Here is a 57,671-nt window from a genome sequence, read left to right as displayed (position 1 = left end):
CGCTGCCCGGCCCCGGCGCATAATCGAACCGCACTTCGTTCTTGCCATAGCGCACATTCTCGGCCCGGCCTGTCACCTCGATCACGCCCTGCCCCTCAAAGCGAAGCAGATAGCGGCCCTTAAGCGTGGTCGCCTGCGGCGGCATGTCGGTCAGGATCAGCGTGCCGATGCTGCCCAAGGCGCGGGGCATCTTCACCGGCCAGCCTTCGGCATCGAGGTAGCCACCCTCAACCAGTTGCGCATATTCCATCCCGCCAAAGCGCCCGGCCAGATGCCCAAGCCACGGGCGGGCGGTTTTCATCAGGTCGAGGAAAGGAGCCTGCACGCTCCAATCGGCGATGGCGGCAAGGCCGATGCCCATGTCACGGGTGCCTGCGACGGCGTCCTGCGGCGGTGTGATCTTGAACGGGGCATTCGCAATCGGCGTGACAGGCGCTTCGGGCTCATCTGGGGCCGGCGCCGGCTCATCAGGCGCGGACACAGGTTCATCACGGTTAGGCGTAGGCTCATCACGGGCAAACGTAGGCTCAGGCACCGTGGGCGGGCCGGTGGGCGAAATCGGGGCGGTCTGTGCATTGTTTGCGGCGGCAGGGCGCGTGGCAGGCGGCACCGGCACCACGGCGCTGCCCTGATACTCTCGCACCGCATCCCAGGCCACACGCTGAAGCTCCCGCGCGAGGTCGGGGGTGGGGGTGTCGAACGCCTTGCCCCAACGGCCATTAAAATCCGTCGGCAGGCCCAACGGGTCTTTGCCCGCCAGCGTGGCATATTGCACCATGGCGACAAAGTAGTGGCCCAGATCGTTCAGGTGGACGTCATCGGCAAAAAGCGCGTCGATCTCATTCAGCCCCGGCACACGTTCGGCGGCAATTTCATCGTAAAGCCGCGCCATCGCTTGCCCGGCGGGGATCACCTCAATCGTCGCAGTGTCAGAGCTGCGCCCATCGCTCACCGCCGCCGCGATCCCCTCCCATGCGGGCAGATCATTCTGCAACCGCTCCCGCCAAGGGATATGGGCGTGGTCGTCATAGGCCACCGCCTCCCCGCTGCCGCTTTTCAGCGAATGCCATGTCTCTTGCAGATAGACCTTCACCGTCGGATTGGCCGCCGCAGCAAGGCCAAAGAACGCCTGCGCATAAACTTCGGTATCCGACCAACGGGTGTGATTGGCCAGCGGGATCGCCTCGGTCAGGATCAAATGGGTGGTCTGCCCTTCGGGTAAGACCGTGCGGGCATCCACGCCCTCGGCCCGGTCGGATTCGTCCCAATTATAACGCAGGGGCGCGCCATTGATGATCTGCGCGCGCACCTCGCCCTGCCCCACCCCGGCGCGCAGCGCCTCTTGCAACATATCCGGCCCGTCCGCGCCAAATAGGCTGTGGCCCACCATTAAGACCGAGAACAGCCCGCCCAGACCGCTCATGCCGCGACCCCGCTGTCGGGATGGGCGCGGACCACGTCCCAGGCCACGCGCTGCATCAGCGCTGCGGCCTCTGCACTTGGTGTGTCAGCCGAGGTGCCATCCGCACGGGTCAACTGATGTGGCAGCCCCGCCGGGTCGCGGTGATAGAGCGTTGCGTAATGGGTCAGCGCCACAAGATAGGCCCCCTGATCGTTGAAGTGAATCGTATCGCGGCGGCCTTGCTCATCGCGCGAAAAGAGGTCTTGCAGGCCGATAATGCCGCCCACCCCTCCGGCCGCATCGACCGCGCGGGCAAAGGCCGCCATGGCCTGCCCGGCGGGGATCAGATGAATGGGCCGGTCCGATTTTTGCAGAGCGGGGTAGATCACCTGCTGCCGCCAGTATTGATCAAGGTCACGGTCGATCCGGTTCAGCCACCCCTTGCTATCGTCGGTGTGATGCCATGTCTCATAAAGATAGACGCGGGTGTCGGGCCGGGTCGCCTGCGCCAGATCGGCCCAGCGGGCAAGGTAGTCGGGGCTGTCGTGGTAGCGGATGGCGTCGGCAATCTCGACCATCTCGGTCAATACCACGGCGTCATAATCGCCCGAGCCGATCGCCGCCCGGGCGGGCCGGTACTGCACATGGTCATTAGAGTGCTCAAACCCGTTGACCGGCACATTCGGCTCCCAATGGTCGCGCAGCGAACTGCCCCAGCCGGTTTGACTGTGATAGCTGTGCTCCGCCCCCGCCATCTGCGCCAGCATTGCGGGCATGTCTTGGCCCACCAGCGAATGCCCCAGATGGTAGACCTGCATCGGCCCCGTCGGCGGGGTCAGCGGCGTGGCATAGAGTTGTTCCGCACGGTCCTGCACCTGCGCCCGGCGAAAGACCCAAGACCCGCCGCCGAGGCTGGCAAGAGCGGCGCCCCCCAGAAAGGCACGGCGAGAGAGTGCGACCATGAGATCAAGCTCCTTTGCGATCAATCTGCCCAATCGCCACCCCGCTGACAAGGTGGCCCGCCACTGAAACGACCCGCCCCGGCAGCTTCTCGCCGCGCTTAAAGCGTTCAGTGTCTTGGGTAAATTGCGCTTCAAAACCGGGGTTTTCGGCAGATAGGCTAACCTCAAGCCGATCAAAGCCAAAGAGCGTTTTGGTGAGCGGATATTGCGCCTTATAGGCTGCCTCCTTGGCGCAGAAGATACGTTTGGCGACGGCGAGATCAGCGCCCCCGAGCCGGGTGATTTCGGACGGAAGACAGATTTCAGCAAGCAGGTCTTCGGGCAGCGGGCTGTCTTTTTCGATGTCGACGCCCAGTGCCATCACATCAGAGCACCGCGCCAGCACGGCGATGCACCATACGTCGGAATGGCTGATCGAGCCGGTCAGGCCCTGCGGCCAAATCGGCGCGCGGTCCGGGCTGGCCGGCACCGGCGCAGGCGGGTGGCCAAGGGCCTGCATCGCCTCGCGTGCGGCGTGGCGTCCAGCGGTGAATTCGGCGACCCGCTTGGGCCGTGCACGTGCGATGACGGCGGCTTCGTCCCCCAGCAATGGCGGATGGGACCTTTCGATTTGGGTTACAGCAACGGCGACCGGCAGATCGAACAGACTGCAGACTGCGGTCTTGATCTCGGCCTCTGTCGTCACCTCAACCCCGCCCGCGGGCGCGCTCGGCACGCATGAGGCGACGTTTCGACATGGTTTCGGACCGGGCAGGCGTTTCGGCGGCTGGGGGCGCCTTGGGCGGCTCGGCTTTCTGGCCGCCCAATCCATCAATATGCGCCGCCAATCCCGCAAGGGTCGGGAAACGGAAGATATCGGTGATCGACAGCGCGCTGGCGCCCAAGGCCGCCTTGATATCGCGATGCGCCTGCACGGCCAGCAGCGAATGCCCCCCAAGAGCAAAGAAGTTATCGCCGCCGCGAATGTCCCCGATGCCCAAAAGCCCGCCCCAGACCTGCGCGATGGCGGCTTGGCTACTGCCGTCTTGCGTGGCCGTCTGCCGCGCGTCGGCAGGTGCAACACTGCGTTTGACCGGGGCGGGCAAAGCCTTGCGGTCAATTTTCTTGTTGGGCGTCAAGGGCATGGCGGGCAACGTTACGATGGCCTGCGGCACCATGATATCGGGCAGATGGGCGGCCAGTTGCCGCCGCGCTGCGTCGCTGTCGACCGTCGCATCGGCGACCACATAGCCGACCAGTTGCGCGCCACCCGGCCCCGCATCATCGCGCAGCAAGGCCACGGCCTGACGCACCCCCGGCAGATCGGCCAGCCGCGCTTCGACCTCCCCAAGCTCAATCCGGTGGCCGCGTATCTTGACCTGCGCATCGGCGCGGCCTTCGAAATGCAGCACGCCTTCGGCGTCCATGCGCACCAGATCGCCCGTGCCATAGAGACGACCGTGGCCCGCGAAGGGATCGTCGATGAAACGCGCGGCGGTCATCTCGGCCCGTTGCCAATAGCCCTGTGTCACGCCAGCGCCCCCGATCCAAAGTTCACCCGCCGCACCGATCGGCAGCACCTGCCGCGCGGCGTCAAGGACATGGATCTGCGTATTGGCAATCGGTGTGCCGATGGGGGCCGTGGTGCTGTGGGTGTCTTGCAGCACATGGGTGGTCGACCAGATCGTGGTCTCTGTCGGGCCGTACATGTTCTGGATCTGCGCCTGCGTCGCCGCACGCAAATCGCGTGACAACGTGCCCGGCAACGCCTCCCCCCCGACCATCAGCGCCTTTACCCGTGCCAATGCGCCACGTGCCTCATCGTTCATCACCATCATCTGCGCCATCGAGGGCGTGCATTGCAGATGGGTTACGCCGTGGCGCACGATCTGCGCGGCGATGGAGTGATCATCCTCTGCCGGTTGCCCGCCAGCATTGGCGCGGCGCAGCACATCGGCCAGCGGCTTCAGCCCCGCCATCACCTTGTCGGTGGGAATGCCATAGTCGATCAGGCAGGCGATCTCATCCACACCGATCCGCTTGAGTTGCTCGGCCCGCGCCAGCCCATCTGCCACAGTGCCAAACATGCCACTGTCGTTGAAATAGCGCTGAAAGGCGAACTCTAGGATCGCATCCATTTCCTCGGCTGAGAGCCCTTCGAGGTCGATCTCAAACGGGTTCGTCGTGCCGGCTGGTTTCTTGAAGGCCGGAAAGGCCCAAGCGTATTGTTTGATCAGCCCCGCCGCTGAGCGCAGGTAGTCCTTCATTGGCGCGCGGGCGATTTCCTCGGCCTCGGCGCGGGTCTCGGCGAGATAGCTGTGCAGCATGACGGTGACCCTGTGATCCGCCGGGTCATGGCCTGCACCGCGCAGAGCGTCGTGGTAGATTTTGATCTTCTCCGCCACCTCTTCCACCGATTGGCCGAGCAGGTGGGTCAGCACATTGGCCCCGATCTCTCCCGCTTCTTTCCACGTTTGTGGATTGCCCGCCGTGGTGACCCAGATCGGCAGCCTGTTCGAGACGGGGCGCGGCTGCGTTACCACCGCGTGGGGCGTGCCATCGGCACGGGGGAATTCCACCGGCTCCCCGGCCCAGAGTTTGCGCAACTGGTCGATGGCGTCATACATCGCGGGCTTGTTTTGCGGCGGCGTGTTCTCCGGGCGCAGCACGAAGTCATCGGGCTGCCATCCGCTGGCGATGGCCAGTCCCACGCGCCCGTTTGTCAGGTTGTCGATCACCGCCCATTCCTCGGCGATCCGCGCGGGGTGATGCAGCGGGGCCACGCAAGACCCGGCCCGCACGTCAAGGTTCTGCGTCACCGCAGCCACGGCAGCACCTGTGACAGAGGGGTTCGGATAGGGGCCGCCGAAGGCATGGAAATGCCGCTCTGGCGTCCAGACCGCGTTGAAGCCATTGGCATCGGCGAACCGCGCGCCTTCCAACAGCAGCTCGTATTTCTTAGGGCCGACACCGTCGTCATTGCCCCAGTAGAACAGGTTAAAGTCGATCTTGCGGTCGGTGGTGGCAATCGGCCCGTTCGACATCAGCGCCCGGCTATCCTCGCCGGCCAGCACCAGTTTGAACCCCCGCGCGAGGGTCCAGAACAGTTCCAGCACCGAGATATCGAAACTGAGGCTGGTGACAGCGAGCCAGACAGCGCCCGCCTCATGATCGATCCGGTCGTCCATCCCGGCAAAGAAATTCGCCACATTGCCGTGGCTGACCATCACGCCCTTGGGGGTCCCGGTCGAGCCGGAGGTATAGATCAGATAGGCAAGGTCATCCGGCCCGACGCTGGCGGCAGGGTTCACGTTCGAAGCCGTGGCAAGGCGCGGGTCGCGGTCCAGTTCCAACACCTGCGCGTCTTGCGCGGGCAGGCTGGCGGAAAGGGCCGATTGCGTGACCACGACCGCAGCGCCACTGTCTGAAAGGTAATGTGCCAGACGGTCCGCCGGATAGGCCGGATCAAGCGGGACATAGGCGGCGCCAGCTTTCAGGATGCCAAGCGTGCCCACCAGCAGGTCCACCCCCCGTGCAACGCAAAGCGCCACCGGCATCCCCGGCCCGGCCCCGATGTCACCCAGCACATGCGCCAATTGATTGGCGCGGGCGTTCAGCGAGGCATAGCTAAGCGTCTCTCCCTCGAACACCAGCGCGGGGGCCTTGGGTGTGCGCGCCACCTGCGCCTCAAAAGCGGCATGGATAGTGAGGGGATCATATTCGCGCGTCGTCGCGTTGACGCAGGCCAGGAGCTGCGTCTCGGTCTCTGGAACCGCCCAGACGGTGCCGCAATCCGTAGCCTCGGAAACCCTGGCGAAAGCCGCCTCTAACCGCGCGGCGAGGAAGTCGATCGCGGCATCGGTCAGTCGCGTGCTGTCGGCAAAGAGCCGCGCGCGCCCCGCCCCGAGGCTGAGGGTCAACGCCGCGCCCGCGAGCGGTTCACTGTCAAAGGAGATCGCAAAATCCGGGGTGCCAAGCGTTCCAATCGCCGGGTCGCGCAGCGGCAGATCACGCGCGAAACCTGCCGCGCCTTTAGCGCGGGCAAGTTGTGGTTCCACCTGTGCCAGCAGTTCCGCCACGGGCAAGCCCGCCTCTGCCGTGATGGTAATCGGCAGCCAATCGCCGATCAGCGGCGCGGGTTCCCCTTCGCGGCTGAGGGCGATGCCGCCTTCTGTTGCCCCGGCGCTGCGCAGCGCGACGAGGGCTGCGGCTGCGGCCTGCTGCGACAGGTCACTCCCCTGCGGCAGCGCGATCTCTCGCTCTGCCCATGTCGCTGCCGTTTCAGCTGCGGTGGCCAAGGGGACCGGCAGCGCGTCAAACCCGGTCAAAGCGCGCCGCCAATATGCCTCCTCAGCCGAGGCCGGAGCCCTGCCCGCCGTGTGGGGCACTTTATCAGCGGGGGCGAAGAACTGGGCCGGAGCAATACTTTCACCCGCCATATCGCGCAGATCATAGAGGGCGATATGGGCATCGCGCGCCGCCACGACCACCCGCGCGCTGTCGACATCGACAACCTCGCCGGGGGTGCCGCCTTGGCCCGCCAGCACCTCCGCGCGGGAAACGGCCAGCACCGCGCCTGCCGCGCTTACGAGTTTTGCCGTGGTCAAGGGGTTCCAATAGGCCCCGAAATCCAAGCCACGGACCAGCGCGCTGATCTCTCTTGCGGTCTTGGTAAAGTCGATCAGCCCGCCGTTCTCTGGCCGTTTGTCCTTCGCGAAATAGCTGCGCTGGCTGAGGTCTTGGGCGGTGCCTTGCAGCTTGCCGCTTTCCAACTGGGCCAGCACTGCGCCAAAGCTTTCCATCCCGGCGGCGTAGCATTTGGAGTTGAGACTAAAGGCCGTTTCATCGGGCGCGATCTCTATCTCACGCTGCGCCAACAGGTCGCCGGTATCAACGCCCGCTTCGATCAGATGCCAACTGACCCCATGCCGCACCTCGCCGTTGATGATTGCCCAAGCAGGTGTGTTCAGCCCAGCATAGCGCGGCAGGGGCCCATCGTGGAAATTGACCGCGCCACGTGTGGGCAGGGCCAAAACCGTCTGAGGGATCAACCGCAGGTTGGCGATGCTCAAAAGCCAGTCGGTGGCCAGACCCATGGGCAGCAGATCTTCCGCATCGCGGCAGAGGACCAGCCCCTGCCCTTCGGCCCATGCGTGCACCGCGTCATCTCGGGTGATTACGGCGGCGATCCGATGGCCGCCCGCCAGCAGCATGTCGCCGCAGGCAATGGTTAGAGATTCGTCGCCCATCAAGAGCGCGGAAAACGGTTCTGTCTTGAAACTGGCAGTCATCAACGGTCCTCCGTGGCGGGGCTACGGCTTGGGTCTTGGACGGCGGGGGCCGCGCGCCTCGCGGTGAGCGCATGGGCCGCGAGGTCACGGTAAAAACCGGGGGCGTCTTCTGGCTGGCGTCCGGTCAGCAGGCAGCGCAGGCGGTGCAATCCGCCCCCGGCAAGCCGTGCACAGGTGGCCAAAGCGGCATAGGCGCGATCATGGTTCTTGGCGAAATAGCGGTGGCGACTGTCGAACCAATAGCGCGGCATCCGCCGCCATTCCTTCATCCCGGTCGAGACTGAGCCAACGTGAACGCAGCGCGCCTGAGGCACATACCAGCAGTCCCACCCAGCCCGCGCGGCACGCAGGCAAAGGTCAGTTTCCTCATAATAAAGGAAATACGCTTCGTCGAAGAGACCGATCTCGGCCAGCATATCCCACCGCATCATGACACTGGCACCTGCCACCCAATCGACCTCTGCGGCCTCTTCCGGCAGGGGGGGGGCCACCACGGCAGACGACAGCAGCCGCGTCAGGGGGCCCAACCGCGCGGCAGCTTCCAACTCACCCGCGGCAGAGGGGAAACGAAAGGCTGTGGCATGGGGCAGATCATCCTCGCCGCGCACATGACTTCCGGCCAACCCGGCGCGGGGGTGGTTCTGCAGGTGGTCCAACAGCGTCCCGATACAGCCCCGATCAAGGAAGGCATCCGAGTTCACCACATGCACGAAATCCGGCGCTGCCCCGTCGGACATCCCCGCCCGCATAGCAAGGTTGTTGCCCGCCCCGAAGCCACCGTTGCGGGGCGATGTGATCAGCCGCACCCGATTGCCCGCACCCCAGCCCCGCGCGGCAATCTCCTGTGCCAAGAGCGCGGCAGAACCGTCGCCGCTATCGTTGTCAACGATCACCAGTTCGGCATGGGTCTGGGGCATATCGGCCAAAGCGGCCTCAGCCGCGCGCAGGGTCATCTCTGCGGTGCGGTAGTTGAGAATAATGACCAAAAGACGGGGCGGTTGTTGCATCATTCCGCCGCCGTGGCTTGGGTGCGGTCGTGGCCTGCGCCTTCGGGCAGGGCCGCCGCGATCACTTCGGCCAGTTCCTGCGCGAGCACGGTCACATTAGGCGCCAGAACCATGCTCACATGGTCGCCCGGCACTTCGATCACCTGCAAGCGCGGCGCATATTGCCGCCACTGGTTGTCCTCATAGACATATTCTTTTTCCGCGGTGACATATTGCCCGGCAGATACAGCCCAATGCCGATCCAGCGGTGGCCGGAACAGGGTCATCGGCCCGTCCCACTGGGGCGTTTCATAGCGCTCCATCGCGCGCAGGAATGCCGCCTGAATGCGCAGACTGTTAAAGGAAGCACCCCCCTCACCATCGCCGACCGCCTCCTGAGGCCCCCGGCGGCGCGCGCGCTCCCACGCCCAGCGGTTGCGCGCCCATTCAAGCAGATAGGCCGGACCCTTCCGCCGCAGCTCTGCCAATTTGATATGCGCCTTGTCGATCTTGCTGAGCGTCGGGCGGACGGGCAGCGGCGTGTCGAGCATCGCTAGAACGGCCACCTCTTGCCCTGCCGCCTGCAACTGCTGCGCCATCTCATAGGCTGTGATCCCGCCGCCGGAGTATCCGGCCAACAGATAGGGCCCATGGGGCTGCAGCGCACGGATCTCGGCGATGTAGTCTGCCGCGGCGGCCTGCACCTCTTCGTGGGGGGCGGCGTCACCGATCAACCCACGGGCCTGCACACCATAGACCGCGCGTTCGCCGCTAAAGGGCAAGGCAAGGTGGCGCAGGTTCAACACATTGCCGAACATCCCCGCCACCACGAAAAGCGGCGTTGCATCCTGCGGCGATTGATTGAGCGGTACGAGATGGTCAAAGCGCTGTTGCGAGGCCGCCGCTGCCGTATCAGCCACCTCCGTCTGCGCCAAATCTCCGCGCTCCGCCGCGATGAGCGCTGCGCATTTGGCGATCGTAGGAGCCTCGAACAGAACGGAGATCGGGAATTCCACCTTGAACTCGCGCTTGACCGCCGCAAACAGTCGGACAGCGATCAGGGAATGCCCGCCGAGGTCAAAGAAACTATCCTCAACCCCCACCGGGCTAACGCCCAAGAGGTTCGACCAAATCTCGGCCAGTTTTTCTTCGATCCCGTTGCGTGGGGCGACGAAAGAACCGTCAAGATCGGGCCGCTCAAAGCTTTGGCCTTGGGCGGAGGCATCGGTCAGCGGCGCGTCGGCTTGGGCGATCAACGTCTGCAAGGGCAGTGAGGACACCATGACCTGTGGCGCATCCAGCGCCAGCGCACGGCGCAGGGCCTCTGGCCCTTCCTGCGCGCGGATACCTTGGCGCACCAGACGGGCCAAACGCTCTTCGGCGGGGCTGAGACTGTCGGCGCTTTGGGCATCCTCAAAGACCACTTCGCGGGCGTCGGGCGGCGGCACCTCGGCAAAGGCCCCTTCGAGCCGTTTCATCGCGAAATCGCGGACATCGACAAGGACCGCTCCCTGCGCATCGGTGATCGTCACATTGAACCGGGCCAAGCCCTCCGCCGCCGATCCTTCGGCGAGCCGGACGTGCGAGCGGACTTCGGCAGGCAGCGGCGCGTGAAACGTGATCTCACCATAAGACAGCGGCACCCAGAGGTGGCGCGCGGCATAGCCGGGGATCAGCGCCATGGCCCAACCGGTGGCGATGTCCATCAACCCCGGGTGCAGCACATAGCCATCGGCCAGATCACCCTGCGCGGCCTCGGGCAGCCGTAGCGCAGCGAGCCCCTCTCCCTGTCCCAGAGCGGTGCGTTGCAGCACATGCCAGCGCGGGCCGAATTTCAGGTGCGCCTCTTGAACGGCGGGCAGACGGCCCGCGGGCGCGGCTTCGGCCACGTCCTTGCAACGGGCCGCGAGGGCAGCAAGATCGAGAGGGGTGGCTGTGCGCCCCGTGGGGGTCAATCGCGCTTGAACATGCAACTGCCACGCGGGCCTGCCATTGACCACACAGGCGCTGCGCAGCTCGGCGGCGAAACCTGCGCCCTCGGGGGTCAGGGTGATCTTGATCTTGCGCCGCGCCCCATCGGCCAGCGGCAGGGGACGCAAGAAATAAAGGTCTTGCAGCGTGAACCCCTGCAGCCCTTGAGCCTGCGCGGCTTCGGCCAAAAGCTCAATATAGCCTGTCCCCGGCATGATGGCGCGGCCATCCAAGGTGCGGTGCTGGTCGAGCAGCCAATGTGAGGTGGCGATCTCGGTGGTGAATTCCGGTACGCCGCTGTCGCCTGACCCTGCGGTTTCAAGCAGCGCCGCATTGATCGCGCGGGCGGGCAGCGCCACCGCACCGCCCCCCGCAAGCGTGTCAGCGGCCATGCCCACATCGGCCCAAACGCCCCAGTTCACCGCGACCACGCGGGTCTTCGCGCCGCGCCGCGATTGCGCAAAGGCATTGAGCCAGGCGTTCGCCGCCACATAGTCCACCTGCCCCGCCGCGCGACTGGCGGTAGAGGTCGAGGAAAAGAGCACCATCAGGTCCAGCGCGCCATCGGGCAGCAGTTGGTCCAAAACCCGCAGCCCCTGCACCTTGGGGGCCAGCACCGCGTCGATGCCCGCGTCGGATTTAGCCAAGAGCGGCGCATCGTCCAGCACCCCGGCGGCATGGATCACCCCCGTCAGCCCCCCGTGGCGGGCGGTCAGATCGTCGATCACCCGGCGCATCTGCGCAAGGTTGGTGACATCCGCGCGGGCCACTTCGACCGCCCCGCCCGACTGCGCCGCCTGCGCCTCAAGTCGCAGAACGGCACGCAGGCGGCGGGCCGTGGCATCGGCGGGGCCGTGACTGGCAAGGTAGCTGTCCCATTCGTGGCGCATCGGAAGCGCGGCGCGGCTCAGCAGGATGACACGGGTGCCCGGCGTCTCAAGAATGTCAGCGGCAAGGGTCAGGCCGATGCCCCCGAAACCGCCGGTGATGAGGTAATGTCCCTCCGGCTTCCACCCCGGCAAATCGCTTGGCGGCAGGCTGACTGCGCGGTAGCCCAGTTCATAGCGGCGGCCAGCACGATGGGCGACCTGAAGGTTGGCCGGGTTGGCCAAAAGCTCTTCGATCAGGTCACCGGGATCAATCACCGGCGCGGGGTCAGCTGGCTTCGCGAACCATCTTGCCGGTGCCGCGGGTGCTGCGACGGGCAGGTCGATCTGGCTCGCCGTCAGCCCCGGCACCTCTCGTGCCATGACGCCCACGGGGCCAGAGATCAGCGCCTTTTCGGGATAGTCCAACCCCTCTTCCTCGATCTGCGCCCCACCGGTGGTGAAGACGTTAAGGTGCAGCGGCGCGTCAATCTCGGCCTCGGCCAAGGACTGCGCAAGCCACGTCAGGCTCCAGAACCCCTGTTCGATATTGCGGTCAAATCTGCTGGAACCGGGGCGCGGGGCGACCTGATCATCGGTCAGCCAGAAATGCGCGATCCGGTCGGGCATTTGCCCTTCGGCCTGAAGCGCCGCGATCAGCTGGTCATAGCCCGACCGTCCCTGTTCGGGGGCCAGCGTGAAATGATCCGTGTTGACGCGGGCAAAGGCATCCCCCGCCGTGACCTGCACCACGCGATGCCCTTTGGCCCGCAACTGCGCGGCGGCCTCGGCCCCCAGCCCCGCCGTATCAGCGAAGACAAGCCAGTTCACCGGGCCGGAGAGCGCCATATCCCCTTCGACGTAGCGCGGTTGCCAATGCGGCAGCGCACCCCAATCGCTGATGTCATCCAGCCGTTGCAGCGGCTGCTCTGCCGGGCGGGTCGCGGCCTCTCCCGGTTCGATGAAATAACGTGCACGTTGGAATTGATAGGTCGGCAGCACCACGCGGTTGCGCCGTGCCTCGCCCCAAATCTGCGCCCAGTCAGCTTCGACCCCCGAGGCCCAAAGCCGCCCGATCACGCTGAGGAAATAGGCATCATCCGCGATCTCCTGCTCGGGGTGGCGCAGCGAAGACATCACCTGCCCCGGCGCCACATCCGCGTTCATCTGCGCCAAGGCGGAAAGCGCCTTGCCCGGTCCGACCTCAAGGAAGACCCGCCGCGCGTCGGCGCTCAACGTGCTGATACAATCGGCGAAATTCACCGTGTTGCGCAGCTGTTCGACCCAATAGTCGCGGTCTGTCGCCATCTGCGCCGTGATCATTTCGCCTGTACGGTTCGACAGGAAAGGCATTTGCGGCGCGCGCAGGTCAAGCGTGGCAAGGAAAGCGCGGTATCGGTCAAGGATCGGGTCCAGCATCCGCGAGTGGGCGGCGATGTCGATGGCGATGCGCTGGTGGTCGAGACCGGCTGCATCCAACCGTGCTTGCAGCGCCTTTAGCGCGTCGTCCGGGCCGGAGACCGCGATCAGTTCCGGGCCGTTGACGCTTGCGATATCAAGCCCTTCTCCCAGAAGCGGCGTGATCTGATCCAGCGGGGCGGAGATGCTGATCATCCCGCCTGCGGGCACCTCATCAAAGAGCCGTCCGCGCAGCAGGACAAGGTCGATGCAGTCCTCAAAGCGCATCACCCCGGCAAGACAGGCGGCGACATTTTCGCCCATGGAATGCCCCACCATCGCCGCGGGTTTCACCCCCCAAGAGAGCCAAAGCTGCGCCAATGCGTATTCGACGATCATGATCAGCGGCAATTGCACCGAAGGCCGCTTTAGCTTGGCTTCTGCCGCCGCGCGGTCTTTGGGTTCCGGCAGCCAGATCGCGCGGATGTCGTAATCCAACTGCGGCGCGAGATGGTCGAGCCCCCGGTCAATCCATTCGGCGAAGACCGGCTCGGTTTCATAAAGGTCGCGTGCCATATCGGCATATTGCGCGCCGCCGCCGGGGAACATGAAAACGACCTCAGCCTCGGGGCCGAGGTGGTCATGGGTAAAGACACGGCGGCTGTCGCCGCCTTCCAAAAGGGTCGCGGCCTCTTCATGGGTTTCGGCGACCAAGACGCGACGTTTGTCGAAACCCCGGCGGCCCTCTTTCAGGGTGAAGGACACATCGGCCAAGGGCTGTTCGGGATGCGCGCGCAGATGCGCCGCGAGGGCGGCGCTGTTGGCGTCCAACGCCGCTTTGTTCCGGCCCGAGAGGCAGAGCACATGGAAAGGGAAATCGCTTTCTTCCGACGCCGCGCGGGCGGGCGCCTCTTCCAAGATCATATGCGCATTGGTCCCGCCAACGCCAAGCGCATTGACCGCGGCACGCCGGGGCGTGGCTTGGTCGGGCCAGTCATAGAGCTGGTCGTTCACGCGGAAGGGCGAGCCTTCGAAGGGGATCGCCGGGTTCGGCGCTTCATAGCCCAGCGAGGGGGGGATTTGCTGGTGGTGCAACGCCAGGGCCGCCTTGGCCAGCCCCGCCACGCCCGCCGCAGTGTCAAGATGGCCGATGTTGGTCTTGACCGACCCGATGCGGCAGAAATCTTCGGCCTGCGTCTCGGCCCGGTAGGCTTGGGTCAGGGCGGCGACCTCAATCGGATCGCCCAGATAGGTGCCGGTGCCGTGGCATTCGACCATGCCGATGCTCTGCGCCGCCACGCCTGCATTGTCGAGCGCGCGGGCAATGGCCGCCGTCTGCCCATCAACGGAAGGGGCCAGATAGCCCGCCTTGGCCGCGCCGTCGTTGTTGACCGCCGAGCCTTTGATGACCGCCCAAATAGGATCGCCATCCGCAATGGCATCTTCCAACCGCCGCAGCGCCACCGCCCCTGCGCCAGAGCCAAAGACGGTGCCCTGCGCACGGTGGTCGAATGCGTGGCATTCACCATCGGGGGAGAGGATTTCGTTCTCTTTGAACTCATAGCCCCTGCCCTGCGGTAGTTCGATCGTCACCCCACCCGCCAGCGCCATGTCGATTTCACCCGCCCGCAGCGCCTGCGCGGCATAGTGGATCGCCACCAGCGAGGTCGAACAGGCAGTCTGCAGGTTGATCGACGGGCCTTTGAGGTCAAGCACATGGCTGACCCGGGTCGAGAGGAAATCTTTGTCATTGCCGGTATGCCGAAGCAGGAACATGCCGACATCATCGACCAGATCGGGGTTCGAGCAGATGTTGAAATAGAAATAGCTGCCCATGCCACAGCCCGCATAGACGCCGACGGGGCCAGAGAGGCTTTCGGGCATATGCCCCGCCTGCTCCATCGCCTCCCAAGCGACCTCAAGAAATTTGCGGTGCTGCGGGTCGAGGATGGCGGCGTCTTTTGGGGAAAAGCCGAAGAACTCGGCGTCGAACATGTCGTAACCGGGCATCTCGGCGGTGACGGGCACGTAGTTTGGCCGGGCCATACGTTCGGCGCTCTCTACGGCGGCGCGCAGCTCGGCCGCGTCGCGCCGCTTGAGGGCGCTCACGCCATCGCGGAGGTTCGCCCAATAGGCGTCGACACCTTCGGCCCCCGGCACGTTCACCGACATGCCGACAATCGCGATATCATCGCGTGCAAGAGTTTTGTCTGTGCTATTCATTGCGACACATGTCCCATCGCCCGTTCGACTACAGTGATGAGCCTTCAAGGTTCAATTTAAGCTTCGGGTGCAGCATACAACAGGCAAATCTGTCAAAAATGAGCCAAGAACGTGCCCTTGGGTCTATTCTGGACAAAATCGCTTCACGGAACGGTGAGCAGATGCCAGTTCAGAAAATCGTCCGCTTTGCCTGCAACGCGGGATTTGCGCTGGCATCAAGTACGGTCTGCCCCCTGCGCGCTGCCGCCAGCCCCTCAGCATGACCGAGGATCGCCCCGGCCGTAAGCCAAGTAAGCGGCGTCAGCGTGGCGTTAAGCAACATGTCCATCATGGTAATGCCAAGGATCAAGAGCAGCGGCGCGATCCAAGGGGATAGGCCCGTATCCCCCTGTCGGTATAGGTGTAGCCCCATAAGAAAGATCGGCAGCGCCAAAAGACCCATCTCACAAATATAGCCAACCCAGCCGAAAGTGCCGAAAACAATGATCCAGCGGCCGTCTGGGACCGATAGGATATTGCCGCTGGTCGCATCCCGGATCAGGTTGCGCCCCCATCCGCCCCAGCCGAACCACGGCTTTTCAGCAGCCCGCGCCAGCAGCCGTTCTTCGTTCATGAACCGGTAGCCAAGCGATTGCGCACGGTCCGCGCTGATCGCCTCGGCCTGCGCAAGAATGGCATCGAGCGGCACCAGCCCGGCGTTGCGGAGCATTGGATAAATCACCGCCACGACGGCAAAGACCACCGCCAGACGGATCTGCCAGCGCGCCGGGGTCAGCAGCACCATCGGCACCAGCAGCAGCGCGTAGGCCTGCGAGGCAAGGCTTTTGCACAGCAGCAGAACCACACCCAAATAGGCCGCCAGCATTAGCACCTTCCATCGGTCGATCACCGGGGTTTGCCGCGCCAGCGCCACCGCCGACAACAATGCGATACACATGAAAATCGCCAGCCACAGCGCGTGCGGCAGAAACACGATGGGCCGGAAGCCACCATTGCGCATCATCTGCTCAAAGGAGTGCTGAAAGAACCCGTAAATCCATGTGTTAAGCTGCGGAGAGAAGCGAATTTCGAAGAGTGCGGGCACGGAATAGATCAGCCCACCAATCATGAAGGCCAGCAACAGCTCGCGCAGGCCCTCCTCGTCCGCAAGGAACTGTCGCGCCAGCAAGAAAGGCACCAGCATCAGCATCTGGCCGATCAGGACCGACCCAATGTCACGGATCGACAGCCCCGGCAGGGCGTCCACCGGAAAGAGGATCGGCTCGAACCCTCGGATTGCCTGAAAAAGGATCGGGTCGCCATTGGTCAGCACCGTGGGCATGGCCGAAAAGACCAGCCCCACCACCAAGAACCCCGCCAAACGAGAGGCGGGCCAAAGCTGCAGTTTCTCCTGCGTGCCCAGCCAGATGATCAGCAAAACGCTCAGGTTCGGGATCGACACTTTGTCGAGGCCCGGCACCAGCGGCAGGTTGAATTCGGCCAGCGGCGGCAGGAAAAGATAACCCCCCAAGATCGACCAGATCAGCGCCCGCTGCAGCGGCAGGTTGCGAAACAGTCCCAAACAGACGAAGGGCCAGATCAGCAGCATCAGATAGGCAACGGGATTTGGCATGATGTCCTTCGCAAAAGCCGGACGAATGCGCGGCAGGATGGGGCGGGGCGAAAATACCATCTGGCCCCTGCCCTGTCATCCCGCTAGTTTTGCGGCAGGTTCAATCTGGCATGGGCGTGGTTGATAGATGGCATGTGAAATCAATTACATAAAGCGTGCACCCTCCCCCCTTGCGTCTGTCTGTGGCAGCCCAAAGGTGGGGCGCGCGGTATGAAGTATGGCAAGGGCGATGCCGCGGTGGTGGTTAATGTGGCAACTAGCGCCGCATTGTTTCAGGCCCTGCGCGCGCGCTTTGCTAAGGGCCAAGGATTCGCGCTTGCTACGCTCAACCTCGACCATCTGACCAAACTGCCCGGCGATCCGGGTTTTGCCGCTGCCTATCATGCGCAGGATCTGATCGTGGCTGATGGCCGCCCCGTTGTCTGGCTGTCGCAACTGGCCAAACAGCCGGTTGCCTTGATGCCCGGCTCTGATCTGATCATCCCGCTTTGCGAATTGGCCGCCGAGCAATCGTTGCCCATCGCGTTCTTCGGCAGTGATGAGGAAGCCCTTCACGGGGCCGCAGCAGCCCTGCGGGCCCGTGTGTCGGGGCTGGAGATTTGCCACATCGCCGCCCCGCCGATGGGCTTCGACCCCGAAAGCGCCGAGGCGGATACCGCCCTGCGCGACATCGCCAAAAGCGGGGCGCGTCTGTGTTTTCTGGCGCTTGGTGCGCCCAAACAAGAGATGCTCGCCGCGTGCGGGCGTGAGATCGCGCCGGGGGTGGGGTTCGCCTCCGTCGGCGCGGGGCTGGATTTCCTCGCTGGGCGGCAGCGCCGTGCGCCGAAATGGATGCGGATGCTGGCCTTGGAGTGGTTTTGGCGTGCCCTGCAAAACCCGGCGCGGATGGTGCCGCGCTATGCGCGCTGTTTCGCGATCCTGCCGCGCCTGACGCTTGAGGCTTGGCGGGCGCGCTAGGCGTCAGCGGTATTCGATGATCCGCCCATCGCGGCGCATGTGGTACTTCAGCACGCCCAAGGCTTCGGGGAACTTGCCCAGCAGAGTGAAAAAGCCCCAAGCCGCCCCGCCGCGCCAGATCAACCGCAAGAGTTGCAGTGGGTAGAGCAGCATCAGCCCGACTGCGGCCCATGGCAGCAACAGCGCCAGCAGCAAAATCACCGCAGGCAAAAGCGCGCCCCAAAGCAAGGCGCGGCGCGTTTCGGCCACCCAATGGCGATCGGGACCAGCGCCATGTAGCGCGGCCCCTTCGGCAAAGGCGTGACCTGCACGCAGGCTGCGCCGCCACCACTGGCTGAACCGGGTGATCTGCGCGTCATGCCATGTCATCTCGGCGTCGAGGCGCCATATCTGCCAACCCGCCCGGCGCAGCCGCTGGCACAGTTCCGGCTCTTCTCCGGCGATCATCTCTGCTCGGTAGCCACCCACGGCGCGCAGCGCCTCAAGCCGCATCAGCGCATCGCCACCACAGGCGCGCGCCTCGCCCGGCGGCGTGTCCCATTCAGCGTCGATCAGACTGTTGTAAATCGAGGTTTCGGGATGTTCCTCGCGCCGTCTGCCGCAGACCACGGCGAGTTGAGGATGCGCGTTCATATGGGCCTCTGCCGCCGCCAGCCAGCCGTCACGCAGGATGCAATCGCCATCAAGGAATTGCACCAGCGTGACCCCCTCGGCCAGCGCCGCCACGCCCGCATTGCGGGCCCGCGCGGCGGTGAACGGGTGCTTCATGTCCAACTCGACCACTTCCGCGCCCAGCCCCCGCGCCGCAGCGACGGACCCGTCGGTCGAGCCGCTGTCGACATAGACGATCTGTGCCACCTGCCCCGCTAAAGCCTGCAAGGACCGCTCCAGCCGGGCGCCTTCGTTGCGTCCGATAACAACGGCGCCGATGCTCATGCGGCATGCTCATCACGCCAAGCGGCGACATGGGCGCTGTAGCAGTCGGAGGGCACCAGAAAGCCCGCGCGATACAGAAGTTCGACCCGGTTCCAGCGCCGCGCGTCCAGCGAAAAGAGCGAAACATCGGGGTTCTGCCCGATCACCGCCATGCGGCGCGCGTCTTCTCCATGCGCCAGATTTCCCGCGCCCAGCGTCTCGGCATCCCGCGCGGCGGCGTCATTGGCGAACTTGTAGTGTTTGATCACTGCCGTCATATCCGCCACGCGCAGCCCGCAGGACAGATGCGGATGCGGCGCCGGTGTGACCTCTGGCCCGTTGAAAATCAGCGGATGTTTCGTCAGGCAACAGTTCTCTCCGAAGACCTTGCCGCGCACGCCGCCAAAGGCGAACTTCACCGCATCATCGGAGAGATCATTATCGGCAAGCAGCGCGGAGAACGGAATCTCCGGGCTGTGGTAGTCGGTTTTGCGCACCGCGCTGATGTCATAATAAAGGAAGGATTGCAGCGCTTGTTTATAGGGCACCCCCGCCGCAGCAGCGAGGCTAGTTTTGGGGAACATCTCAAGCATCTGCGCCACCAAGGCGGTATAGCCCTGCTGTTCGAGATAGGCGGTCAGCCCCTTGATGCCAATTTGGCTGCGCCCTTCGAAATCAAAGATTTCATCCATATCAACGTAGAGACACCAGCGATTTCTGCCATAGGTCTGCGCGGGATACTGGCGGATCAGGTCTTCGTATTCGGCCAGCGGCAGGGTGCAGCGGTCGATCACCGTGCCTTTCTGCGCTTTGATCCGGGCGATGGTGTCATCGCGCGAGCCGTTGTCGATGAAAACGAAATGCTGCACGCCCATCGCGCGGTAATGGCGAAAGAAGGCGTTGAGGTAATAGCTGCCGTCGCGCACCAAGGCGATCAGCACCACCTCACCCGGGGCCACGTCCAGTTTGTTTGGCCCGTGCAGATGCTGCAAGGAAGCTGCAAAGCGCGCCCGGCGGCGGGCGTCGTGCAGGCGTTGGCGCAGGCGGCGAAGCAGATGCAGGGGCGATTTCATGCCGTTGTGATACGACAGGCAATCTGCGCGGTCTACTGCCGCCATGTCTTTCTGATCCGCGTGACTGTGCCCCGAGCGATTAGCTGCCACCGTTTTGACCGGGCGCGGCAGCAGGCCCGGCCACCACTCGCAGGGCGGGGTCAAAGAACGTGTGGCGCCCACGGCCAGCATGTTTCGAGGCATAGAGCGCGGCATCTGCATTGGCCAGAACCACCTCACGCGGTTGCCGGTCGCCGCGCTGGATCCAGACCGTGCCAATGCTGGCGGAAACCTTGCAAACCTCCCCCTTGTAGCAGATCGGCTCTTCCAACCGGTCGATGATCCGCTGGCCAATCCGCCGCAATATGCCCTCGCCCCGCACATCGGGCAGAACCACGGTGAACTCATCCCCGCCCAACCTTACCACCATGTCAGAGCTTCGGGTTTCTTGTTGCATGATCCGGGCGACGACCTGCAGCACATGATCGCCCGCGGCATGGCCCAGACTGTCATTCACCGCCTTGAAGTAATCGAGATCGACATGCATCACCGCGAACCCCTCTCCTGCAGTGATCAACCGCTCCAGCACCGCGTTCAGCGCGCGGCGGTTTTTCAGCCCCGTCAGCGTATCGGTAAAGGCCTGTTCCTCTGCCGTGATCCGCGCCTCCTGCAGGCGCAGGTTCAGGCGGCGGGAGGCCTCCAGCGCGGCTGATTTCGCCTCCATCAAATAGAGCATCTCGATCGCCAGATCGGTGGCGGCGAAATCGGCATTGGTCAATGCATAGTCCTGGACCCCGTCGAAAATCGAAATCCCGAAAGAGAGGTTCACGATCAGCCGCCGATCCCCCAAGGGCACCAGCAGCCCCTTCAGCTCGGTCCGGGGGGAATCGCGAAAGGCGAGGTGGAGCTTGACCCCCGTGGCTCGGCGCAGGTCTTTCATCCCGTCAATCCCGCGGGGCCGCTTGACGGTGACGGTTTCCAGAAAATGCCGCCCCGCCAATGGGGACTGCGGGCGCAGCTTTTGGATCGTCGGCCCGGCATGGCGGATCTCGCCATTGGGGGACAACAGCAGATGCATCGGACATAGTTTGTCCAGAACCGCCGGATCATGGCACCCTCCGCTCATGCCCGCGCCCCAAGCTCAAACCGGCGCCCTTCTGAGAATTCGGCCTCGACCAGAATGATCTTTAGCACCTCAACGCCATCCGAGCGCCCGCAGTGTTCTAACAGCACCAGCGCGCCATAGTCATCGGCCATGGCCCGCAAGACCCCCATCATAAGGTAGCCATAGCCGACGAGAGGGGCTTCGCAGATCAGGGAATACTGGCCATCGGGGTCTTCGCGCAGTTCGACCCAAGGCAGATGCAGTTCCGACAGGGCAAGGCGCGTCCGGTCCGGCAAATCGTCGAGCGATTGCAAAAAGTCACTGAAACTCACCCCGCCAAAGCGCAGTAACCGCCGCACGGCCTCATAGCCCGGTTGCGCCACAAGAAAGGTGCCGACGTCTTCCATCACCTCGGCCCGGGGTCGGTCCAGCACATCGCAGACCGCCTCAAGGACAGCCGGGGTGACATGATCCGAATAGGTCAGCATCGCCTCGAATTCGGTAAAGTCCAACCCGGCCCGAGAGGCCACCTCGGCCCAAAGTCTCTGCCCGTAGTTGGCACAAAAGTAGTTCTGAATGCTGCGGTTGATAAGCCCGTGCATGACTGCCTCATTCCCATTTTTCCCGAGAGCAGATTGCCGTTGCAGTGGTTAAGATTGGCCTGATGAATACAGTTGTCAGGAAATTGCGTCGTCCACCCGGCCACGCCAAGCCCGGAATCGCACCCGGAACCGCCGCCACATTCCGCGCGTTCGGTATTGGAGAGAAGAGGCGACGCCCCGCCTCTCCCCCAGTCAGTGAGGAGCATATCCATGAGCGATGATCCCAAACACCCAAAAGACGAAGACAAGACACCGCCTAAGAAACCTCAAAAAGATCTGCACCGCCCCGAGGCCACATTGGACGAAGCCCCCGCAGGAGGCCCCAACGCCGAAGAACGCTCGCGGCTGTCGGACTGAGGGTCTGGGTCTGACTTCGGTGTCAGACCTCTTGTAAAAAAGGTGGCCAAAAAGGGTGTCGCAATATGAACGATGACGTCACAGCTCCCCGGCAGCATAGCGCGCCGGGGTTTATGATCTGTCTGGGCTGGGTCGCCATCCTTGGCTGTGTAATATTCGCTGTCTCGATCCTAATCGCAGATTTTGTAGTGCCAAATCACGATTGGATCGCCGACACGATCAGCGATCTGGGCGCCGGGCGGTATGAATTCATCGTCGACATTGGCATCTATGCCTTCTCTGCCGCGCTGATTGCCTGCGCCCTGCTTTGTGCCCATGTGCATTTCGGTGATCGGTGGTGGAGCATCGGCACTATTGGCCTCGCCCTTCTGGGGCTGATCGTCTTTCTGGTCGGGGCAAGAAACGAATACGGGGACAGCGATTCCGATGGCGTGGTGATCCATATCTATCTGGTCTACGCGCTTGGGCTGATTATGCTCGTCGTGCCTTGGCTGCTGTCGATAGGTTTCGCTGATATCTCTGCGTTCCTCGCCAAGGCGCTCAAGGTCATCTCGCTTCTGTGGCTGGTCTCTGCCCCGCCGTTTTTCTTCCTGCCCACCGGGATCGACGGGATTTATGAGCGTTATCTGGGGCTGATTGCCATGGGAATGGTGGTGCTTTTGGGGCGGTTCTTCATCCAACGGGGCAAGGCATTGAACGGGGGGCACGGTTGATGTTTTTCGACCACGTTCCGCTCGATATCCTCGCCCGTGCGCTTTTGCTTTCTGCCATTGCGCTGACTTGGGTGATCTTTGTGGTCCGTGTGATCGGGCTGCGCACTTTTTCAAAGATGACCGCCTTTGACTTCGTCGCCACGGTCGCCACAGGCTCGCTGCTTGCCGGGGCCTGTCAGGCCACCACTTGGCCAGAGTTTGCGCAGCCGACCTTGGCCATTTCCGCCCTGCTCGGTGCGCAATTCGTCATTGCAAAGCTGCGGCAAGCCTCTGACGGGTTTGAGGAAGTCGTGCAGAACGAGCCCGTGATCCTGATGCGCGACGGTGTGATCTTTGATGCAGCCCTGCGCGAGACCCGCGTCGCGCGCGCCGACCTGATAGCCAAGCTGCGAGAAGCCAATGCGCTGCGCTTTTTAGACGTGCGTGCCGTTGTGCTGGAGACGACAGGCGATATCTCGGTCCTGCATGGCGATACCCTCGAACAGGGAATTCTTGAGGGTGCGCGGGTGATCAAGGACTAACCCGGCCTTAAATCAAGCGCCCCGGCAAATGGCCGATATCCGGCAAGACCAGATCGGCGTGTGGGGCAAGCTCTTCCGCTCTGGCCGGTCCGGTCAACACCGCGATCCGCCCCATGCCCGCCACGCGCGCGGCGTCCAGATCATGAATGCTGTCGCCGACCATCGCGAGGGAGGAGGCCGGCAGGCCCACATGCGTCGCAAAGGCGTGCAACTGCCCCGGAGATGGCTTGCCCCCATGCCCACTGTCGAAGCCTGCGATAAAGTCGAACATATCAACCACCCCCGCCGCCAGCAGGTGCGCGCGCGCGGGGTGTTCCGAATCATTGGTCGCCACGCCGAGGCGCAGCCCCCGGTCGCGCAGTCCCTGCAAAAACGGTCTGAGCGGCACCGCCTCGCGCTGCGGCGCACGGGCCGCCTCGGCATTGATTAATTCTAGAAGGTCCGAAGGCGGCCGTTCAGGGAAATGCGGGGCCAAGGCATCGACCACCTGCTGCGGTGTGCCAGCGATGGCGATACTGTCTGGGGCAAAGCGGCGGGTGGCAAGGTCAAAGCCAATGTCTGCGCCGACCCGCGCGGCCATTTCACGCTCCCCATCACAGACCCGCAGCAAGAAGGCTTCGGCCCAAGGTTCCCAAGTCGCGGCAAAGTCAAAAAGGGTGCCGTCCTTGTCAAAGAGCAGACCCTTAATGTTTCTTAAGTCCAATGCACCTGCTCCCCACCGGGCAGCGCCGCGCGGGCTTGCATGATCCGTTCATAGGGTATCGCCAGATGGTTGCAAAACCCGATGACCCAAGTGTCATCCATCATCAGAAAATCCAGCACAGCGCCTAGGAAAATAGGGTCACTGGCCTGTTTCGTCAGGTCCGCTTCGGACGCGCCCGTACTGCCCAGAAACACCGGCAATAGATCATCATTCGCCGCGAGCCAGCCCAGCGCCTGAAGCGCCAAGGTTTCGGCGGAGTCTTGGGTATAGGACATTGAAAACCGTCTTTTGTTGAAGGTTGGAAACCCTTTGTTAACCATTAAGGGGCAAAGACAGTCTCATCAAACTGATTTGTACGGTGAAGGAGCTGTCGTGCAAGGGACCATCCTTATTGCAGATGCGATTGCAACCAATCGGATCGCCCTCAAGGTCAAGCTCTGTGCGGCATACTATCACGTCGTGCAGGCAGAGAATATGGAAGAGGCTTTGACCTGCGTGCGGGACAACCCGCCGGATCTGGTGATCTGTGCCCTGACCCTGCCGGGTGGCGGGGCGGCTGACCTATGCCGCGCGCTCAAGGCCTCTGGCGATAGCGCGCAGCTTCCGGTGCTGGCCATCGGCAACGCCGATCAGGCGGTGGATAGGTTTGCCGCGCTCGAAGCGGGGGCGAACGACGTGTTGCTCAAACCGCTTGATTGCACGCTATTGTTGGGCCGGGCGCGCAGCCTCATCCGTGCCCGCAATGCGGCTGACGAATGGGAGATGCGCGATGATACGTCACGCGCGCTTGGGTTGGCGGAACCCGCGGCTGAATTTGCGGCGGAATTCACAGCCCGCAGCCACTGTGTGATTATCCATTCCGACAGCGCGATGAGCGTGAATTGGGCCAAACACCTCCGCCCCCAACTGCGCGCACGCCTCACCCTCGCCAACCCGGAGGAGGCCATTCGCGCCGCTGCTGCAAACGGGCCGCCAGACGCCTTTGTATTGGTCCTGCCTCAAGATCCCGTGCCTGCAACGGCGGCTCTGCGCCTAATCTCGACCCTGCGCGCCAATGCGCAGACCCGCCACACCGGGCTGCTGGTGGTGCAACTGGCCCCCGATGCAGCACTTGCCGCCACTGCCCTTGATCTGGGGGCAGACGATCTGATGACCGAAGGCTTCAACCCCGCGGAAATGGCCCTGCGTCTTCATGCGATCTTGCGGCGCAAACGGATGACGGACCAACTTCGCGATACGGTACGCACAGGGCTGAAGGCTGCCGTTTTTGACCCTCTGACGGGGCTGCATAATCGCCGCTATGCCCTGCCCCATCTGGATCACATCGCGGAACATGCCCTTGAAACCGCCCGCCCCTTTTCGGTGATGGTCGCCGATTTGGATCACTTCAAAGGCATCAACGACCGCTATGGCCATGCCGCGGGGGATTCGGTGCTGGTGCAAACGGCGGAACGTCTGCGCAACAATCTGCGCGGCATGGACCTTGTCGCGCGGATTGGCGGGGAGGAATTTCTTATCGTCATGCCGGGGACCAACCTTGCGGATGCCGAGAAAACGGCGGCGGCGATCTGTGCCGATATCGGCAATCGCGGCTTCGTCGTTCCCGGCACCCCCCTTCCGATACATGTGACCATCAGCATCGGCCTCTCCGTCGGCCCGATGGAAGAAGAGGGCCGCCCGCTATCCTCGGAAGCGTTGATGGCTCAGGCGGATCAGGCCCTCTTCGCGGCAAAGACCCACGGTCGAAACCGGGTGAACCTGAGCCGCCCCGCGGCTTGAACCTGAGGCCAAGAACGAAACCGGGATCAAATGCGCCGGACGCCCTTCTGTAGGGCAAGTGTCAGTCATTCGCGGCGCCGGTTGCTTTTAAGACAAGGCATAGTCCTGTTGAGTGTGTTAGGTTTGCATAGTCCACTGACCACCGCCGGGTCTTCGTAAGCAGGCAATCGCAATCAACGTCCCCTGCGGTGCCGGTCTTTTTGTCAGCCTTTCCACCCGCATCCTGCCTCTGCCTCTGCCTCTGCCTCTGCCTCTGCCTCTGCCTCTGCCTCTGCGAAAAGGACGCGATACAAATCAGCCAGCCTCAACCAAAGATTGCATTCCACACAAACCTTCCTTAGCGTAACGCAATGCAACAGGATCGGCCCCTTATCGGAATAGCCCTCATGATGGGCTTCTGCATCGTAGCGCCCGTGGGCGATGCGGTGGCCAAACTACTGGGCGCTTCGGTCCCCTTGGGACAGGTGGTGCTGCTCCGCTTCGCCCTTCAGGCACTGATCCTGATTCCGATCGTATGGTACTCTGGCCGCGTCTGGCACAAGCGCGGGCGGGTGTTTCGGCTGACCCTTCTGCGCACCCTGCTGCATATGGCGGGCATCGCCGCCATGTTCACCGCGTTGAAATACCTGCCCCTCGCCGATGCCGTTGCCATCGCTTTCGTCATGCCTTTTTTCATGTTGCTGCTCGGCAAACTCATCTTGAAGGAAGAGGTCGGCCCAAGGCGTTTAGGCGCGAGCATCGTTGGGTTTCTCGGTACGCTTCTCATCGTGCAGCCGAGTTTCGTGGACGTCGGCTGGCCCGCGCTGCTGCCGATCGTCGTGGCGGTCGTCTTTTCTTTCTTCATGCTGGTCACCCGCCAGATCGCTAAGGAGACGGACCCGATCAGCCTGCAAGCCGTGAGCGGGGTGATGGCTGTCGTGATGATCCTGCCGTTGCTGGCGCTTGGCGCCATGACCGAGTTCGCGCCTTTGCAGATCGTACAACCCGATGCCTTTGACTGGACCCTGCTGCTCGGCATCGGAATTCTCGGCACGGTCGCGCATCTGCTGATGACATGGTCCTTGCGCTTTGCCCCATCGGCCACATTGGCGCCGATGCAATATCTTGAAATCCCCTTCGCCACGCTGCTTGGTTTGCTCATCTTCTCCGACCTGCCCAATCCGCTCGCAGGTTTGGGCATTCTGATCAGCGTCAGCGCGGGTCTTTACGTGATCATGCGCGAGCGGGCCACGGCGCGTGATCTGGCCGCAGCAGTTGCGCCGCCAATGGCGCCATAAGGCGACGCGGCAGGATCAGCAGCATATCGGGGCCGTCCATCTCAAGCGCGACGGGCCCTAGGGCGCGGTTCGATGTGCCAACCCGGCCACCGGGCGCAAAATCCAACCCGTCAATCGGCCATTCCAATCCACGGCTGCGCCCCCTCACCGGCGCCAATGGCATGAGAGAGACCACATCCCCCTCCTCCGTCGGTAGGGTGATGCGCGGCGGCGCGAGCAGCACGATCTCATGCGCGCCCAACAAAATGCAGGGCCGATCCGGATAGGTGGCGAGCGTATTAAAGGCCGCAAGCTGATGGTCCAACCGCGCCCCGGTAAAACCAACCCCCAGCACCAGCGGCGCGTCGATCCGGGTCAGCGCCTTGTCGAAATCCGTGCTCTCTTGCTCGGCGACCCGGTGACACCGCTCTGATGGGATCCGTGCCAACACCTCTGCTGGGGCGGAATCGAAATCGCCGATGACCGCCGCCAGGTCCACCCCTGCCGCCAGAGCCGGCGCGGCGCCACTGTCGGCCGCGACGCAGGTGGGTGCCAGCGCCAGTGCAGCGCCGATGTCTCCTTCAAAGACCTCTCCGCCGCCGAGCAGCGTGACTGGTTTGTGGTCCCGCACGATATGGTCTGAAGTGGTCAATTAGTGCCCCTTTTGGAAATCTGCCTTAATCTTGCCTTGAAATCATACGTTGAATGGCACAGATTCGAGCCGCTTTGGTCTTGGACATCGTGGTAAACGATACCTGCAACACCGCAGAGGACGAGCATCCGATGATGAACAGCAACAAAATCTTGACGGTCTCCTATGGCACTTTTTCGTGCACGCTGGAAGGCTTCGACGATTCCTTCGGCACCATGAAGGCCATTGCCGAGTATTTCCGCGATCTGGCCTCGGATGACCGTTACTTCGGTGCAGAGCCACCACAACCGGATGCTGAGATGCTCACCCGGATCGCGCAGCGCGAAGTCTCCCGCCGGGTGCAAGCCCGTGAGCAGGAAGGCAAGATCGTGCTGAGTGCGCTGGAAAACCAAAGCGCCGAGGCTCCGGCCCAAGCGCCCCCAGCAGCAGTCCCCGCCGCAGCCGCTCCGGCTCAGGCCGAATCCGCAGCCCCGCAAGCGCCCGCCGCGGCAGAGCCTGCGCCCGTCGAAGAAGAAGCGCCAGCCTCCCTTAAGGCTGAGATCGCCGACACCGCCGCCGTGGAAGCCCCAGCAGCAGCCGAACCTCAGATCGCTGAGGCCGTTGAAAAGGCCGAGCCCGCCCCTGCCGCCGAAGCTGAGGAAGAAGACACCAGCGACGCCGAGGCGTTCTTTGCCGCCAGCCCGCAGCCGCAGTCCCACTACGAGGATGAAGCGCAGGCCGCCAGCGTCGAAGAGATGCCCGCCGCAAGCGCCGCCCCCGCCGACAGCATCGCCGCCAAACTGCAGCGCATCCGCGCCGTGGTCGCCCAGCAGGACGAAGATGAGGCCGCTAGCTACGACGAGGAAGAAGCAGCCGCGCCCCAAGTGGCCCGTGCTACCGCCGAAACGCCGGTCGAATCCGAAGAGAGCCAAGCCGCCATCGACGCCGCCCGTCGCGACATCGAAGATGCGCTGGACGCCGATGAAGCAACAGAGATGGCGCAAGATGAAGCGGAAGAGGACGACGACGATCTTGCTGACATCCTCAACCGTCTTGAGGCCGAAGAAGAAGACGAAGCAGAAGTCGCCGAGACGGACGAAAGCCTGTTCGACGCAGAGGACGAAGAGGAACCTAAAGCCGAAGCCGCACCGGAGATCGACGCCGCCGACCTGCCCCGCAAAGGGCGCGTGATTAAGGTCAAACGCGCGGATCTCGAAGCCGCCGTGGCCCGGGGCGATCTGGAAGAAGTCTCCGACCCGGCACCGCAAGAGGCACCCGCGGCAAAAGCCGAGGCACCGCGCAGCTCTTCGCTGTCGCCCGAGGACGAAGACGAGCTGGCCCGCGAATTGGCCGCGTTGGAGGCCGAACTTGGCGCGTCCACCCCGGCAGAGGCCGAGGAAACGCCTGCCCCCGCGGTCGAGATGACCGAGCCGGAAGCCGCGTCTGTTGAGGACGAACCCGCAGGCGAAGAGCCCGAAGAGGTTAAAGCCGCAGAGGTTGAAGCCGCAGCGGAACCGACCGAAGAGCAAGCCGAGCCTGCGCAAGCGGCCCGTCACAGCCTGCCCACCATCGACGATGAGACCGGCCCCGACATGTCGCGTCTGATGGCGGAAACCGACAGCAAGATGGACGAGGCCGAAAGCACCACGCGCCGCGATGCCTTTGCCCATCTGCGCGCCGCCGTCGCCGCGAAGAAAGCCGATGAGGCGATGGGTGGCCGCGCCACCACCGCGACCTCGGATGACGCCTATCGCGAAGACTTGGCCGATGTGGTCCGTCCGCGCCGCCCCGTGAGCCGTTCGGCTCGGACCGAGCGGCCCAAGGCCGACGCCCGCTCTGCTCCGCTGAAACTGGTGGCCGAGCAGCGCATCGACGTCGACAAGCTGCGCAGCGCGGGCCCGGTGCGTCCGCGCCGTGTGGCCGCCGTGGTCGAGCCGGTCAAAACCAACCCCGACGCCGAAAGCTTTGCCGATTTCGCCGCCGACATGGGCGCTACCAAGCTGCCCGAACTGCTTGAGGCGGCGGCGTCTTACATGTCCTTTGTCGAGGGGCGCGACCAGTTCTCCCGCCCGCAGTTAATGGGCAAGGTCCGCTCGATCGGGCTGCCGGACTTCACCCGCGAAGACGGGCTGCGCTCCTTCGGTCAACTGCTGCGCGCAGGCAAGATCGAGAAAATCAAAGGCGGGCGGTTCACCGTCTCCGATGAGATTGGCTACCGCCCTGATCACCGCGCCGTGGGTTAAACCCCCGACCAAAGTGCAGATACGAAAAAGCGCCCCGCGGGGCGCTTTTTTATTGCGTGTTACTGGTCGTCGTCCGCGTCCGGGTCCGCCTGTCCGATGCCTTTAAAGACAAATTTGAACGGCAGTGCCCAGACGATGCCAAGGGCAACATAGATGCCAAGCTCAAGCAGCACCGGCGGTCGGTCGAATTGGGCCACCGTCCAGACCGCCACCGCAATATAGCTCGGCAGCCCGATCAGCAGGATCACCAGCGCCCAACGGCGACGTGCTTTATAGCTCAGCGCCATCAGATCAGTCCGCGAAAGGGTCGGTCACCAGAATGGTGTCCTCCCGCTCTGGCGAGGTCGAGACCAGCGCGACGGGGCATTGGATCAACTCTTCGACCCGGCGCACATATTTGATCGCATTGGCGGGCAGGTCTGCCCAGCTGCGCGCGCCTTCGGTCGATTCGGACCAGCCCGGAAGTTCTTCGTAGACGGGCACACAACGGGCCTGCTGTTCGGCGGCGGTCGGCAAATAGTCGAGCCGTTCGCCATCCAGATCGTAGCCCACGCAGACCTTTAGCGTCTCGAACCCATCGAGTACGTCAAGCTTGGTCAGGCAGATGCCGGTGATGCCCGAGGTGGCGCAGGTCTGGCGCAGCAGCGCCGCGTCGAACCAACCACAGCGGCGTTTGCGCCCGGTGGTGGTGCCAAATTCATGACCCCGCTCACCCAAACGCTGGCCGTCGGCGTCTTCCAATTCGGTCGGGAACGGGCCTTCGCCGACGCGGGTGGTATAGGCTTTGACGATGCCCAGCACATAGTCGATAGCGGTAGGGCCAAGGCCCACGCCGGTCGCCGCCTGTCCCGCGATCACGTTCGACGACGTGACGAAGGGGTAGGTGCCAAAGTCGATGTCCAGAAGCGCGCCCTGCGCGCCTTCAAACAGGATGCGTTTGCCCGCCTTGCGCTTCTCGGCCAGCACTTTCCAAACAGGTGCGGCGAAAGGCAGAATTTTCGGTGCGATTTCTTGCAGTTGCGCAATCAGCGCATCACGGTCGATGGCTTCAACGCCCAAGCCCTTGCGCAGCGGGTCGTGGTGCTGCAGCGCACGGTCAACCCGGGCTTCCAGCGTCGCAAGATCGGCCAGATCGGCCACGCGGATGGCGCGGCGGCCAACCTTGTCTTCATAGCACGGCCCGATGCCGCGCCCGGTGGTGCCGATCTTGGTGCCCTTGCTCGCCGCTTCTTCGCGGGCGCGGTCAAGCTCACCGTGGAAGGGCAGGATCAGCGGCGTGTTTTCCGCGATCATCAGGTTCTCGGGGCTGATCTCGACGCCCTGACCTTCGATCGTCTCGATCTCTTTCAGCAGGTGCCACGGGTCCAGCACCACGCCATTGCCGATGACCGACAGCTTACCGCCGCGCACCACGCCCGAAGGCAGTGCATGCAGCTTGTAGACCTTGCCGTCGATGACCAGAGTGTGGCCCGCGTTATGCCCGCCTTGAAAGCGCGCGATCACATCGGCGCGTTCGCTGAGCCAGTCAACGATCTTGCCTTTTCCCTCGTCACCCCATTGGGCGCCGACAACGACGACATTGGCCATGATATATTCCTTTGCGATGTCCCGCGCCCGTATAGCGACAGTGGCAGGCGGGTGAAACTCAAAAAACGCGCTGAGCGCCAGCGAGGGGGTTTAGACTTTTCCTGCCGCGCTTAAATGCACCGGATCACCATGTGGCGTGCTGAGATAGGCGGCCTCCCACCCGTCGCGCAGGCTGCGCAGATCACCGGGGCGGGCATGGCCTGCGTCGATCAGCAGGGTTTCGAGGGTTTCCAGCCAAGCGTTGAAATAGTCTTCTCCGCCGTTCAACTCATGCGCCAGCCCATGCCGGGCGAGCGTCGCGCCAAAGCGGGCGGCCCAAAAGGGCCAGTCGAAAAGGCCGCTCTCGTTCAGATGCACCGTCAGCGCGAAAAGCTGCGCATGCCATGGCGCCTCAAAGACGGGTTCCGGGGCGCTCATGGGGCCTCCAGATAGCTTTGCCACAGGTCGAGCACGACCTCATCGCGGGGGTGTTCGGGATGCGCCCAAAGCTCAGAGGCCGGAAAGGCCACCGCATAAAGCGGCTCTGGCGCCTCGCCCAGATCATGGGCATTGCTGTCGGGCAAAACATGCGCGCCATGCAGCCGCAGCACCCGGCCCTTCGCACCGGCGGCATAGGCAGGCAGCCGAGTGTGGCCGCCGGGAACGATGGTGTTTTCAGGCTGCTTGCGGGTAACGACCGCATCACCGGGCGCAAAGATTGCCGCGATGTCAGAGGGGCGATCCGCCGGGCCGCCACGGGCCAGCACCCCAGCCACCTGCGGCGCCTTTAGCGCTTTTTCCGCCAGCGGGCTGGGCGCAGGATCGGCCCTGTCCGCCAGTTCCTCACGGCTGACCACCCCGCGGGCGACGAGCATATCGGCCACCCCGGCGATCCATTTCTCGTAATAGCTGAACCGCATGTAATCGGTGGGGGCGAGACATTCGCGGGCATGGCGCGACACGTCGATGTTCCATTTGCCCAAGGCGCCGGTGGCCAAGGTCAGGGCCAGCGCGCGGCGGTGCCACTCGGCGTGAGAAATCACGTCTTCGGCCTCGGGCGTGACCGGGCCATCGCCGAAACGCCCGCCCATATCATGCACGCGGGTCATGGGGCTTTGGCCAATCCGGTGCCGATCATACTGTCGCGGGTGACAAGATCGGCCAACGCCGCGACATCCATGCCCTCGCTCTCCGCAGGGCGCTGCGGGATCACCAGATAGCGCACCTCTGCCGTTGAATCCCAGACCCGTACGGCCGTCCCCTCGGGCAGTTCGACGCCGAATTCAGCCAGCACCTTGCGCGGTTCGCGCACCACGCGGGCGCGGTAGGCGTCGGATTTATACCAGCCCGGCGGGATGCCCAGAAGCGGCCAAGGGTAGCAGGAGCACAGCGTGCAAACGACGATATTATGCACCTCATCCGTATTCTCGACCGCGACCATATGCTCGCCCTGCCGCCCGTAGAAACCCATCTTGGCCACCACGGCGGTCGCATCCTCAAGCAGCGCCGCGCGGAAATCAGGATCGCTCCACGCGCGGGCGACGACCTCGGCCCCGTTGCGCGGGCCGATGCGGTTCTCATAGGTGTCGATGATCTCATCCAACGCGGCGGGGTCAATCAGCCCCTTGGCGGTCAGCAGCGTTTCCAGCGCTTTGACCCTAAGCGCAGGCTCGGGCGGCAGCAGGGCATGGGGGTGGTCGTGGTCTGGATGATCATGCGGCATGACGGCAGACTGCCCCAGAGGGGATCGGCTGTCCATCGCCGATCAGGGCAATCCCTTCATTTCTCTGCAAAGAATATGGGCGAATTTGACCGCATTTCATGCTATAGTATTCCTACGAAGCGAGTCTGCACCACCTTAATTCCAGGATAACCCTCTTACATATTGTGGTTGAGTACTGCTTCAAAAGACCGTCGCCCCCATGCGGCGGTCTTTGTTCGTGCCGCGCGTCCGTTTGGTGCCCCCTCCCCGCTTTTCACCCCGGTCCGATCGCTGCTCGGCGGCAATCCACCCTTGCCCCCATGGGCAAAGACGAATAGATACCCGCCAACCAAAACCGAAAGCTGTCGTACCCATGGAAAATGTCGTTCTGATCATTCACCTGATTCTGGCCCTCGGCCTGATCGCCGTGGTACTGCTGCAACGGTCTGAGGGCGGTGGCCTTGGCATGGGTGGTGGCGGCGGCGGTGCCGTTTCGGGCCGCTCTGCTGCGACGGCACTGGGCAAGGTGACATGGATCCTTGCCGCTGGTTTCATCGCCACCTCGATCACGCTGACCATCATCGCGGCGGAAAAATCCGCAGGCTCGTCGGTCATCGACCGGCTGAGCGCGACACCGCCCGCCCAGAACCAAGATGGCAGCCCTGCTCTGCCTGCGGGCGACGATCTGCTGCCGCCTTCCGCGGATGGCAACTCACCGCTGGTCCCTGCGGCCGATTAAGCTAACGAACACAAAACCTTGAGGCACGGCCTTGTTCCGCAACTGCATGTTGCGGCAGGCCTTGCCTCACACGCACGAATCCTGTAAGGCTTAAATCCCGTGGTGCTGCTGTTTTCCGCAGCGCGTTTGGCTGGTTTTTGCCTGCAACAAACTTTGATTTCACGGGGGTCTCCGATCACATGGCACGCTATATCTTCATCACAGGCGGTGTGGTCTCGTCGCTAGGCAAGGGTCTGGCCTCGGCGGCCTTGGGCGCCTTGCTTCAGGCACGCGGTTTTTCGGTTCGTCTGCGCAAGCTAGACCCCTACTTGAACGTCGATCCCGGCACGATGTCGCCGTTTGAACATGGCGAAGTCTTCGTCACCGATGATGGCGCGGAAACCGATCTTGATCTTGGGCACTACGAGCGCTTCACGGGCGTGGCAGCGCGCAAGACCGACAGCATTAGTTCGGGCCGGGTCTATTCCACCGTGTTGGAGAAAGAACGCCGTGGCGATTATCTGGGCAAGACCATTCAGGTTATCCCCCACGTTACTAATGAAATCAAAGACTTCATCGATATCGGCAATGATGAGGTCGATTTCATGCTCTGCGAAATCGGCGGCACCGTGGGCGATATCGAGGGGCTGCCCTTCTTCGAGGCGATCCGCCAGTTCAGCCAAGACAAACCGCGCGGGCAATGTATTTTCATGCACCTCACGCTGCTGCCCTACGTCAAAGCCAGCGGCGAATTGAAGACCAAGCCGACGCAGCACTCGGTCAAAGAACTGCGCTCCATCGGCATCGCGCCCGACATTCTGGTCTGCCGCTCCGAGGGCCCGATCCCCGCGAAAGAACGCGAGAAACTGGCGCTGTTCTGCAACGTGCGCCCGGATTCGGTGATCGCCGCGCAAGACCTTAAATCGATCTACGAAGCGCCCTTGGCCTACCACCGCGAGGGGCTGGATCAGGCGGTTCTGGATGCCTTCCAGATCACCCCTGCCCCCAAGCCGAACCTGCGCCGTTGGGAAGACGTGGCCGACCGCATCTACAACCCCGAAGGCGAAGTCAAAGTCGCCATCGTCGGCAAGTACACCCAGCTTGAAGACGCCTATAAGTCCATCGCCGAGGCGCTGACACACGGCGGCATGGCCAACCGGGTCAAGGTTAACGTGGAATGGGTCGACGCCGAGATTTTCGACAGCGAAGACCCCGCGCCGCATCTTGAAGGTTTCCACGCGATCCTCGTCCCCGGCGGCTTTGGCGAGCGTGGCACCGAAGGCAAGATCAAGGCCGCGCAATATGCCCGCGAGCACAAGGTCCCCTACCTCGGTATCTGCCTTGGCATGCAGATGGCGGTGATCGAAGCCGCGCGAAACGTGGCCGGGCTGAAATCTGCGGGGTCGGAAGAGTTTGACCATGAGGCAGGCAAAAAGCGTTTTGAGCCTGTGGTTTACCACCTGAAAGAATGGGTGCAGGGCAACCACAAGGTGGCGCGGAAGGTCGATGACGACAAAGGCGGCACCATGCGTCTGGGTGCCTATGACGCAACGCTGGCCGAAGGCTCGCGCGTGGCCGAAGCCTATGGCACCACTACGATCGATGAACGCCACCGCCACCGTTATGAGGTCGACATCGCCTATAAGGAGCAGCTTGAGAAGGCTGGGCTGAAATTCTCGGGCATGTCGCCGGATGGCAAGCTGCCAGAGATTGTGGAATGGTCGGATCACCCGTGGTTCATCGGGGTGCAGTTCCACCCCGAGCTGAAGTCAAAGCCATTTGATCCGCATCCCTTGTTCAAGGATTTCGTGCGCGCCGCGAAGGATGTGTCGCGGTTGGTATAAGATTGAAGGCCCGAGCGTTATGCGCCGGGCCTTTTTTTCTGCCGGGCAACCACTAAAAGGCCCGGAATGAAGCCGCAGGCGCCGGGCCATCGCCTGCCCGCCCGCCCCGCCGTAGGCGTGCCATCATTCATTCGGCGCATCTGCGGTGCGTCGGGTAGGCGATTTCGCGAAGGGCGCGTACTTCTGCGAGAACACATCACGGTAGCACCACAAAGCGGCATGGATCGCGGTTTGGTTCGCCCACCCGCGGACAGGCGCTGGCCCTTAGCTCCCGCTCTTTCGCGTTGCACCCGCCAACCACTCCGCTACAGCTAGGCCATGCTGAGCTATCAACACATCTACCACGCCGGAAACCTTGCAGACGTGCAGAAACATGCGCTTTTGGCTTGGATGCTGTCGTATCTCACCCGCAAGGACAAACCGCTCACCTATCTGGAAACCCACGCAGGCCGGGCGCTCTATGACCTGTCGGACGCGGCGGCGGAAAAGACCGGCGAGGCGCGGCAGGGCATCGACAAGGTGGCCGATTGGTTCGCCCCCGATCACCCCTATTCCCAAGTCTTGCAAGAGTTGCGCGAGACCCACGGCCCCCGCGCCTATCCCGGCTCTCCTCTGCTGGCTGCGAAACTGCTGCGCCCCGATGACCGCATCCATTTGGCCGAGTTGCACCCCCAAGAGCACAGCGCGCTTGATCTGGCAATGTCGCCCTACCCGGTGAAATGCCACCTCAGCGATGGGTTCGAGATGGCCTTTGCCCTCACCCCGCCCACGCCGCGCCGGGGGATGCTGCTGATTGATCCCTCCTATGAGATCAAGACCGATTACGAGACCATCCCGCGCCAGATCGCCAAGCTTAGCCGCGCATGGAACGTCGGGATCATCGCCCTGTGGTATCCGATCCTGACCAACCGCGCGCATGTACCCATGCTCGACACGCTCACCGCCAACCACCCTGATGCGCTGCGCCACGAAGTGCACTTCCCGCCTGCGCGCCCCGGTCATGGCATGGTCGGCTCGGGCATGTTCGTAATCAATCCCCCCTACGGGCTGGAAACTGAGGCGCAGAACCTCACCGCCCGTTTCGCCACTTTGACCCAACAGGAGAGATAACAGATGCCAAAGGGCTATTGGATCGCCACCATGGATATCCACGACACCGCGATTTATGATAAATACCGCGCCGCCAATGCCAAACCATTCGCGGATTACGGCGCGCGTTTCCTCGTGCGCGGCGGCACCCAACAAGTCCGCGAAGGCCAGATGCGCGCCCGCACTGTTGTCTTGGAATTCGACAGTTATGCCGACGCGGTCGCCTGCTACGAAAGCCCCGGCTACCAGCGTGCCAAAGACATCCGCCTGAACGTGGCCGATGGGTCTTTGGTGATCGTAGAAGGCTATGACAGCTAAATCCATGCGGACCATTGCAGGAACCAGCGCGCCCCACGCGCAGTTTCCTCTATGGCGACCCTGTTTCCTGCGATAAGTGAGCCCCATGCTGAACCGACTGTTCCCCCGCCGCAAGGCACAGCCGAAACCTTTGCCGCAGCCCAATGCCCAACTGGCACTGGGCGCGCTTTTGGTGCGTGTGGCCTTTGCTGATCGTAACTACCGTGCCTCTGAGATCGGCCAGATCGACCAGATTCTGGCGCGGACCTTTGGATTGAAACCGATTGAGGCCGCCAAACTGCGCGCCACATGCGAGGCGCTGGAACGTGACGCCCCAGGCACGCCTGAGTTCACCCGCATCCTGCGCGAAGAGGTCGACTATGCCGACCGCAAGGCACTGGGTGAGGCGATGTGGCAGGTGGCCCTGTCGGATGGCGCGCGCAACGATGATGAGGAAATCCAGCTTGTCGCCATCGAAACCGCGCTTGGCCTATCGGATGAGGATATGGCCGCAGCCCGCGCCAACGCCTTGGATACACTCTGACAATCCCTTTCACACCGGGAGAGGCTTGCCGGCTTCTTTCCGCAGCAGGATGATAACGCACTTATGTTTGGTGACTTTCTCAAACGGCTGACCCAGCCCGAACCCGACCCATTGGCCGACAACGATGCCCGCCTCGCGCTGACCGCGCTTTTGGTCCGCATCGCCCGGTCCGACAATGACTATGCGATGAGCGAACGGCGCTTGATCGACCGGATCGCGGCTGAACGCTACGGGCTGAATGAGGCCGACGCCACCGCCCTGCGCGAAGAAGCCGAGGCGCTTGAGGCGCAAGCCCCCGATACCGTGCGCTTTACCCGCGCGATCAAAGACGCGGTGCCCTATGAGCGTCGGCTAGAGGTAATCGAGGCGCTTTGGCAGGTGGTTTTGGCGGATGGCAGCCGCTCTGACGAAGAAGACGCGCTGCTGCGGTTGGTGTCGAACCTATTGGGCGTCACCGATACCGACAGCGCCATGGCGCGCCAGCGTGTCGCCAAGGAAAGCTGACCTAGCGTCAGCACCGGTGCTGCGGTGCAACGCGGGCCAAACTCTGCGTTGCAATTTCCGTCGATTCGTCGCTTTATAGCGCACTGAAATGACAGATTGGCGACAGTTTCCGTGACGACAGATACCCCGGTTATCCAGATCAAGAACCTTCACAAAGCCTATGGCTCACTGGAGGTTCTCAAAGGGGTCGATCTGACCGCCCCGCGTGGCCATGTGATCTCGCTGATCGGCTCATCGGGTTCTGGGAAATCCACCCTTTTGCGCTGCTGCAACCTGTTGGAAGACAGCCAACAGGGCGAGGTGATTTTTAAAGGCGAACCGGTGCGGTGGAAAGGCAACGGCCACCACCGCTGCCCGGCGGATGCCAAACAGGTGCTGCGCATTCGCACCAACCTGTCGATGGTGTTCCAGCAGTTCAATCTCTGGGCACATATGTCGATCTTGCAAAACGTCATGGAAGCACCCCTGACCGTGCTGGGCCGCGACCGGGCAGAGGTGGAGCGCGCCGCGCGCGGCTATCTCGAAAAGGTCGGGATCGGCGACAAATGTGATGTCTACCCCGCCCAACTGTCCGGCGGCCAGCAACAACGTGCCGCCATCGCCCGTGCACTCTGCATGGAGCCCGAGGCGCTGCTGTTTGACGAACCGACCAGCGCGCTCGACCCCGAGCTTGAGCAGGAAGTTGTTAAAGTTATCAAAGACCTCGCCGCAGAGGGGCGCACGATGGTGATCGTGACCCATGATATGAAACTGGCGGCTGACGTCAGCGATCATGTCGTCTTCCTGCACCAAGGTCTGATCGAAGAACAAGGGACGCCCGAAGAAGTCTTCGGCGCGCCCAAATCGGAACGTCTGCGTGGGTTCCTTTCGGCAACCCAGCCTGCGTAAACAAAAACCAAAGGGAGTTACCAAATGAAAAAGATCCTACTGGCAAGCGCCGCGCTCAGCATGACTGCTGGTTTCGCGATGGCCGAAGCCCATGGCAAAACCATCCGCATGGGCACCGAGGGCGCCTACCCCCCCTACAACTTCATCAACGACGCCGGCGAAGTTGACGGTTTCGAGCGTGAGCTGGGCGACGAGCTTTGCAAACGCGCCGAGCTGACCTGTGAATGGGTGAAAAACGACTGGGACAGCATCATCCCCAACCTCGTGTCGGGCAACTACGACAACATCATGGCCGGGATGAGCATCACCGACGAGCGGAAGGAAGTCATCTCCTTCACGCAGAACTACTATCCGCCGACCGCTTCCGCTTATGTTGCGGCCTCTGAGGATGCGGACATCGAAGGCGGCGTTGTTGCAGGTCAGACAGCGACCATCCAAGCCGGTCACGTTGCCGAAAGCGGTGCCACGCTGATCGAGTTCGCGACCCCCGAAGAAACCGTCGCGGCCGTGCGCAACGGCGAAGCCGACGCGGTATTCGCTGACAAAGATTACCTCGTTCCGATCGTCGAGGAATCCGGCGGTGAGTTGATGTTCGTGGGCGACGATGTCCCGCTCGGCGACGGCATCGGCATGGGTCTGCGCCAGTCCGACACCGAACTGCGTGACACATTCGACGCTGTCATCACCGAGATGAAAGAAGACGGCTCGCTGAACGAGATGCTTAAAAAGTGGTTCGGCGAAGACACCACCACCTACGAGTGATCCAACCTCAGGCGCGCCCCTCGCGGCGCGCCTGACCTTCCCTGCGCGGCACCCTCGCGCGGATTAGCCCATGGGGGCCCATGTTTTCTTTCTGTACTGACCCATCGATCCTGGACGACTGGTTCTGGACCGCCTGTTACCTGACAACCGGCGTCCATATGTCGTTCTACATGTCCTTCCTCAAGGTCTTGATGCTGCTTGCCGTGACCGCGCCCGTCGCGCTGGCCTTCGGCTTTGGCGGGGCCATGATGGCGCGCGCGCGGTTTGCGCCGCTCAGCTGGGTCGGCAAGGGCTATATCGCGCTGGTGCGCGGTGTGCCCGATATCGCCTTCTTTCTGTTTTTCGTTATCGCCTTGGATCAGGGCATTGAGTATCTGCGCCATAAGGTACTCTGTTCCGACTGGGACATGCCGGTCCGCCAAGGCAATGACTTCGTGGTCTGCCAAGCGGCCAAGATGCCCCTCGGCAATGCGGCGCAATGGGTACATGAGACCTATGGCTTCAGCCTCGCGGTCTTTACCTTTGCCATTGTTTTCGGGGCTTTCGCGGCCAATGTGCTTTTTGGTGCCATGCGCGCCGTGCCCCGCGCCCAGCTAGAGACAGCAGAGGCCTATGGCATGAGCCACCGCCAGACCTTCTGGCGCGTGCTGGTGCCGCAGATGTGGGTCTATGCCCTGCCCGGCCTTAGCAACCTTTGGATGGTGCTGATCAAGGCCACGCCGCTGCTGTTCCTGCTGGGCGTCGAAGATATCGTCTATTGGGCGCGTGAGTTGGGCGGCACCAAGACGCCGCGCTTTACCGACTATCCGCACCCCGACTGGCGCATGTGGTATTTCCTCGGGCTGCTGGTGTTCTACCTGCTCTTCACCCGCATCTCCGAAATCGCGCTGGACCGGCTGATGAAACGATTGACACGCGGCCAAGCCACCACCGGCGGCGAAGCCCAGCGGAGGGCCGGCGCATGAGCTGTCTGCAAACGATTCAGGACTACGGTCTGCGGTCCCTTGGCTATGGCGAACGGCTGCTTCCGCGCGAGAACTTCACGCTCTGCGAACAGTTCACGCTGATCGGCTCGGGCATGCTCTGGAACATCTACTTTGGCGTTATCGCCCTGCTGACCGGCTTCTTCTTTGCCACAGCGCTTGGCGTCGGCAAGGCCAGTCCGAACCCGTGGTTCCGCAAACCGGCTGAGTGGTTCATCTTCATCTTCCGCGGCTCCCCGCTCTTTATCCAGTTCTTCTTTGGCTACTTCCTGTTTCTGTCACTGAAATCCGAATACGCTTTCTTCGCCCCCTTCACCGCAGCATGGCTGGGCGCGTTGATCGTGCTCTTTCTCAACACTGCCGCATATTCGGGCGAAATTTTTTACGGTGCGCTGCAATCCATCCCCAAGGGCGATGTGGAGGCCGCAGATGCCTATGGTTTGTCCGGTTGGTCGCGCTTTCACCGGGTGATCTGGCCCACCTCGCTACGTCTTGCCTGGCCCGCCTATACGAACGAGGCGATTTTTCTGTTTCACGCCACGACACTGGTGTTTTTCAGCGGTTTCCCGGCATGGCAACAGCGCGGAGATGCGCTCTACTATGCCAGCTATTTTGCCGACAAAACCTTCAATCCCTTCATCCCCTATCCCATTCTTGCCGGTTATTTCATCTTGCTGACGCTCTGCATCATTGGCGTCTTCGGTTTGATCAATTCCCGCCTCAACCGGCACCTGCCACAGGCCCAACGCCGTAAAATTCGCTTGCGTCCTAATTTGATCCGGTAGTATCCATTATTTGATCAAATTACGCGGCGCGTGGGCGCCGACCGCTTTTGCCCTCGGGCGAACCGCTCTGTGACATGCCCACCGCCCTTGCAGGTGACGTATGAACAACTGGCTTCGTAAAAACCCACAGGTCCGCACCATTCGTGTGGCCGCCGCCGACCTCAATGGCCAAGCCCGCGGCAAGCGAATCCCGTCGCGGTTTGCGGATAAAGTAACCACCGAAGGCACCCGCTTTCCGGTGTCGGTGCTGAACCTCGACATCTGGGGCGAGGATATCGACGACAGCCCGCTGGTGTTTGAAAGCGGCGATGCGGACGGCGTGCTGAAACCGACCGAGCGGGGCTTCATGCCGATGCCATGGCTCGACGCGCCCTCGGCCCTGCTGCCGATCTGGATGTTCCGCGAAGATGGCCGCCCCTACCCCGGCGATCCGCGCCATGCGCTACGCGCGGTACTGGACCGTTACAAGGCGCGCGGGCTGACGCCGGTCTGCGCGGTGGAGTTGGAGTTCTTCCTCATTGACGACTCGGGCCGCAACCTTCAGGTGCCGATCTCGCCCCGCTCGGGCAAGCGGCGCAAGGCGGCTGAAACCATGTCAATCCGCGCGCTTGACCAGTTCGATCTCTTCTTCACCGATCTCTATGACGCCTGCGAAGAGATGGACATCCCCGCCGACACCGCCATTTCCGAGGCGGGCCTCGGGCAGTTCGAGATCAACCTGATGCATTGCGACGACGCCCTGCGCGCCGCCGACGACGCATGGCTGTTCAAGATGCTGGTCAAAGGTCTGGCGCGGCGGCACGGCTTTGCGGCAAGCTTTATGGCGAAACCCTATGAGGATTACTCCGGCTCTGGCCTGCACACGCATTTCTCGGTGCTGGATGAGAACGGCAATAGCATCTTCGACGATGGCGGGCCCAAGGGGACCGCCACGCTGCGCCACGCCGTGGCGGGCTGCATGAACGCGATGCAGGGCTCGGCGCTGGTCTTCTGTCCGCATGCCAACAGCTTTGACCGGATGGTGCCAGAATCCCATGCGCCCACCGGGGTCTGCTGGGCCTATGAGAATCGCACCGCAGCGATCCGCATCCCTTCAGGCAGCCACAAGGCGCGGCGGATCGAACACCGTGTGTCGGGGGGCGATGTGAACCCCTATCTGATGCTGGCGGCTGTCTTGGGCGCGGCGCTTAACGGAATCGAAGACGCGGCAGAACCGCCCGCCCCGATCACCGGCAATGCTTATGCCGCCGATCTGCCGCGCATGCCCAGCGACTGGAAAACCGCGATCGACCTGTTTGAGGGCTGCCCCCATGTCGCGCGTATTTTTGCCCCCGAGATGGTCCGCAACTTCGTGCTGACGAAACGCCAAGAATTGCATTACATGCAGGAATTGACCCCAGAGGAACAGGTCGAGATCTATCTCGACACTGTGTAACAGGTGACACATGAAAATCGGCATTCTGCAAACCGGCCATTCCCCCGATGACTTCCGCAAAGAGCTTGGGGACTATGGCGAAATGTTCACCAAGCTGCTGGACGGTCACGACTTTGATTTTCAGATTTGGTCTGTGGTCGATGGCATCCTACCCGAAGGGGTGAGCGAGGCCGATGGCTGGCTCATCACCGGGTCCAAACACGGCGCTTACGAGGATCACGACTGGATCCCGCCGCTGGAGGATTTCATCCGCGAGACCTATGCCGATGGCCGCCCGATGATTGGCGTTTGCTTTGGCCATCAGATCATTGCCCAAGCACTGGGTGGCAAGGTTGAAAAGTTTACTGGCGGCTGGTCGATTGGCCGCACGGAATACGACATGGACGGAGACAAGCTGGCGCTCAACGCATGGCATCAAGATCAGGTTGTCGAACTGCCCGAGGGTGCGAAGGTCGTCGCCTCGTCTGATTTCTGCCCCTATGCGGCGCTGGCCTATGACAACCGCATCTGGACGGTTCAGCCGCACCCCGAATTCGGGCATGACTTCATTGACGGTCTGATCAAAACCCGCGGCAAAGGCGTGGTGCCAGACCACCAGCTTGAACAGGCCACCGCCGCGCTTGGTGGCCCCATTGATAACCATAAAATCGCGGACCAAATGGCCGCATTCTTTAAAGACAACAGGAAAGAGAGGGCCTGATGGCCGAGGATTGGACAGAAGCACTACCCGAAGCGGCGCGCGCCTATCTTGAGGGCCGGCGTCTGGACGAAGTGGAATGTATTATCCCCGACCTGCCCGGCATTGCCCGCGGCAAGGCTGTCCCGGCGTCGAAATTCGCGCGGCAGGATTACTTTCACCTGCCCGACAGTATCTTTTACCAGACCATCACCGGCGAATGGGGCGAAGCGGCGGGCGATGACGGGTTTATCGAAAAGGACATGATCCTGCGCCCGGACATGGACACGGCCACCGCCGCCCCATGGACCGGGGACTGGACGCTTCAGGTCATCCACGACGCCTATGACCGCAACAATGAGCCGGTGGCCTATTCGCCGCGCAATGTGCTTAAACGGGTGGTGCAACTGTACCGCGACAAGGGATGGGAGCCTGTGGTGGCCCCTGAGATGGAATTCTTCCTTGTGGCGCGCAACATCGACCCGGCCAAGGAAATTCAGCCGATGATGGGCCGCTCGGGCCGCCCCGCGGCGGCGCGGCAGGCCTATTCGATGACCGCCGTGGATGAATTCGGCCCCGTCATCGACGACATCTATGACTTTGCCGAGGCGCAGGGTTTTGAAATCGACGGCATCACCCAAGAAGGCGGTGCTGGCCAGCTTGAGATCAACCTGCAGCACGGCGATCCGGTGCGTCTGGCCGACGAAGTGTTTTACTTCAAACGCCTGATCCGCGAAGCGGCGATGCGGCACGAGTGCTACGCCACCTTCATGGCCAAGCCGATTGCCGATGAGCCGGGCAGCGCGATGCACATCCACCATTCGGTGCTCGACGTGAAAACCGGCGAAAACATCTTTGTCGATGCGGATGGGGAAGAGACTGCGCCCTTCCAGCACTTCATCGCCGGGCTGCAAAACCACATGCCCTCGGCGCTGGCCGTGATCGCGCCCTACGTCAACTCCTACCGCCGCTACGTCAAAGATCACGCCGCGCCGATCAACCTTGAGTGGGGCCGCGACAACCGGACCACAGGCATCCGCGTGCCGCTCTCGGGGCCAAAATCGCGCCGGGTTGAGAACCGTCTGGCGGGGATGGATTGCAACCCCTACCTCGGCATCGCCGCCAGCCTCGCCTGCGGCTATCTGGGATTGATCCAGCAGAAAGACCCGCTGCCCGAATTCAAAGGCGACGCCTATGTCGGCGAAGGGGACATCCCCCAAGTTCTGGGCCAAGCGCTTGATCTGTTTGAGGAAGCCACAGAGCTGCATGAGGCTTTGGGTCCGGAGTTCGCCCGCGTCTATTCCATCGTGAAACGGGCGGAATATGAGGAGTTCCTACAGGTCATCTCACCATGGGAACGTGAACATCTGCTGATGAACGTCTAACGCCCGGAGGCCCGATGAACCTGCTTTACGCCAATGACACGCCCGGCCAGCACCCCACCAGCTGGTACGCCGCCACCGCCACGAAGCATACGGCCTACCCGCCGCTGCAGGGCGACACCAAAGCCGATGTCTGTGTCGTTGGCGGGGGCTATACCGGGCTTTCCGCCGCGCTGCATCTGGCGGAGGCGGGCTATGACGTGGTGCTGTTGGACGCGCAGCGCGTGGGCTTTGGCGCATCGGGCCGCAACGGCGGGCAGTTGGGGTCAGGCCAGCGGGTCGAGCAGGACGGTCTTGAGAAAATGCTGGGCCAAGAGCATGCCAGCAAGCTTTGGGAGATGGGACAAGAGGCCAAGGCGCTGGTCAAATCGCTGATCGAAAAACATGAGATCGACTGCCACCTGAAACCCGGCGTGGCATGGACCGGATCGACCGCCTCTGACGTGCGGCATCTGCACGACTATGCGGAACATCTGCAAAAGCACTACGGTTATGATGAGATTGAGGTGTTGGACCACGCCGCGCTGCAATCGGTTTGCCCCTCGCCCGACTACAAGGGCGGCGTGCTTGACATGGGTGCGGCGCACCTGCATCCGCTGAACTATGCGCTTGGTCTTGCCCACGCCGCAGCCGCCGCAGGCGTGCGCATTCATGAGACAAGCCCCGCCGAGAATATCGTCGAAGGCAGCAAGGCACTGGTGCAGACCGCCACCGGCAGCGTCTCTGCCGACCATGTGGTGCTGGCCTGCAACGGCTATCTGGGCAAGTTGAACGGCGACGTGGCCGCGCGGGTCATGCCGATCAACAACTTCATTGCCGCCACCGAACCCTTGGGCGACCGCATAAATGACGTGCTGCCGCGCGACGTGGCCGTGGCTGACAGCCGGTTCGTGGTGAATTACTTCCGGCTGTCGCACGACGGGCGGCTGCTTTTTGGTGGCGGCGAAAGCTATGGCTACCGGTTCCCGCAGGACATCGCCGCCAAGGTGCGCAAACCGATGTCGCAGGTCTTTCCGCAGTTGAAGGATGTGAAGATCGACTATGCTTGGGGCGGCACCTTGGGCATCACGATGAAGCGCCTGCCCTATGTCGCGCGGCTGGCGCCGAACATCTTATCGGCCTCGGGCTATTCTGGCCACGGCGTCGGTACGGCGACCCACGCAGGCTATCTGATGGCCAAGGCGATCGAGGGCGATGCCGATGGGTTCGACACGATGGCCGCGATCCCGACGCAGGCATTTCCGGGTGGCGCCTCTCTGCGCAGCCCGCTGCTGGTGCTGGCCATGCTTTGGTATGCGACGCGGGATCGGCTGGGTCTTTGACCTCTCCAGTGTGAGCGGCAATGGCGGGGGGCTCGTTTTGGGCGGGCCTGTAAAAAGGGGGGGCGCTGGCTCCATCGCGCCGGGGGCGCGATTCCCCCGCGGGTATTTAAGAAAGAATGAAGGAAGAACTGGGGTGCAGGCTGCGCTGGTCTTCTCTTGGCCTGAGCGGCGTGTTGTTTTACAATTCTGGAAATCATTATTCAGGATTTTGAAATATGGCTTTGCCCGACATGCACTGCGCCGAACCTATCCCCGCTGAAGCCGAGGCCGCCATTGCGGCGCTTTTGCAAAGCGGCGATCTTTTTCGCTACACCGCGGCAAAGGACGCGCCCGTTTCCTTGCTGGAGGTCGAATTTGCGCGGATGATGGGCAGTGAATATGCGCTGGCCGTATCCTCATGCTCTGCCGCGCTGTTTCTGTCCTTGCTCGCCTTGGACCTGCCGAAAGAGGCGTCGGTGCTGATCCCAGGGTTTACTTTCGCCGCCGTGCCCTCTGCGGTGATCCACGCAGGCTGTAAGCCGGTGCTTTGCGAGGTTGGCGAGAATTACCGCGTCGATCTTGAGGATTTCGCCGCCAAATTGCCCGGTGTTCAGGCCGTGATTATCAGCCATATGCGCGGGCACACTTCGGATATGGATGCGATCATGGCGCTTTGTGAGGCCGCCGATGTGGCGGTGATCGAAGACGCCGCCCATTCGCTGGGAACGCTTTGGCAGGGGCGAAAGATTGGCACGATTGGCAAAATCGGCTGTTTCTCTTTTCAGTCCTACAAGATGATCAACGCGGGCGAAGGGGGCATCCTGATCACCGATGATGCCGATCTGGTGGCCCGTGCCATCATCATGTCGGGCGCCTATGAGCATAATTGGAGAAAACACGCAGCCCTGCAAGACAGCTTTGCCACGTGGCAGAACCGGCTGCCGCTTTACAATCTGCGGATGTCGAACCTGTCGGCGGCGATCATCCGTCCGCAACTGTCGCATCTGCCGCGCCGGGTGGCGGATGGGCTGCGCAATCATGATCACATGGCCGCGCGGCTGGCGACCTCACCATTGATCGATGTGCCAAGCCCCCTGCCCGGAGAGACCCGCGCGCCGGATTCGATCCAGTTCAATCTGGTCGGCCTGCCCGATGCCACGATCCGCGCCTTCGCCGCGGCAGCAGAGGCGGCGGGTGTGAAGGTGCAGGTCTTTGGCCAGAGCACCGACAACGCCCGGGCATTCTGGAACTGGCAGTTCATCGAAGACCTGCCTGACCTGCCGCGCACCCGCGCCATGTTGATGCGGGCCTGTGACGTGCGCCTGCCGGTACAGTTGACGCTGGATGAGATCGACGCTGTGGCGGATGTGATCTTGGCGGCGCTGGCCGATGTGGCGGATGCGCAGGCTGCATAGGGGTGCACCGAAAGGAGGGAGCGCAGGGCTCCCTCACCGGGGGTGGGTCAGTTCAGCTTTGACAGTTTGTCTTGCAATTCGGCCAACTGCTTTTTGATCGCATCCAGATCGTCGCCCTGTTCGGCCTGTTGCTTGGGTGGTTCCGGTGCGGTCGATTTGGCCCAGCCTCCTGTCATCGCTTTCATGAAGGCTTCTTGCTGCGCCTGCATCGCTTCCATGCCGGGCATTTTGGCCATCGGGTTCATCGCGCTCATGTTTTCGACCACTTTGCTCTGCCCATCGCGGAGCATGTCGAAAGAGGCCTGCAAGAACTGCGGCACCACCGAAACATTGCCCGACATATAGCTGCGGACCAGATCGGTGAGCACATCGACCGGCAAGACGGCTTCGCCCCGGCTTTCGTGTTCAGCGATGATTTGCAACAGATATTGCCGTGTCAAGTCATCGCCAGACTTCAGGTCGACGATCTGAACTTCACGGCCATCGCGGATGAAACCGGCGATATCCTCCAAGGTGACGTAATCGCTTGTTTCGGTATTGTAGAGCCTGCGGCTGGCATAGCGTTTTATCAGCAAGGGCTTCGGTTTGTCCGCCATGATGTTACTCCCGACCAGTGGTGCTGCATCGCAGCTTAGGACAGGGATCGGCAAATAGAAAGAGCGCATGACAAAAGGGCAGGCCCGATTGGACCTGCCCTTTTTCTAGGCACCATGCCGAGAAGAAAAAACCGACGGGCGGTTTACTTCACGGTGGATTTCTTGGCAGCAGCCTGAGCGTTCTCGGCTGTTTTGGTCGCTGCGGCAGTCGCGTCGCTCTGGAACTCTTTGCCAGCCGACATCATCAGCTCAACAGTGTCCATCTGCACCTTTTTCGCGATCTCGGCGAAGGCGGCCATATGCTCGGCCGCAGATTCAGCGGAGGCGGAAGCGAAATCGGTCATCGCTTTGGCGTAGTCTGTGGGCTCGGCTTTGACTTTGGTCATCTCGGTCAGGCGGGACAGAGTTTCTTTGGTCCAGGCGGTGGAGATATCAGCCGATTTTTCAGCCGCGTCAAAGGCAACGCCCGAGAGTTTCTCGTTCAGGGAGGCGGTGTTTTTGAATGCGTCTTGCATAGCGGCGTTATCCACGGGGAAAGCGCCCATAATGTCTTTGAACATCGCGGTCATGTCAGGTGTCTTGGTCATGTCTCAATCCTTTTACTGCTACTGTGGCAAGGGAGCGGGAAGACCCGTCCGTTTCGCGTCTGACCACAATATAGATGCCGCAGTGCAGCATTTCAAGGTTTTTTCTGCATTGCAGCATAGGCTGCCTAGCGCGCTAAGATTACGTAAGGTAATCAGTCATTTGCCTTGCGGGCCACATAGGCGCCCGGCGCGTCGCCGAGAACCTCGCGGCCATCATCGCCGGGAAAGCGCGCGGGAATCATAGCGCCTGCGCGCTTGACCAGCCACTTGCCCCACCGCGGCCACCATGACCCTTCGTGATAGGTTGCGGCCTCGCGCCAAGCTGCGTAATCTTGGCTGAGGTCACCGTTCACATAGTGGCCGTATTTATTGCGGCTGGGCGGGTTCACGATGCCCGCGATATGGCCCGATTGCGCCATGATGAAGGTCTTGTCCTTCGAGCCCATCTGCTGCACGCCACGGTAGCAGTCCTTCCACGGCGCGATATGGTCCGTCTCGCAGGCCACGGCGCAGAGTGGCACCTCGATATCGCCAAGGGTCAGCCGCTCGCCCAACAGTTTATACCCGCCCTCGGCCAATTCATTCCGCTGGCACAGGCCGCGCAGATATTGCATCGCCATTTGCCCCGGCAGATTGGCCCCGTCCCCGTTCCAATAGAGCAGATCAAATGCCGGTGGGGTCTCTCCCATCATATAGCTGCGCACGGCGGGTCCATAGACCAGATCGTTGGAGCGCAGAAAAGAGAAGGTCCGCGCCATGACCACGGAGGGCAGAATGCCCTTGTCCGCCGTCTCGGCCTCGATCCCGTCGATGAAGTCATTGGTGAGGAAGGGCTGGAATTCGCCCTGATCCGAGAAATCGGTGAGCGCGGTGAAGAAGGTCGCGGATTTGATCGAGGTGTCGCTGCGTTTTTTCAACAGCGAGAGCGTCAACGCCAGCGTGGTGCCTGCAATACAATAGCCGACGACATTCACGCGCTTTTCATCCGTGATCGCCTTCACCTCTTCAATCGCGGCGAGGTAGCCCTCTTCGACGTAATCCTCCATGCCGATCTGGGCATAGCTGACATCGGGGTTCACCCATGAGACGACGAACAGCGTGTGCCCCTGATCGACAAGCCATTTGACGAGGCTGTTCTGCGCCTTGAGATCGAGGATGTAGAACTTGTTGATCCATGGGGGGAAGATCAGCAACGGGGTCTTGTGCACCTCTTCGGTGCTGGGCGTGTATTGGATCAGCTCGAACATGCGGTTGCGAAACACCACCTTGCCGGGCGTGGTGGCGATGTTACGGCCCAACTCGAAGGCGCTGTCATCGGCCAGTTTCACGACCAACTCGCCGTTGTTGGCCTCCAGATCAGCAATCAGGTTTTCCAGCCCCTTCACAAGGCTCTCGCCTTCGGTCTCTACCGCGCGCTCCAAGACATCGGGGTTGGTGGCAAGGAAATTGGTCGGCGACATCATCGCGATGATCTGCTGACTGAAATAGACCAGCCGCTTCTTCTCGGCCGGGTCCATGTCTTGGGCGTCTTCGACCGCTTGGCGCAGCGCTTCGGCGTTGATCAGATACTGCTGCTTGATGAAGTTGAAATAGGGATGGGTCTGCCACAGCGGATTGGCAAAACGTTTGTCGGTGGGTGCCTCCCCCTCGACCGGGGCCAGCCCGCCTTTGGCCAGCGCCTGCTGCGCCTCGACGAAATGGGCGACCGATTTGGTCCAATAGCCCATCTGATGCTCCATCAAACGGGCCGGATTTGTCATCGCCTCGGCCCAGTAAGACTGTGCTGCTTTCGCGAAAAGTTGTTGGTTCGGCCCGTCCAACGCGGGCTGATGGCCCTCGCGCTGCGACATCACCCGGGTCAGGCGCTTACTTAATTCTTCAACCTTTTTCAGGTTTTGCGCCATTCGAGACAGGGCTTGAGGCTCAACAATCTCGGGATTTTCGGATTCTGTTGTCATCTTAACCCTTACCTCCTATCTTTGCAGGTGCAGCATAAAGGAGCCCCCACATGCGCTATATGGCCACCTACGACATGATGGAGTCCATCCGGAATACCAATCAATGGCTCGGCGCTTCGGCGCTTGCTATGGCATCCTACCCGGCTTTCTCTCTGTTTCCAAACCCTGCGATGGAATGGTTGGCGGCATGGGGCGAAGTGACTGAGCGTAGTTTCGCCCGGATGGTCGTGAAACCCGATTGGGACATCCCCCCGGTGGTCGGTCCCACGGGCCAAGATTGTCTGGTCAGCATCGAGCCGGTGATGGAACGCCCCTTTGGCGATCTGCTGAAATTCTCGGTCCAAGGCCGCAAAGAGACGGGCCGTAAGGTTCTGCTGGTTGCGCCAATGTCCGGTCATTATGCCACGCTCCTTCGGTCCACTGTGATCTCCCTGCTGCCTGATTGCGACGTCTATGTGACAGACTGGCACAATGCCCGTGATATTCCAGTTAGCGCAGGCAAATTCGACATCGAGGACTATACGCTTTACCTCGTTGATTTCATGCACCACCTTGGCCCCGACACCCATGTGATCGCGGTTTGCCAGCCTGCCCCGCTGACCTTGGCGGCCACCGCCTATCTGGCCGAAGAAGCGCCCGAAGCGCAGCCGCGCACACTGACGCTGATTGGCGGGCCGATTGATCCTGATGCCACGCCGACGGATGTGACTGACTTTGGCCATAGCGTGACCATGGGCCAGCTTGAGCAGATGATGATCCAGCAGGTTGGGTTCAAATATGCAGGCGTGGGCCGCAAGGTCTATCCGGGGCTGTTGCAACTGGCGTCTTTCATCTCGATGAACAATGACACCCACCGCGATGCGTTCACCAATCAGATCACCCGCGTCGCGCAAAAAGCGGCGCATGAGCATGACAAGCACAACAAGTTCTACGACGAATACCTCGCCGTGATGGACATGCCGGCAGAGTTCTATCTGTCGACCGTGCAGCGCGTGTTTAAAGAGCGCGAGATCGCCCGCAATGTCTTTACCGTGGCGGGCCGACAGGTCGATATCGGTAAGATCACCACGGTGGCGGTCAAGACGGTTGAGGGCAGCAAGGATGACATCTCGGCCCCCGGCCAATGCATCGCGGCGCTTGATCTGCTGACCGGTCTGCCGGATTCCAAAAAGGCCAGTCATCTTGAAGATGGGGCTGGCCACTACGGGATTTTTGCAGGCAAAAGCTGGCGCAATAATATCCGGCCCTTGGTGCTGGACTTTATTGACGCCAACAATGGGCAGCCCGAGCCGAAAAAGCCCGAGCCTCAGAAACCCGAGGCTCAGAAATCCGCGCCCAAGAAGACGGACAAACCGGCAGCGGCCTGAGCCGCCGTCCTATTGCAGCACCAGAGGTTGATGCAGCCAGTCGCGCAGCGCGGCGGTTGTGGCCTCTGGGGCCTCTAGGCTGGGCCAATGGCCTGCATCCTCCAGCACCGTCAGCTTGGCGTAGGGGATCATCTCGGCCATGAAGGCGTGGCGTTTGACCGGACAGAGCATGTCATGCTCCCCACAAAGCACCAGTGCCGGCACCTTGCATTTGCGCAGCACGGCTTGCTGGTCCCGCCGCCGTTGCAAGGCACGGGACTGGCGCACAAAGGTATCTCCGCCAAGTGTCTCGGCCATCTCCATCGCGCGGGTCAGCACCTCGCCCCGCCCCTTGCCGGGGGCGAGAAAGCCCGAGGCCATCCGCGCCTGCATCGCCTCCCCCAGCTTGCCGGATTGCGCCATGATGATCTGCGGCTCCCGGTCTGCGGCGATGGCGGGCAGTTCGGCCAGCACCTGCGTCGCCAGCAACGCAATGCGGCTGATCCGGTCGGGGGCGCGGCGCAAAAGCTCCAGCGCCACCACACCGCCCATGCCCTGCCCCACCAGCGCGAAACGCGGCGGCAATTGATCCAAAAGGCCCGAGGCGATCTCTTCGATCCGTTCCCCTTGGGTGATCGGAGCCAACACCACCGTGCTGCGTGGGGAGAGCACTCGGACCTGTGGTGTAAAGACACGAGCGTCGCACATCATGCCGGGCAGCAGAACAAGCGGCTCAGCCATTGCGCAGGCTCCGCTGCGGTATGCGGTTGAAATGACGTGGTTTCATGCCGTCCCCCTTGGGTTTGGCGGTCTCTTAGCATGGGTGGTTTGGGGTGGCATCGGGGGTGCGACCTTATCGGCGGTTCCATGCCCGCGCCTTGGGTCAGCCCTCTTTGCCGGAAACCTCGTTTATCGCCGCGACGATCATCGCCAGACAGCGCGCGTCTGAGAAGCGGTGATCGGCGTCTTTGACCAGCGTCAGTTGCATATCAGGGCTCTGCGCGTGCTCCAGTAGCCGCACCGCCGTGGCCGTGCTGACGGCGGTGTCCGCCGTGCCCTGCAGCAGCCGCACGGGGAACGGCAGGTTCAGCGGATCGCGCAGCACCAACCGCTTGCGCCCGTCCTCGATCATCCGGCGGGTGATGACATAGGGCTCCATATAGTCCGACGGCAGTTCGACCTGCCCGACCTCTGCCAGCGTCTGTTTCTGCGCCTCGGTGAAGTTCGCCCAGTATCCGTCTTCGGTAAAATCAGGCGCGGCGGCGATGCCGACTAGCCCGGCAATACGCTCAGGCCGCTGCCGCGCCAACAGCAGCGCCTGCCAGCCCCCCATGGACGACCCCACTACGATCAGCGGCCCCTCGGTCAGCGCCGTAACTGCGGCCAGCGTATCTTCGTGCCAATCGCCGATGCAGCCTTCGGTGAAGCTGCCCGAGGATTCCCCATGACCGGAGTAGTCGAATCGCAGAAAGGCCCGCCCCTCGGCCCGCGCCCAGTCTTCGAGATAGACTGCCTTGGTCCCCATCATATCGGACTTCAGCCCGCCGAGGAAAACAACACAGGGCCCCGCCCCTTCGGTCTTGTGATAGGCGATGCGCCGTCCCTGCGGCGTGTCGATGAATTTGCTGTCTGCCATGCTGCCTCCGTCTTTGGCCCAATCATGGGCATCGCCGCGGATGAGGGCAAGTCAGTCCTCGGAAAGATGCTCAACCTCCGGCAGCCAATGGGCCAGAACCGCGGCGGCAACCGCCATCACGGCAAAGAGCATCAGCGTCGCCTGCGCCCCGATCAGCGCAGCACCACCGCCCAGCACCCCGGCCAGCAGCAAAAGCAAACCGATCACCGTATTGCTCACGGCGGCATAGGCGGCGCGGTGGTCTTTCGGGGCCATGTCGACCAGATAGGTCGAGCGCCCCTGCCGGACGCCGTGATAAGCGATCATCAGGATGAACAGCACGCCGGGCATCGCCCAGACCGCCTGCGCCAAACCAAGGAACCACAGCCCTACCGCCAAGGCCATCGCCACCGCGCCGACGATGCCCGTCAGCATCAGCACCCGGCGACTCGACATATCTGATAGCCGCCCCCAGACATAAGAGCTGACCAAGGATGCCAATGCCGAGGCCAGCACCAAGGCGCCCAGCTGCCCCAACTGCCCGCCCTCCGACGATCCGGCCAGCACGACCAGATAGGGCGGCGCAAGGGCGGTCGACACCAAAAGCCCGCGCACCAGAATGAACAGCCACAGGTCGCGATTGCCGCGCAGCAGTTTGAAATCCACGCCATCGGCCTTTTCGGTCTCGCTCGGCGTTTCTTCGATCGTTGAGAAGAGCAGCGCCGCCGCGACCCAGAGCCCCGCCGCCAGCGCAATCGCCACCACGACGACACCGCGGCTTTGAAACAGGCCCGACATCAAGAGCCCGGCAAAAATCACCACCCCGACCGAGGACACGGACCCCGCCAGTCCGGTCACCGATCCGCGCCGGGTTTTGCCCACGGTCTTGCCCAAAATTTCCTTGAACGACACCGAACAGGCGGCGCGGCAAACGGCCAGCAACGCGAGTGCCGCGCAGATGGCATAGCCCGCCGTGGCCCCCTCAAGGCTCAGCGCGGCGAGGGCGATCAGCGCCGCCGCCACGCCCTGCCCGACCGAGCCCCAGACCCAAGCCCATTTGCGCCGCGCCATGCGCTGCACCACGCCCGCCAGCGCGATTTGCGGCAAGAGCGATCCGGCCTCGCGGATCGGGACTAAGGCCCCCGCAAAGACTGCAGGCGCGCCGAGGGCACTCAGCAGCCACGCCAACACCAGCTTGGGATCGATCAGACCATCGGCCACTTTAGTCATCGACAGTGACAGGATATGGCGCAGCCCATTACGCGCCTCGGCCCGCTGCGCCTTGTCGTCCAACCCCGGTGCCGGGTCATCCGCCTCCGAAATCGTTTCGAAAGCGCGCTGCGCCGTGTCGTCTTGCATGTGACCCATCCTCGTTGTTGCCCGCCTGACATAGCGCGCCGCCGCAGGGCCGCAACTTCCCCGCCCAACGTCCCGCTCGCATTGACAAAACGCCCCCGCCCCGCCACATAGGCGCAACACATAACCCGCAACCGGGCGTCTCGTAGGCGCCAAACCGACGAGGAGCGCCCAAGATGGCCCAAATCTCCCTCACCCTTCCCGATGGCAATAGCCGCCAATATAACGCCGGTATCACCGCTAGCGAAGTGGCTGCCGACATCTCAAAATCGCTGGGCAAAAAGGCCATCAGCGCCACCGTCAACGGCGCACATTTCGATCTGGCTTGGCCGATTGAAGCAGATGCCGACATCGCGATCCACACCATGGCTGACGAAGTGCAGGCCAATGAACTGGTGCGCCACGACCTCGCGCACATCATGGCCCGCGCCGTGCAAGAAATTTGGCCCGACACCAAGGTCACCATCGGCCCGGTGATCAAGGACGGCTGGTATTACGATTTTGACCGTAAAGAGCCCTTCACCCCCGAAGACCTTGGCGCGATCGAAAAGAAGATGAAAGAGATCATCAACAAACGCGACCCCGTCCGCACCGAGGTCTGGGACCGCGCGCGCGCGATCAAGCATTACGAAGACTTGAACGAGCCCTATAAGGTCGAGTTGATCAACGCGATCCCCGGCGACGAGCCGCTGCGGATGTATTGGCACGGCGACTGGCAAGACCTCTGCCGTGGCCCGCACCTGCAACACACCGGCCAGGTGCCGGGCGATGCCTTCAAGCTGATGTCCATCGCCGGCGCCTATTGGCGCGGCGACAGCAGCCGCGCCATGCTGCAACGCATCTACGGCGTGGCTTTCACCGGCAAGGAAAAGCTGCGCGCGCATCTCAACATGCTCGAAGAAGCCGCCAAGCGTGACCACCGCAAGCTGGGCAAAGAGATGGGCCTGTTCCACATGCAGGAAGAGGCACCGGGCCAAGTCTTTTGGCACCCTAATGGCTGGCGCATCTACACCACCCTGCAGGACTACATGCGCCGCATGCAGGACCGCGACGGCTATGTCGAGGTGAACACTCCGCAGGTCGTCGACCGCAAGCTGTGGGAAAAATCCGGCCATTGGGACAAGTACCAAGAGAACATGTTCATCGTTGAGGTTGACGAGGAGCACGCCCGCGAGAAGGCGGTGAACGCGCTCAAGCCGATGAACTGCCCCTGCCACGTGCAGGTGTTTAACCAAGGCCTGAAATCCTACCGCGACCTGCCCCTGCGCATGGCCGAGTTCGGATCCTGCGCGCGCTATGAGCCGTCGGGGGCGCTGCACGGCATCATGCGGGTGCGCGGCTTTACCCAAGACGATGGGCATATCTTCTGCGCCGAAGAACAGATCACCTCGGAAACCGCCAAGTTCATCGCTTTCCTTTCCAAGGTCTATGCCGACCTCGGGTTTGAGAACTGGGCCATCAAGCTCTCCACCCGCCCCGAAAAGCGGATCGGTTCCGATGAGACATGGGACAACATGGAGCAGGCGCTTGGCGATGCCTGCAAGGCCGCCGGCTATGACTTTGAGGTGCTGGAGGGCGAAGGCGCCTTCTACGGGCCGAAGCTTGAGTTCACCCTGACCGACGCCATCGGGCGCAACTGGCAGTGCGGCACCCTGCAGGTCGATGCCAACCTGCCCGAGCGGCTTGAGGCGAGCTTCATCGGGCAGGACGGCAACAAGCACCGCCCTGTGATGCTGCACCGCGCCACCTTGGGCAGTTTCGAGCGGTTCATCGGCATCCTGATCGAGGAACACGCTGGCAAACTGCCCTTCTGGCTCGCTCCGCGGCAAGTCGTCGTCGCCTCCATCACATCCGAAGCGGATGACTATGTCACCAAGGTCGTCGAGACCCTTAAGGCCGCTGGCGTCCGCGCCGAGGCGGATATGCGCAACGAGAAGATCAACTACAAGGTCCGCGAGCATTCGCTGGGCAAGGTGCCAGTGATCCTCGCAGTGGGCGCGCGTGAAGTCGAGGAGCGTACTGTGTCAGTCCGCCGTCTGGGGCAAAAGCAAACGTCGGTTCAGCCCCTCGATACGCTCACCGCCGAACTGGCGCAGGACGCAACCCCGCCTGACCTGCGCTAACAGCGTGTAACAAAACTGCGCTCCGGCGGCCTTTGGGGCAATTTGCTTCCTGCCCGCCGGAGCGTTTTGTAACAATTCCCCCCCTCCTGCGCGGGATAGTTGCAATTTTCACTGGTTTTCGGCGTATTTTCTGACGGGACTGTGACACACTCGCTCGTGACTGGCTTGTGAGGGAACAGGCTGCTCTAGTAAGCCTGTCCAAACATCAGGAAGGAAACCACAATGTCCAACACACTCAAAACCGCCGCCATCGCAGGGGCCGTCGCTGCCGCACTCGGCAGCCACGCCACCACCGCCACAGCCGCCTCGCAAGAGAAATGCTACGGCGTGTCGCTGGCCGGCGAGAACGATTGCGCCGCCGGCCCCGGCACGACCTGCGCCGGCACGTCCGTTACGGATTACCAAGGCAACGCCTGGACCCTCGTTGACGAAGGCACCTGTGCCGAGATCGAACTACCCGCGATGGCAGACGGGACCGAGCGGACCGGCTCTTTGGAAGCGCTCGACCGCGATTTGCCCGCTTAATCTATAGCGTTCCGGGCGGCATGCCCCCCCCGCCCCCCCCCCCCCCCCCCCCCCGGGGGGGGGGGGGGGGGGGGGCGGGGGCCGGGGGGGGGGGGGGGCGGGCGGCGGGGGGGGGGGGGGCGGGGGGGGGGGGCGGGGGGGCGGGGGGGG

50 protein-coding genes (1 of these 50 running past the window's edge) are annotated in these 57,671 nt (G+C 62.6%); 25 read left to right on the top strand and 25 right to left on the bottom strand.

Annotated elements, in window-relative coordinates; genetic code table 11:
• The 7 genes from O4H31_RS17990 to O4H31_RS17960 form a co-directional block, all read right to left on the bottom strand.
• On the bottom strand, nt 1-1,423 hold the 5' portion of the coding sequence (locus O4H31_RS17990; RefSeq protein WP_269347972.1) for a hypothetical protein. Its footprint begins 1,241 nt before the window's first position; 1,423 of the gene's 2,664 nt are visible here — the first part of the coding sequence; its start codon is at nt 1,421-1,423; its stop codon lies off the left edge, out of view.
• Nucleotides 1,420-2,364 carry a hypothetical protein gene (locus O4H31_RS17985; protein ID WP_269347971.1) on the bottom strand — a complete coding sequence of 315 codons (945 nt, stop codon included), beginning with the start codon at nt 2,362-2,364 and terminating at the stop codon, nt 1,420-1,422. The genes O4H31_RS17990 and O4H31_RS17985 overlap by 4 nt, the downstream gene beginning before the upstream one ends.
• A gap of 4 nt (nt 2,365-2,368) precedes the next feature.
• Nucleotides 2,369-3,049: a 4'-phosphopantetheinyl transferase family protein gene (locus O4H31_RS17980; RefSeq protein WP_269347970.1), complete on the bottom strand. Its 681-nt coding sequence runs from the start codon at nt 3,047-3,049 to the stop codon at nt 2,369-2,371.
• 1 nt (nt 3,050) lies between these two features.
• Nucleotides 3,051-7,634 carry a MupA/Atu3671 family FMN-dependent luciferase-like monooxygenase gene (locus tag O4H31_RS17975; RefSeq protein WP_269347969.1) on the bottom strand — a complete coding sequence of 1,528 codons (4,584 nt, stop codon included), beginning with the start codon at nt 7,632-7,634 and terminating at the stop codon, nt 3,051-3,053.
• Nucleotides 7,634-8,644 (bottom strand): glycosyltransferase family 2 protein, encoded by a 1,011-nt coding sequence (locus tag O4H31_RS17970; RefSeq protein WP_331283705.1) that lies wholly within the window; start codon nt 8,642-8,644, stop codon nt 7,634-7,636. The genes O4H31_RS17975 and O4H31_RS17970 overlap by 1 nt, the downstream gene beginning before the upstream one ends.
• Nucleotides 8,641-15,078, bottom strand: a complete 6,438-nt coding sequence (locus O4H31_RS17965; RefSeq protein WP_269347968.1) for a type I polyketide synthase — start codon at nt 15,076-15,078, stop codon at nt 8,641-8,643. Before O4H31_RS17965 ends, O4H31_RS17970 begins: the two co-directional genes overlap by 4 nt.
• A gap of 169 nt (nt 15,079-15,247) precedes the next feature.
• The gene (locus O4H31_RS17960; RefSeq protein ID WP_269347967.1) at nt 15,248-16,750 is read right to left on the bottom strand and encodes a hypothetical protein; all 1,503 of its coding nucleotides are present in this window, start codon (nt 16,748-16,750) and stop codon (nt 15,248-15,250) included.
• Between the two features lie 150 nt (nt 16,751-16,900).
• On the opposite strand from O4H31_RS17960, the gene O4H31_RS17955 reads away from it, so the two are divergent.
• Nucleotides 16,901-17,647 carry a WecB/TagA/CpsF family glycosyltransferase gene (locus O4H31_RS17955; protein ID WP_269347966.1) on the top strand — a complete coding sequence of 249 codons (747 nt, stop codon included), beginning with the start codon at nt 16,901-16,903 and terminating at the stop codon, nt 17,645-17,647.
• A gap of 3 nt (nt 17,648-17,650) precedes the next feature.
• Here O4H31_RS17955 and O4H31_RS17950 read toward each other — a convergent pair whose 3' ends face one another.
• From O4H31_RS17950 to O4H31_RS17935, 4 genes are read right to left on the bottom strand one after another with little or no spacing between them, the layout of a single operon-like run.
• Nucleotides 17,651-18,583 carry a glycosyltransferase family 2 protein gene (locus O4H31_RS17950; protein ID WP_269347965.1) on the bottom strand — a complete coding sequence of 311 codons (933 nt, stop codon included), beginning with the start codon at nt 18,581-18,583 and terminating at the stop codon, nt 17,651-17,653.
• Entirely contained in the window at nt 18,580-19,680 is a 1,101-nt protein-coding gene (locus tag O4H31_RS17945) for a glycosyltransferase family 2 protein (RefSeq protein ID WP_269347964.1), read from the bottom strand. Before O4H31_RS17945 ends, O4H31_RS17950 begins: the two co-directional genes overlap by 4 nt.
• A 34-nt stretch (nt 19,681-19,714) precedes the next feature.
• Nucleotides 19,715-20,740: a GGDEF domain-containing protein gene (locus O4H31_RS17940; protein WP_269347963.1), complete on the bottom strand. Its 1,026-nt coding sequence runs from the start codon at nt 20,738-20,740 to the stop codon at nt 19,715-19,717.
• Nucleotides 20,737-21,321 carry a heme NO-binding domain-containing protein gene (locus O4H31_RS17935; RefSeq protein WP_269347962.1) on the bottom strand — a complete coding sequence of 195 codons (585 nt, stop codon included), beginning with the start codon at nt 21,319-21,321 and terminating at the stop codon, nt 20,737-20,739. Before O4H31_RS17935 ends, O4H31_RS17940 begins: the two co-directional genes overlap by 4 nt.
• A gap of 210 nt (nt 21,322-21,531) precedes the next feature.
• Between O4H31_RS17935 and O4H31_RS17930 the strand changes: the two genes are divergently transcribed.
• From O4H31_RS17930 to O4H31_RS17920, 3 genes are all read left to right on the top strand, one after another.
• On the top strand, nt 21,532-21,678 hold the full coding sequence (locus O4H31_RS17930) for a hypothetical protein (protein WP_269347961.1): 147 nt from the start codon (nt 21,532-21,534) through the stop codon (nt 21,676-21,678).
• Between the two features lie 65 nt (nt 21,679-21,743).
• Nucleotides 21,744-22,391 (top strand): DUF998 domain-containing protein, encoded by a 648-nt coding sequence (locus tag O4H31_RS17925; RefSeq protein ID WP_419723614.1) that lies wholly within the window; start codon nt 21,744-21,746, stop codon nt 22,389-22,391.
• Nucleotides 22,391-22,912: a DUF421 domain-containing protein gene (locus O4H31_RS17920; protein ID WP_269347960.1), complete on the top strand. Its 522-nt coding sequence runs from the start codon at nt 22,391-22,393 to the stop codon at nt 22,910-22,912. The genes O4H31_RS17925 and O4H31_RS17920 overlap by 1 nt, the downstream gene beginning before the upstream one ends.
• A 7-nt stretch (nt 22,913-22,919) precedes the next feature.
• Here O4H31_RS17920 and O4H31_RS17915 read toward each other — a convergent pair whose 3' ends face one another.
• Entirely contained in the window at nt 22,920-23,615 is a 696-nt protein-coding gene (locus O4H31_RS17915; protein ID WP_269347959.1) for an HAD family hydrolase, read from the bottom strand.
• The gene (locus O4H31_RS17910; RefSeq protein ID WP_269347958.1) at nt 23,606-23,890 is read right to left on the bottom strand and encodes a DUF3572 domain-containing protein; all 285 of its coding nucleotides are present in this window, start codon (nt 23,888-23,890) and stop codon (nt 23,606-23,608) included. The genes O4H31_RS17915 and O4H31_RS17910 overlap by 10 nt, the downstream gene beginning before the upstream one ends.
• A 97-nt stretch (nt 23,891-23,987) precedes the next feature.
• On the opposite strand from O4H31_RS17910, the gene O4H31_RS17905 reads away from it, so the two are divergent.
• Both O4H31_RS17905 and O4H31_RS17900 read left to right on the top strand, forming a co-directional pair.
• The gene (locus O4H31_RS17905; protein WP_269347957.1) at nt 23,988-25,394 is read left to right on the top strand and encodes a diguanylate cyclase; all 1,407 of its coding nucleotides are present in this window, start codon (nt 23,988-23,990) and stop codon (nt 25,392-25,394) included.
• 350 nt (nt 25,395-25,744) lie between these two features.
• Nucleotides 25,745-26,671 (top strand): DMT family transporter, encoded by a 927-nt coding sequence (locus tag O4H31_RS17900; protein WP_269347956.1) that lies wholly within the window; start codon nt 25,745-25,747, stop codon nt 26,669-26,671.
• Here the strand turns inward: O4H31_RS17900 and O4H31_RS17895 are convergent.
• Entirely contained in the window at nt 26,607-27,302 is a 696-nt protein-coding gene (locus tag O4H31_RS17895; RefSeq protein ID WP_269347955.1) for a thiamine diphosphokinase, read from the bottom strand. The genes O4H31_RS17900 and O4H31_RS17895 overlap by 65 nt on opposite strands.
• Before the next feature lie 53 nt (nt 27,303-27,355).
• On the opposite strand from O4H31_RS17895, the gene O4H31_RS17890 reads away from it, so the two are divergent.
• A complete protein-coding gene (locus O4H31_RS17890) occupies nt 27,356-29,524 on the top strand; it encodes a hypothetical protein (RefSeq protein ID WP_269347954.1) in 2,169 nt (722 codons plus the stop codon).
• A gap of 59 nt (nt 29,525-29,583) precedes the next feature.
• On the opposite strand, the gene O4H31_RS17885 is transcribed toward O4H31_RS17890, so the two are convergent.
• The 5 genes from O4H31_RS17885 to nthA form a co-directional block, all read right to left on the bottom strand.
• Nucleotides 29,584-29,811, bottom strand: a complete 228-nt coding sequence (locus O4H31_RS17885; protein WP_067626583.1) for a DUF2842 domain-containing protein — start codon at nt 29,809-29,811, stop codon at nt 29,584-29,586.
• A gap of 4 nt (nt 29,812-29,815) precedes the next feature.
• Nucleotides 29,816-31,111 (bottom strand): adenylosuccinate synthase, encoded by a 1,296-nt coding sequence (locus O4H31_RS17880; protein WP_269347953.1) that lies wholly within the window; start codon nt 31,109-31,111, stop codon nt 29,816-29,818.
• Between the two features lie 90 nt (nt 31,112-31,201).
• Nucleotides 31,202-31,528: a nitrile hydratase accessory protein gene (locus tag O4H31_RS17875; RefSeq protein ID WP_269347952.1), complete on the bottom strand. Its 327-nt coding sequence runs from the start codon at nt 31,526-31,528 to the stop codon at nt 31,202-31,204.
• Nucleotides 31,525-32,199, bottom strand: a complete 675-nt coding sequence (gene nthB, locus O4H31_RS17870) for a nitrile hydratase subunit beta (protein WP_269347951.1) — start codon at nt 32,197-32,199, stop codon at nt 31,525-31,527. The genes O4H31_RS17875 and nthB overlap by 4 nt, the downstream gene beginning before the upstream one ends.
• Nucleotides 32,196-32,813, bottom strand: coding sequence for a nitrile hydratase subunit alpha (gene nthA, locus O4H31_RS17865; RefSeq protein ID WP_269347997.1), 618 nt, complete (start codon nt 32,811-32,813; stop codon nt 32,196-32,198). The genes nthB and nthA overlap by 4 nt, the downstream gene beginning before the upstream one ends.
• Before the next feature lie 352 nt (nt 32,814-33,165).
• On the opposite strand from nthA, the gene secG reads away from it, so the two are divergent.
• The 15 genes from secG to O4H31_RS17790 all read left to right on the top strand — a co-directional run bounded on the left by secG (nt 33,166) and on the right by O4H31_RS17790 (nt 47,415).
• Nucleotides 33,166-33,531 carry a preprotein translocase subunit SecG gene (gene secG, locus O4H31_RS17860; protein ID WP_067627076.1) on the top strand — a complete coding sequence of 122 codons (366 nt, stop codon included), beginning with the start codon at nt 33,166-33,168 and terminating at the stop codon, nt 33,529-33,531.
• A 179-nt stretch (nt 33,532-33,710) separates the two neighbouring features.
• Nucleotides 33,711-35,354, top strand: a complete 1,644-nt coding sequence (locus O4H31_RS17855; RefSeq protein WP_269347950.1) for a CTP synthase — start codon at nt 33,711-33,713, stop codon at nt 35,352-35,354.
• Between the two features lie 318 nt (nt 35,355-35,672).
• On the top strand, nt 35,673-36,464 hold the full coding sequence (locus O4H31_RS17850; RefSeq protein WP_269347949.1) for a 23S rRNA (adenine(2030)-N(6))-methyltransferase RlmJ: 792 nt from the start codon (nt 35,673-35,675) through the stop codon (nt 36,462-36,464).
• 3 nt (nt 36,465-36,467) lie between these two features.
• Nucleotides 36,468-36,761 (top strand): DUF1330 domain-containing protein, encoded by a 294-nt coding sequence (locus O4H31_RS17845; protein ID WP_067627071.1) that lies wholly within the window; start codon nt 36,468-36,470, stop codon nt 36,759-36,761.
• A gap of 85 nt (nt 36,762-36,846) precedes the next feature.
• Complete coding sequence (locus tag O4H31_RS17840; protein ID WP_269347948.1) at nt 36,847-37,284, top strand: TerB family tellurite resistance protein; 438 nt, start codon at nt 36,847-36,849, stop codon at nt 37,282-37,284.
• Between the two features lie 63 nt (nt 37,285-37,347).
• Nucleotides 37,348-37,788: a TerB family tellurite resistance protein gene (locus O4H31_RS17835; RefSeq protein WP_067938626.1), complete on the top strand. Its 441-nt coding sequence runs from the start codon at nt 37,348-37,350 to the stop codon at nt 37,786-37,788.
• A 111-nt stretch (nt 37,789-37,899) separates the two neighbouring features.
• Nucleotides 37,900-38,676, top strand: a complete 777-nt coding sequence (locus tag O4H31_RS17830) for an ABC transporter ATP-binding protein (protein ID WP_132445154.1) — start codon at nt 37,900-37,902, stop codon at nt 38,674-38,676.
• A gap of 24 nt (nt 38,677-38,700) precedes the next feature.
• Nucleotides 38,701-39,438 carry a transporter substrate-binding domain-containing protein gene (locus O4H31_RS17825; RefSeq protein WP_067938622.1) on the top strand — a complete coding sequence of 246 codons (738 nt, stop codon included), beginning with the start codon at nt 38,701-38,703 and terminating at the stop codon, nt 39,436-39,438.
• 80 nt (nt 39,439-39,518) lie between these two features.
• Complete coding sequence (locus O4H31_RS17820) at nt 39,519-40,403, top strand: ABC transporter permease (protein ID WP_269347947.1); 885 nt, start codon at nt 39,519-39,521, stop codon at nt 40,401-40,403.
• Nucleotides 40,400-41,206, top strand: coding sequence for an ABC transporter permease (locus O4H31_RS17815; RefSeq protein WP_269347946.1), 807 nt, complete (start codon nt 40,400-40,402; stop codon nt 41,204-41,206). The genes O4H31_RS17820 and O4H31_RS17815 overlap by 4 nt, the downstream gene beginning before the upstream one ends.
• 100 nt (nt 41,207-41,306) lie before the next feature.
• Nucleotides 41,307-42,641, top strand: coding sequence for a glutamine synthetase family protein (locus O4H31_RS17810; RefSeq protein WP_269347945.1), 1,335 nt, complete (start codon nt 41,307-41,309; stop codon nt 42,639-42,641).
• Between the two features lie 10 nt (nt 42,642-42,651).
• Nucleotides 42,652-43,341 (top strand): type 1 glutamine amidotransferase, encoded by a 690-nt coding sequence (locus O4H31_RS17805; RefSeq protein WP_269347944.1) that lies wholly within the window; start codon nt 42,652-42,654, stop codon nt 43,339-43,341.
• A complete protein-coding gene (locus O4H31_RS17800) occupies nt 43,341-44,702 on the top strand; it encodes a glutamine synthetase family protein (protein ID WP_269347943.1) in 1,362 nt (453 codons plus the stop codon). Before O4H31_RS17805 ends, O4H31_RS17800 begins: the two co-directional genes overlap by 1 nt.
• Before the next feature lie 14 nt (nt 44,703-44,716).
• Nucleotides 44,717-46,021 (top strand): NAD(P)/FAD-dependent oxidoreductase, encoded by a 1,305-nt coding sequence (locus O4H31_RS17795; protein WP_269347942.1) that lies wholly within the window; start codon nt 44,717-44,719, stop codon nt 46,019-46,021.
• A gap of 215 nt (nt 46,022-46,236) precedes the next feature.
• Nucleotides 46,237-47,415, top strand: a complete 1,179-nt coding sequence (locus O4H31_RS17790) for a DegT/DnrJ/EryC1/StrS family aminotransferase (protein WP_269347941.1) — start codon at nt 46,237-46,239, stop codon at nt 47,413-47,415.
• Nucleotides 47,416-47,462: 47 nt separating this feature from the next.
• Here the strand turns inward: O4H31_RS17790 and phaR are convergent, their stop codons facing one another.
• The 3 genes from phaR to O4H31_RS17775 form a co-directional block, all read right to left on the bottom strand.
• Nucleotides 47,463-48,011, bottom strand: coding sequence for a polyhydroxyalkanoate synthesis repressor PhaR (gene phaR, locus O4H31_RS17785; protein WP_067622929.1), 549 nt, complete (start codon nt 48,009-48,011; stop codon nt 47,463-47,465).
• 143 nt (nt 48,012-48,154) lie between these two features.
• Nucleotides 48,155-48,598 carry a phasin family protein gene (locus O4H31_RS17780; RefSeq protein ID WP_067622858.1) on the bottom strand — a complete coding sequence of 148 codons (444 nt, stop codon included), beginning with the start codon at nt 48,596-48,598 and terminating at the stop codon, nt 48,155-48,157.
• A 152-nt stretch (nt 48,599-48,750) separates the two neighbouring features.
• Entirely contained in the window at nt 48,751-50,556 is a 1,806-nt protein-coding gene (locus O4H31_RS17775; protein WP_269347940.1) for a PHA/PHB synthase family protein, read from the bottom strand.
• A gap of 50 nt (nt 50,557-50,606) precedes the next feature.
• Between O4H31_RS17775 and phaZ the strand changes: the two genes are divergently transcribed.
• The gene (gene phaZ / locus O4H31_RS17770; RefSeq protein ID WP_269347939.1) at nt 50,607-51,923 is read left to right on the top strand and encodes a polyhydroxyalkanoate depolymerase; all 1,317 of its coding nucleotides are present in this window, start codon (nt 50,607-50,609) and stop codon (nt 51,921-51,923) included.
• A 9-nt stretch (nt 51,924-51,932) separates the two neighbouring features.
• Here phaZ and O4H31_RS17765 read toward each other — a convergent pair whose 3' ends face one another.
• From O4H31_RS17765 to O4H31_RS17755, 3 genes are all read right to left on the bottom strand, one after another.
• On the bottom strand, nt 51,933-52,643 hold the full coding sequence (locus tag O4H31_RS17765; protein WP_269347938.1) for an alpha/beta fold hydrolase: 711 nt from the start codon (nt 52,641-52,643) through the stop codon (nt 51,933-51,935).
• A 142-nt stretch (nt 52,644-52,785) separates the two neighbouring features.
• The gene (locus tag O4H31_RS17760; protein WP_269347937.1) at nt 52,786-53,538 is read right to left on the bottom strand and encodes an alpha/beta fold hydrolase; all 753 of its coding nucleotides are present in this window, start codon (nt 53,536-53,538) and stop codon (nt 52,786-52,788) included.
• Nucleotides 53,539-53,589: 51 nt separating this feature from the next.
• Nucleotides 53,590-54,876, bottom strand: coding sequence for an MFS transporter (locus tag O4H31_RS17755; protein ID WP_269347936.1), 1,287 nt, complete (start codon nt 54,874-54,876; stop codon nt 53,590-53,592).
• 173 nt (nt 54,877-55,049) lie between these two features.
• Here O4H31_RS17755 and thrS point away from each other — a divergent pair, with 173 nt between their 5' ends.
• Nucleotides 55,050-56,996, top strand: a complete 1,947-nt coding sequence (gene thrS, locus O4H31_RS17750; protein WP_269347935.1) for a threonine--tRNA ligase — start codon at nt 55,050-55,052, stop codon at nt 56,994-56,996.
• Between the two features lie 222 nt (nt 56,997-57,218).
• Nucleotides 57,219-57,521: a DUF2282 domain-containing protein gene (locus tag O4H31_RS17745; RefSeq protein WP_269347934.1), complete on the top strand. Its 303-nt coding sequence runs from the start codon at nt 57,219-57,221 to the stop codon at nt 57,519-57,521.
• Nucleotides 57,522-57,671: the final 150 nt, after the last annotated feature.

The organism is Sulfitobacter dubius, assembly GCF_027214245.1.
GTDB classification, from domain to species: Bacteria; Pseudomonadota; Alphaproteobacteria; order Rhodobacterales; family Rhodobacteraceae; genus Sulfitobacter; species Sulfitobacter dubius_A.
This window is presented reverse-complemented; position numbering and strand designations above follow the sequence as displayed.

Bases quoted from the DNA above. Each gene is read 5' to 3' on its own strand.
- O4H31_RS17985 (WP_269347971.1), bottom strand. From the start codon at position 2,364: ATGGTCGCACTCTCTCGCCGTGCCTTTCTGGGGGGCGCCGCTCTTGCC.
- O4H31_RS17975 (WP_269347969.1), bottom strand. From the start codon at position 7,634: ATGACTGCCAGTTTCAAGACAGAACCGTTTTCCGCGCTCTTGATGGGC.
- O4H31_RS17970 (WP_331283705.1), bottom strand. From the start codon at position 8,644: ATGATGCAACAACCGCCCCGTCTTTTGGTCATTATTCTCAACTACCGC.
- O4H31_RS17965 (WP_269347968.1), bottom strand. From the start codon at position 15,078: ATGAATAGCACAGACAAAACTCTTGCACGCGATGATATCGCGATTGTC.
- O4H31_RS17960 (WP_269347967.1), bottom strand. From the start codon at position 16,750: ATGGTATTTTCGCCCCGCCCCATCCTGCCGCGCATTCGTCCGGCTTTT.
- O4H31_RS17955 (WP_269347966.1), top strand. From the start codon at position 16,901: ATGAAGTATGGCAAGGGCGATGCCGCGGTGGTGGTTAATGTGGCAACT.
- O4H31_RS17950 (WP_269347965.1), bottom strand. From the start codon at position 18,583: ATGAGCATCGGCGCCGTTGTTATCGGACGCAACGAAGGCGCCCGGCTG.
- O4H31_RS17945 (WP_269347964.1), bottom strand. From the start codon at position 19,680: ATGGCGGCAGTAGACCGCGCAGATTGCCTGTCGTATCACAACGGCATG.
- O4H31_RS17940 (WP_269347963.1), bottom strand. From the start codon at position 20,740: ATGAGCGGAGGGTGCCATGATCCGGCGGTTCTGGACAAACTATGTCCG.
- O4H31_RS17935 (WP_269347962.1), bottom strand. From the start codon at position 21,321: ATGCACGGGCTTATCAACCGCAGCATTCAGAACTACTTTTGTGCCAAC.
- O4H31_RS17930 (WP_269347961.1), top strand. From the start codon at position 21,532: ATGAGCGATGATCCCAAACACCCAAAAGACGAAGACAAGACACCGCCT.
- O4H31_RS17925 (WP_419723614.1), top strand. From the start codon at position 21,744: ATGAACGATGACGTCACAGCTCCCCGGCAGCATAGCGCGCCGGGGTTT.
- O4H31_RS17920 (WP_269347960.1), top strand. From the start codon at position 22,391: ATGTTTTTCGACCACGTTCCGCTCGATATCCTCGCCCGTGCGCTTTTG.
- O4H31_RS17910 (WP_269347958.1), bottom strand. From the start codon at position 23,890: ATGTCCTATACCCAAGACTCCGCCGAAACCTTGGCGCTTCAGGCGCTG.
- O4H31_RS17900 (WP_269347956.1), top strand. From the start codon at position 25,745: ATGCAACAGGATCGGCCCCTTATCGGAATAGCCCTCATGATGGGCTTC.
- O4H31_RS17890 (WP_269347954.1), top strand. From the start codon at position 27,356: ATGGCACAGATTCGAGCCGCTTTGGTCTTGGACATCGTGGTAAACGAT.
- O4H31_RS17885 (WP_067626583.1), bottom strand. From the start codon at position 29,811: ATGGCGCTGAGCTATAAAGCACGTCGCCGTTGGGCGCTGGTGATCCTG.
- O4H31_RS17880 (WP_269347953.1), bottom strand. From the start codon at position 31,111: ATGGCCAATGTCGTCGTTGTCGGCGCCCAATGGGGTGACGAGGGAAAA.
- O4H31_RS17875 (WP_269347952.1), bottom strand. From the start codon at position 31,528: ATGAGCGCCCCGGAACCCGTCTTTGAGGCGCCATGGCATGCGCAGCTT.
- nthB (WP_269347951.1), bottom strand. From the start codon at position 32,199: ATGACCCGCGTGCATGATATGGGCGGGCGTTTCGGCGATGGCCCGGTC.
- nthA (WP_269347997.1), bottom strand. From the start codon at position 32,813: ATGCCGCATGATCATCCAGACCACGACCACCCCCATGCCCTGCTGCCG.
- secG (WP_067627076.1), top strand. From the start codon at position 33,166: ATGGAAAATGTCGTTCTGATCATTCACCTGATTCTGGCCCTCGGCCTG.
- O4H31_RS17855 (WP_269347950.1), top strand. From the start codon at position 33,711: ATGGCACGCTATATCTTCATCACAGGCGGTGTGGTCTCGTCGCTAGGC.
- O4H31_RS17850 (WP_269347949.1), top strand. From the start codon at position 35,673: ATGCTGAGCTATCAACACATCTACCACGCCGGAAACCTTGCAGACGTG.
- O4H31_RS17845 (WP_067627071.1), top strand. From the start codon at position 36,468: ATGCCAAAGGGCTATTGGATCGCCACCATGGATATCCACGACACCGCG.
- O4H31_RS17840 (WP_269347948.1), top strand. From the start codon at position 36,847: ATGCTGAACCGACTGTTCCCCCGCCGCAAGGCACAGCCGAAACCTTTG.
- O4H31_RS17835 (WP_067938626.1), top strand. From the start codon at position 37,348: ATGTTTGGTGACTTTCTCAAACGGCTGACCCAGCCCGAACCCGACCCA.
- O4H31_RS17825 (WP_067938622.1), top strand. From the start codon at position 38,701: ATGAAAAAGATCCTACTGGCAAGCGCCGCGCTCAGCATGACTGCTGGT.
- O4H31_RS17820 (WP_269347947.1), top strand. From the start codon at position 39,519: ATGTTTTCTTTCTGTACTGACCCATCGATCCTGGACGACTGGTTCTGG.
- O4H31_RS17815 (WP_269347946.1), top strand. From the start codon at position 40,400: ATGAGCTGTCTGCAAACGATTCAGGACTACGGTCTGCGGTCCCTTGGC.
- O4H31_RS17810 (WP_269347945.1), top strand. From the start codon at position 41,307: ATGAACAACTGGCTTCGTAAAAACCCACAGGTCCGCACCATTCGTGTG.
- O4H31_RS17805 (WP_269347944.1), top strand. From the start codon at position 42,652: ATGAAAATCGGCATTCTGCAAACCGGCCATTCCCCCGATGACTTCCGC.
- O4H31_RS17800 (WP_269347943.1), top strand. From the start codon at position 43,341: ATGGCCGAGGATTGGACAGAAGCACTACCCGAAGCGGCGCGCGCCTAT.
- O4H31_RS17795 (WP_269347942.1), top strand. From the start codon at position 44,717: ATGAACCTGCTTTACGCCAATGACACGCCCGGCCAGCACCCCACCAGC.
- O4H31_RS17790 (WP_269347941.1), top strand. From the start codon at position 46,237: ATGGCTTTGCCCGACATGCACTGCGCCGAACCTATCCCCGCTGAAGCC.
- phaR (WP_067622929.1), bottom strand. From the start codon at position 48,011: ATGGCGGACAAACCGAAGCCCTTGCTGATAAAACGCTATGCCAGCCGC.
- O4H31_RS17780 (WP_067622858.1), bottom strand. From the start codon at position 48,598: ATGACCAAGACACCTGACATGACCGCGATGTTCAAAGACATTATGGGC.
- O4H31_RS17775 (WP_269347940.1), bottom strand. From the start codon at position 50,556: ATGACAACAGAATCCGAAAATCCCGAGATTGTTGAGCCTCAAGCCCTG.
- phaZ (WP_269347939.1), top strand. From the start codon at position 50,607: ATGCGCTATATGGCCACCTACGACATGATGGAGTCCATCCGGAATACC.
- O4H31_RS17765 (WP_269347938.1), bottom strand. From the start codon at position 52,643: ATGGCTGAGCCGCTTGTTCTGCTGCCCGGCATGATGTGCGACGCTCGT.
- O4H31_RS17760 (WP_269347937.1), bottom strand. From the start codon at position 53,538: ATGGCAGACAGCAAATTCATCGACACGCCGCAGGGACGGCGCATCGCC.
- O4H31_RS17755 (WP_269347936.1), bottom strand. From the start codon at position 54,876: ATGCAAGACGACACGGCGCAGCGCGCTTTCGAAACGATTTCGGAGGCG.
- thrS (WP_269347935.1), top strand. From the start codon at position 55,050: ATGGCCCAAATCTCCCTCACCCTTCCCGATGGCAATAGCCGCCAATAT.
- O4H31_RS17745 (WP_269347934.1), top strand. From the start codon at position 57,219: ATGTCCAACACACTCAAAACCGCCGCCATCGCAGGGGCCGTCGCTGCC.